Source organism: Mesorhizobium sp., assembly GCF_004962245.1.
Classification (GTDB): domain Bacteria; phylum Pseudomonadota; class Alphaproteobacteria; order Rhizobiales; family Rhizobiaceae; genus Mesorhizobium.
Map to the genome: position 1 here is coordinate 57,672 of NZ_SUHQ01000007.1, position 57,671 is coordinate 115,342.

General features: G+C 63.2%; 48 protein-coding genes, 1 other RNA gene and 2 pseudogenes (1 of these 51 only partly in view). 34 read left to right on the plus strand and 17 right to left on the minus strand.

Features of this window, described 5'->3' with window-relative positions; translation table 11 throughout:
* Positions 1-39: 39 nt before the first annotated feature.
* The 4 genes from E5X88_RS09505 to E5X88_RS09520 all read left to right on the plus strand — a co-directional run bounded on the left by E5X88_RS09505 (position 40) and on the right by E5X88_RS09520 (position 3,760).
* The gene (locus E5X88_RS09505; RefSeq protein WP_292160659.1) at positions 40-918 is read left to right on the plus strand and encodes an ABC transporter permease; all 879 of its coding nucleotides are present in this window, start codon (positions 40-42) and stop codon (positions 916-918) included.
* The gene (locus E5X88_RS09510) at positions 915-2,069 is read left to right on the plus strand and encodes an ABC transporter permease (RefSeq protein WP_292160661.1); all 1,155 of its coding nucleotides are present in this window, start codon (positions 915-917) and stop codon (positions 2,067-2,069) included. The genes E5X88_RS09505 and E5X88_RS09510 overlap by 4 nt, the downstream gene beginning before the upstream one ends.
* 82 nt (positions 2,070-2,151) lie before the next feature.
* Positions 2,152-3,123, plus strand: a complete 972-nt coding sequence (locus E5X88_RS09515; protein ID WP_292160663.1) for an ABC transporter substrate-binding protein — start codon at positions 2,152-2,154, stop codon at positions 3,121-3,123.
* Positions 3,124-3,316: 193 nt separating this feature from the next.
* Positions 3,317-3,760, plus strand: a complete 444-nt coding sequence (locus E5X88_RS09520) for a CHRD domain-containing protein (RefSeq protein WP_292160664.1) — start codon at positions 3,317-3,319, stop codon at positions 3,758-3,760.
* A gap of 77 nt (positions 3,761-3,837) precedes the next feature.
* Here E5X88_RS09520 and E5X88_RS09525 read toward each other — a convergent pair whose 3' ends face one another.
* The 3 genes from E5X88_RS09525 to E5X88_RS09535 form a co-directional block, all read right to left on the minus strand.
* Positions 3,838-5,487 (minus strand): thiamine pyrophosphate-binding protein, encoded by a 1,650-nt coding sequence (locus E5X88_RS09525; RefSeq protein ID WP_292160667.1) that lies wholly within the window; start codon positions 5,485-5,487, stop codon positions 3,838-3,840.
* Entirely contained in the window at positions 5,484-6,659 is a 1,176-nt protein-coding gene (locus tag E5X88_RS09530) for a CaiB/BaiF CoA-transferase family protein (protein WP_292160670.1), read from the minus strand. The genes E5X88_RS09525 and E5X88_RS09530 overlap by 4 nt, the downstream gene beginning before the upstream one ends.
* Positions 6,660-6,801: 142 nt before the next feature.
* Complete coding sequence (locus E5X88_RS09535) at positions 6,802-7,749, minus strand: alpha/beta hydrolase (protein WP_292160672.1); 948 nt, start codon at positions 7,747-7,749, stop codon at positions 6,802-6,804.
* Positions 7,750-7,953: 204 nt separating this feature from the next.
* On the opposite strand from E5X88_RS09535, the gene E5X88_RS09540 reads away from it, so the two are divergent.
* Entirely contained in the window at positions 7,954-8,973 is a 1,020-nt protein-coding gene (locus tag E5X88_RS09540) for a ribonuclease (RefSeq protein WP_292161031.1), read from the plus strand.
* A gap of 27 nt (positions 8,974-9,000) precedes the next feature.
* On the opposite strand, the pseudogene E5X88_RS09545 reads toward E5X88_RS09540, so the two are convergent.
* Positions 9,001-10,289: pseudogene (locus E5X88_RS09545) on the minus strand (GGDEF domain-containing protein).
* A 260-nt stretch (positions 10,290-10,549) separates the two neighbouring features.
* Here E5X88_RS09545 and ettA point away from each other — a divergent pair.
* From ettA to E5X88_RS09565, 4 genes are all read left to right on the plus strand, one after another.
* Positions 10,550-12,199 carry an energy-dependent translational throttle protein EttA gene (gene ettA, locus E5X88_RS09550; RefSeq protein ID WP_292160674.1) on the plus strand — a complete coding sequence of 550 codons (1,650 nt, stop codon included), beginning with the start codon at positions 10,550-10,552 and terminating at the stop codon, positions 12,197-12,199.
* Between the two features lie 46 nt (positions 12,200-12,245).
* Positions 12,246-13,016, plus strand: coding sequence for a trans-aconitate 2-methyltransferase (tam, locus tag E5X88_RS09555; protein ID WP_292160676.1), 771 nt, complete (start codon positions 12,246-12,248; stop codon positions 13,014-13,016).
* 197 nt (positions 13,017-13,213) lie between these two features.
* Positions 13,214-14,335 (plus strand): beta-ketoacyl-ACP synthase III, encoded by a 1,122-nt coding sequence (locus tag E5X88_RS09560; protein ID WP_292160678.1) that lies wholly within the window; start codon positions 13,214-13,216, stop codon positions 14,333-14,335.
* A gap of 143 nt (positions 14,336-14,478) precedes the next feature.
* Positions 14,479-15,096: an MOSC domain-containing protein gene (locus E5X88_RS09565; RefSeq protein ID WP_292160680.1), complete on the plus strand. Its 618-nt coding sequence runs from the start codon at positions 14,479-14,481 to the stop codon at positions 15,094-15,096.
* A gap of 59 nt (positions 15,097-15,155) precedes the next feature.
* Here E5X88_RS09565 and E5X88_RS09570 read toward each other — a convergent pair whose 3' ends face one another.
* The 4 genes from E5X88_RS09570 to tsaA form a co-directional block, all read right to left on the minus strand.
* Positions 15,156-15,998: an SDR family oxidoreductase gene (locus tag E5X88_RS09570; protein ID WP_292160682.1), complete on the minus strand. Its 843-nt coding sequence runs from the start codon at positions 15,996-15,998 to the stop codon at positions 15,156-15,158.
* A gap of 223 nt (positions 15,999-16,221) precedes the next feature.
* Complete coding sequence (locus tag E5X88_RS09575; RefSeq protein WP_292160684.1) at positions 16,222-17,181, minus strand: D-amino acid aminotransferase; 960 nt, start codon at positions 17,179-17,181, stop codon at positions 16,222-16,224.
* Positions 17,182-17,287: 106 nt separating this feature from the next.
* The gene (locus E5X88_RS09580) at positions 17,288-17,599 is read right to left on the minus strand and encodes a DUF2293 domain-containing protein (RefSeq protein WP_292160686.1); all 312 of its coding nucleotides are present in this window, start codon (positions 17,597-17,599) and stop codon (positions 17,288-17,290) included.
* On the minus strand, positions 17,596-18,102 hold the full coding sequence (gene tsaA / locus E5X88_RS09585; RefSeq protein WP_292160688.1) for a tRNA (N6-threonylcarbamoyladenosine(37)-N6)-methyltransferase TrmO: 507 nt from the start codon (positions 18,100-18,102) through the stop codon (positions 17,596-17,598). Before tsaA ends, E5X88_RS09580 begins: the two co-directional genes overlap by 4 nt.
* Before the next feature lie 143 nt (positions 18,103-18,245).
* On the opposite strand from tsaA, the gene E5X88_RS09590 reads away from it, so the two are divergent.
* A complete protein-coding gene (locus E5X88_RS09590) occupies positions 18,246-19,268 on the plus strand; it encodes a metalloregulator ArsR/SmtB family transcription factor (protein ID WP_292160691.1) in 1,023 nt (340 codons plus the stop codon).
* Positions 19,268-20,185, plus strand: a complete 918-nt coding sequence (metF, locus tag E5X88_RS09595) for a methylenetetrahydrofolate reductase [NAD(P)H] (protein WP_292160693.1) — start codon at positions 19,268-19,270, stop codon at positions 20,183-20,185. The genes E5X88_RS09590 and metF overlap by 1 nt, the downstream gene beginning before the upstream one ends.
* A 546-nt stretch (positions 20,186-20,731) precedes the next feature.
* Here the strand turns inward: metF and E5X88_RS09600 are convergent.
* The gene (locus tag E5X88_RS09600) at positions 20,732-21,649 is read right to left on the minus strand and encodes a DMT family transporter (protein ID WP_292160695.1); all 918 of its coding nucleotides are present in this window, start codon (positions 21,647-21,649) and stop codon (positions 20,732-20,734) included.
* A gap of 228 nt (positions 21,650-21,877) precedes the next feature.
* Here E5X88_RS09600 and E5X88_RS09605 point away from each other — a divergent pair, with 228 nt between their 5' ends.
* Positions 21,878-23,098, plus strand: coding sequence for an alanine racemase (locus tag E5X88_RS09605; RefSeq protein WP_292160697.1), 1,221 nt, complete (start codon positions 21,878-21,880; stop codon positions 23,096-23,098).
* Between the two features lie 114 nt (positions 23,099-23,212).
* On the opposite strand, the gene E5X88_RS09610 is transcribed toward E5X88_RS09605, so the two are convergent.
* Both E5X88_RS09610 and E5X88_RS09615 read right to left on the minus strand, forming a co-directional pair.
* Positions 23,213-24,397: a lytic murein transglycosylase gene (locus E5X88_RS09610; RefSeq protein WP_292160699.1), complete on the minus strand. Its 1,185-nt coding sequence runs from the start codon at positions 24,395-24,397 to the stop codon at positions 23,213-23,215.
* Between the two features lie 74 nt (positions 24,398-24,471).
* Positions 24,472-25,263, minus strand: a complete 792-nt coding sequence (locus E5X88_RS09615) for a GH25 family lysozyme (protein ID WP_366664781.1) — start codon at positions 25,261-25,263, stop codon at positions 24,472-24,474.
* Positions 25,264-25,575: 312 nt separating this feature from the next.
* On the opposite strand from E5X88_RS09615, the gene E5X88_RS09620 reads away from it, so the two are divergent.
* Positions 25,576-26,955: a serine hydrolase gene (locus tag E5X88_RS09620; protein ID WP_292160701.1), complete on the plus strand. Its 1,380-nt coding sequence runs from the start codon at positions 25,576-25,578 to the stop codon at positions 26,953-26,955.
* Positions 26,956-27,233: 278 nt separating this feature from the next.
* Here the strand turns inward: E5X88_RS09620 and E5X88_RS09625 are convergent.
* The 5 genes and pseudogenes from E5X88_RS09625 to E5X88_RS09645 all read right to left on the minus strand — a co-directional run bounded on the left by E5X88_RS09625 (position 27,234) and on the right by E5X88_RS09645 (position 36,390).
* A pseudogene (locus E5X88_RS09625) lies at positions 27,234-28,438 on the minus strand (succinylglutamate desuccinylase/aspartoacylase family protein).
* 103 nt (positions 28,439-28,541) lie between these two features.
* Complete coding sequence (locus tag E5X88_RS09630; protein ID WP_292160703.1) at positions 28,542-30,194, minus strand: alpha/beta-hydrolase family protein; 1,653 nt, start codon at positions 30,192-30,194, stop codon at positions 28,542-28,544.
* A 418-nt stretch (positions 30,195-30,612) separates the two neighbouring features.
* Positions 30,613-31,278 carry a class I SAM-dependent methyltransferase gene (locus tag E5X88_RS09635; RefSeq protein WP_292160706.1) on the minus strand — a complete coding sequence of 222 codons (666 nt, stop codon included), beginning with the start codon at positions 31,276-31,278 and terminating at the stop codon, positions 30,613-30,615.
* Positions 31,275-32,573, minus strand: coding sequence for a DUF3419 family protein (locus E5X88_RS09640; protein WP_292160709.1), 1,299 nt, complete (start codon positions 32,571-32,573; stop codon positions 31,275-31,277). The genes E5X88_RS09635 and E5X88_RS09640 overlap by 4 nt, the downstream gene beginning before the upstream one ends.
* 31 nt (positions 32,574-32,604) lie before the next feature.
* Complete coding sequence (locus E5X88_RS09645) at positions 32,605-36,390, minus strand: hydantoinase B/oxoprolinase family protein (protein ID WP_292160711.1); 3,786 nt, start codon at positions 36,388-36,390, stop codon at positions 32,605-32,607.
* 179 nt (positions 36,391-36,569) lie between these two features.
* On the opposite strand from E5X88_RS09645, the gene E5X88_RS09650 reads away from it, so the two are divergent.
* From E5X88_RS09650 to E5X88_RS33635, 7 genes are all read left to right on the plus strand, one after another.
* On the plus strand, positions 36,570-36,770 hold the full coding sequence (locus tag E5X88_RS09650; protein ID WP_292160713.1) for a hypothetical protein: 201 nt from the start codon (positions 36,570-36,572) through the stop codon (positions 36,768-36,770).
* Between the two features lie 294 nt (positions 36,771-37,064).
* On the plus strand, positions 37,065-37,784 hold the full coding sequence (locus E5X88_RS09655; RefSeq protein ID WP_145720024.1) for a DnaJ family molecular chaperone: 720 nt from the start codon (positions 37,065-37,067) through the stop codon (positions 37,782-37,784).
* A complete protein-coding gene (locus E5X88_RS09660; RefSeq protein WP_292160717.1) occupies positions 37,781-38,548 on the plus strand; it encodes an N-acetylmuramoyl-L-alanine amidase in 768 nt (255 codons plus the stop codon). Before E5X88_RS09655 ends, E5X88_RS09660 begins: the two co-directional genes overlap by 4 nt.
* Before the next feature lie 184 nt (positions 38,549-38,732).
* The gene (locus E5X88_RS09665; protein WP_292160720.1) at positions 38,733-39,509 is read left to right on the plus strand and encodes a lytic transglycosylase domain-containing protein; all 777 of its coding nucleotides are present in this window, start codon (positions 38,733-38,735) and stop codon (positions 39,507-39,509) included.
* 60 nt (positions 39,510-39,569) lie between these two features.
* Positions 39,570-39,967, plus strand: an RNA gene (rnpB, locus tag E5X88_RS09670) — RNase P RNA component class A.
* 179 nt (positions 39,968-40,146) lie between these two features.
* Positions 40,147-40,422 (plus strand): type II toxin-antitoxin system ParD family antitoxin, encoded by a 276-nt coding sequence (locus E5X88_RS09675; protein WP_123151966.1) that lies wholly within the window; start codon positions 40,147-40,149, stop codon positions 40,420-40,422.
* Positions 40,423-40,549: 127 nt separating this feature from the next.
* Positions 40,550-40,729 carry a type II toxin-antitoxin system RelE/ParE family toxin gene (locus E5X88_RS33635; protein WP_366929932.1) on the plus strand — a complete coding sequence of 60 codons (180 nt, stop codon included), beginning with the start codon at positions 40,550-40,552 and terminating at the stop codon, positions 40,727-40,729.
* Here E5X88_RS33635 and E5X88_RS09685 read toward each other — a convergent pair.
* Complete coding sequence (locus E5X88_RS09685) at positions 40,726-41,841, minus strand: cystathionine gamma-lyase (protein ID WP_292160724.1); 1,116 nt, start codon at positions 41,839-41,841, stop codon at positions 40,726-40,728. The genes E5X88_RS33635 and E5X88_RS09685 overlap by 4 nt on opposite strands.
* A 407-nt stretch (positions 41,842-42,248) precedes the next feature.
* Here E5X88_RS09685 and mraZ point away from each other — a divergent pair, with 407 nt between their 5' ends.
* The 14 genes from mraZ to E5X88_RS09755 form a co-directional block, all read left to right on the plus strand.
* Positions 42,249-42,707 carry a division/cell wall cluster transcriptional repressor MraZ gene (mraZ, locus tag E5X88_RS09690; RefSeq protein ID WP_292160726.1) on the plus strand — a complete coding sequence of 153 codons (459 nt, stop codon included), beginning with the start codon at positions 42,249-42,251 and terminating at the stop codon, positions 42,705-42,707.
* A complete protein-coding gene (gene rsmH, locus E5X88_RS09695) occupies positions 42,704-43,735 on the plus strand; it encodes a 16S rRNA (cytosine(1402)-N(4))-methyltransferase RsmH (RefSeq protein WP_292160728.1) in 1,032 nt (343 codons plus the stop codon). The genes mraZ and rsmH overlap by 4 nt, the downstream gene beginning before the upstream one ends.
* A 4-nt stretch (positions 43,736-43,739) precedes the next feature.
* Positions 43,740-44,135, plus strand: a complete 396-nt coding sequence (locus E5X88_RS09700) for a hypothetical protein (RefSeq protein ID WP_292160730.1) — start codon at positions 43,740-43,742, stop codon at positions 44,133-44,135.
* Complete coding sequence (locus tag E5X88_RS09705) at positions 44,132-45,874, plus strand: penicillin-binding protein 2 (RefSeq protein WP_292160733.1); 1,743 nt, start codon at positions 44,132-44,134, stop codon at positions 45,872-45,874. Before E5X88_RS09700 ends, E5X88_RS09705 begins: the two co-directional genes overlap by 4 nt.
* Before the next feature lie 54 nt (positions 45,875-45,928).
* A complete protein-coding gene (locus E5X88_RS09710) occupies positions 45,929-47,383 on the plus strand; it encodes a UDP-N-acetylmuramoyl-L-alanyl-D-glutamate--2,6-diaminopimelate ligase (protein ID WP_292160735.1) in 1,455 nt (484 codons plus the stop codon).
* Complete coding sequence (locus E5X88_RS09715) at positions 47,380-48,813, plus strand: UDP-N-acetylmuramoylalanyl-D-glutamyl-2,6-diaminopimelate--D-alanyl-D-alanine ligase (RefSeq protein ID WP_292160738.1); 1,434 nt, start codon at positions 47,380-47,382, stop codon at positions 48,811-48,813. Before E5X88_RS09710 ends, E5X88_RS09715 begins: the two co-directional genes overlap by 4 nt.
* A 24-nt stretch (positions 48,814-48,837) precedes the next feature.
* The gene (gene mraY / locus E5X88_RS09720; RefSeq protein ID WP_126042941.1) at positions 48,838-49,920 is read left to right on the plus strand and encodes a phospho-N-acetylmuramoyl-pentapeptide-transferase; all 1,083 of its coding nucleotides are present in this window, start codon (positions 48,838-48,840) and stop codon (positions 49,918-49,920) included.
* An 8-nt stretch (positions 49,921-49,928) separates the two neighbouring features.
* Positions 49,929-51,332 carry a UDP-N-acetylmuramoyl-L-alanine--D-glutamate ligase gene (gene murD / locus E5X88_RS09725; RefSeq protein ID WP_292160743.1) on the plus strand — a complete coding sequence of 468 codons (1,404 nt, stop codon included), beginning with the start codon at positions 49,929-49,931 and terminating at the stop codon, positions 51,330-51,332.
* Positions 51,332-52,483: a putative lipid II flippase FtsW gene (gene ftsW, locus E5X88_RS09730; protein WP_292160746.1), complete on the plus strand. Its 1,152-nt coding sequence runs from the start codon at positions 51,332-51,334 to the stop codon at positions 52,481-52,483. The genes murD and ftsW overlap by 1 nt, the downstream gene beginning before the upstream one ends.
* A gap of 1 nt (position 52,484) precedes the next feature.
* Complete coding sequence (gene murG / locus E5X88_RS09735; protein WP_292160749.1) at positions 52,485-53,612, plus strand: undecaprenyldiphospho-muramoylpentapeptide beta-N-acetylglucosaminyltransferase; 1,128 nt, start codon at positions 52,485-52,487, stop codon at positions 53,610-53,612.
* Positions 53,609-55,015, plus strand: coding sequence for a UDP-N-acetylmuramate--L-alanine ligase (murC, locus tag E5X88_RS09740; RefSeq protein WP_292160752.1), 1,407 nt, complete (start codon positions 53,609-53,611; stop codon positions 55,013-55,015). Before murG ends, murC begins: the two co-directional genes overlap by 4 nt.
* Positions 55,012-55,977: a UDP-N-acetylmuramate dehydrogenase gene (murB, locus tag E5X88_RS09745; RefSeq protein ID WP_292160755.1), complete on the plus strand. Its 966-nt coding sequence runs from the start codon at positions 55,012-55,014 to the stop codon at positions 55,975-55,977. The genes murC and murB overlap by 4 nt, the downstream gene beginning before the upstream one ends.
* 303 nt (positions 55,978-56,280) lie before the next feature.
* On the plus strand, positions 56,281-57,207 hold the full coding sequence (locus E5X88_RS09750; RefSeq protein ID WP_292160757.1) for a D-alanine--D-alanine ligase: 927 nt from the start codon (positions 56,281-56,283) through the stop codon (positions 57,205-57,207).
* Positions 57,195-57,671: the 5' portion of a cell division protein FtsQ/DivIB gene (locus E5X88_RS09755; RefSeq protein WP_292160759.1), read on the plus strand. It continues 465 nt past the right edge of the window; the window shows 477 of its 942 coding nt (coding positions 1-477); its start codon is at positions 57,195-57,197; its stop codon lies off the right edge, out of view. Before E5X88_RS09750 ends, E5X88_RS09755 begins: the two co-directional genes overlap by 13 nt.

The following is a 57,671-nucleotide window of genomic DNA, read 5'->3' on the forward strand; positions in this document are numbered from 1 at the left end:
GTTACGCAGAGCGTGTGCCAACCGCGCGGGGCCTGTTAGATGGACTCCTTTCGAGACAAGCTCGTTCCGGTGACCTCGATCCTCTTGGGCGTGGTGGTGGTCTGGTACATTATGGCGGTCATCCTCAACGCGCCGTTCCAGCGCGACCTCGACCGCCGCGCCAACGAGACGCCAGGCGTCGTGGAATTCATCGGCAAGACGATGTCGCAGCCGAAGCCAACGCTGCCGGCACCGCACCAGGTGGCGGTGAATTTCTTCGAGAATACCTTTCTTCGCAGCATCACCTCGAGCCGCAGCCTTGTCTACAATGCCTGGGTGACGCTGTCCTCGACGCTGCTCGGCTTCGCTTTCGGCACCGCGCTCGGCATCGTGATTGCCGTCGGCATCGTCCATGTGGCGACACTCGACCGCAGCCTGATGCCCTGGATCATCGCCTCGCAGACCATTCCGATCCTGGCGGTGGCACCGATGATCATCGTCGTGCTGGCGGCGATCGGCGTCACCGGGCTGATCCCGAAGGCGCTGATCTCGACCTATCTGTCGTTCTTCCCGGTGGCCGTCGGCATGGTGAAGGGGCTGCGTTCGCCCGAGATCACCCATCTCGACCTTATGCACACCTACAATGCCAGCCTTTCGCAGACCTTCTGGAAATTGCGCGTGCCGGCTTCGGTGCCGTTCCTGTTCACCTCGATGAAGGTCGCGGTGGCCGCCAGCCTCGTCGGCGCCATCGTTGGCGAACTGCCGACCGGTGCCGTCGCCGGCATCGGCGCCAAGTTGCTTGCCGGTGCCTATTACAGCCAGACGATCGACATCTGGTCGGCGCTGGTTGCCGGGTCGGTGGTGGCGGCCCTGCTGGTGATGGTGGTCGGCATTGCCGGACGCCTCGTCGACCGCGCCATGGGCGGGAGGCCGGCATGAGTTGGCTGAAGCCGTCCTGGCAAGCGGTAACTGCAATCGTGCTTTGCATGATCGCGGCTGCGCTTGGCGCCATGTCGGCGCCGGAGGCCGCCGCACTGGCGCAACCTGCGTCAAGCGTAGGCTATCCCTATCTCGGCACGAAAGGGCTGATGTTCGGCTTGCTTGTCGTCACTGCACTGGTCTCGATGATCAGGATACCGCCAGTCATCGAAGCAGTGGTGTTGTTCGTCGGTGCGCATTGGATCGCCTGGCTGTTGATCAGCGGCATAAATGGTTTCGAAGGCACGGCGCTGGCGCCGTTCTTTCTGCTGCTTGCGGCAGCCTGGCTGCTCGCCTGGCGTTGCGTCGGCGTCCTGTCGGCAATGCACCCGACCTGGCGCTGGGCGGCGAACGCTTTGAGGCTGATCATCCCGGCGATCTTCGGCGCCTGGATCCTGATCATCTGGGAGGCGGTGACGCGCGGCGCGGGTATTCCCTTTATCCTGCTGCCGCCGCCAAGCGCCATCGGCGCGCGCATCGCCAATTCGCTGCCGGTGCTGGCCGCCGACGTGCGGCAGACCATCTTCAAGGCGGTGATCTTCGGCTACATCGTCGGCAGCGGTGCCGGCTTCCTCGCCGCCATCGCGGCCGACCGCGTACCGTTCCTGCGGCGCGGGCTTTTGCCGATCGGCAATATGGTCTCGGCGCTGCCGATCATCGGCGTGGCGCCGATCATGGTCATGTGGTTCGGCTTCGACTGGCAGTCGAAGGCGGCGGTCGTCATCATCATGACCTTCTTCCCGATGCTGGTGAACACGGTCGCCGGGCTTGCCGCCTCCGGCCATATGGAGCGCGACCTGATGCGTACCTATGCGTCGAGCTACTGGCAGACGCTGTTCAAGCTCAGGTTGCCGGCGGCCGCCCCCTTCATCTTCAACGCGCTGAAGATCAATTCGACGCTGGCGTTGATCGGCGCCATCGTCGCGGAGTTCTTCGGCACGCCGGTGGTCGGCATGGGATTCCGGATTTCGACGGAAGTCGGGCGGATGAACATCGATATGGTCTGGGCCGAAATCGCGGTTGCAGCACTTGCGGGTTCGGTCTTTTATGGCGTGGTCGCTCTTTTCGAGAGAGCCGTCACGTTTTGGCATCCCTCCGTCCGTGGTGGATAGGGCGGTGGCGGGTTTGGAATCAGGAGCGTATCGATAGCTCCTGATCCTAAAGGGTGAACACTTAACTCCAGAGGGTAAAAGCATGAAAAGACTTGTTGTTTCGATGCTGGCCGGCGCGATGTCGCTTGCCGCGTTTCAGGCGATGGCTGCGGACAAGGTGACGCTGCAGCTGAAATGGGTCACGCAGGCCCAGTTCGCCGGCTACTACGTCGCCAAGGACAAGGGTTTCTATGAGGAAGAGGGCCTCGACGTCGAGATCAAGCCGGGCGGCCCCGATATCGCACCGGAGCAGGTGATCGCCGGTGGCGGCGCCGACGTTATCGTCGACTGGATGGGCGGCGCGCTGGCCGCGCGCGAAAAGGGCGTGCCGCTGGTCAATATCGCCCAGCCGTTCAAGAAGGCCGGCATGCAGCTGGTCTGCCCGAAGGACGGCCCGGTCAAGACCGAGGCCGATTTCAAGGGCCATACGCTAGGCGTCTGGTTCTTCGGCAACGAATATCCGTTCTACGCCTGGATGAACAAGCTCGGCCTGAAGACCGAGGGCGGCCCGGACGGCGTCACCGTGCTGAAGCAGAGTTTCGACGTGCAGCCGCTGATCCAGAAGCAGGCGGATTGCATCTCGGTCATGACCTACAACGAATACTGGCAGCTCATCGACGCCGGCTACAAGCCGGAAGAACTGATCGTGTTCAACTACTCGGCCATGGGCAACGATCTGCTTGAGGACGGGCTCTATGCCTTGGAGGACAAGCTCAAGGATCCGGCCTTTGAGGACAAGATGGTGCGTTTTGTGCGCGCCTCGATGAAGGGCTGGAAATATGCCGTCGACAATTCCGACGAGGCGGCCGGCATCGTCATGGACAATGGCGGCCAGGATGAGAACCACCAGAAGCGCATGATGGGTGAAGTCGCCAAGCTGATCGACAACGCCGACGGCAAGCTCGATCCGGCGACCTACGCACGCACCGCCAAGGCGCTGCTTGATCAGAAGATCATCACCAAGGAGCCGAGCGGCGCCTACACGACCGCCATCACCGACAAGGCCATCAAGTAGGGCCATCAAATAGGGCGATCGAGTAGCGGCGATCAACCGGGCCTCGGGGCCTGCAATTTAAAAAGGGGTGGGCGACCGCCCCTTTTTGCTGGGGCGTAAAATCGCCGTTACCGCGTGGAAACATCGGGCTCGCACAACCGTTGTGGCGATGCATCCAGATTCAGCGGATGTCACCGCCATAACGGAGATTTCCATGCGCATGCAATCCTTCTCGCCGATGCTGTCAGTGCTGGCCATTTCGGCTTCCATCCTGTGCGCTTCACCGGCCTTGGCCGACATGATGAAGATGAAGGCGACGCTCGATGGCGCTCAGCAGAATCCGCCCGTCACCACGGCGGGCAAAGGCAGGGCCGATCTCGGCTTCAACACCGCCACGAAACAGCTCAGCTGGAACGTGACGTATTCAGGTCTCAGTGGGCCGGCGACGGCCGGACATATTCACGGACCGGCGGCAAAGGGTGAAAATGCCGGCGTCGTCGTCCCGTTCAAGGGCGCTCCGAAAAGCCCGTTCAAGGGGGCGGCGATTTTGACCGACGCGCAGGCTGCCGACCTGATGGCCGGCAAATATTACGTCAACATCCACACCGCGGCCCACAAGGACGGGGAGATCCGCGGGCAGATCGAGAAGGCGATGTAGCGCAACGTCGCCGAGGGCGACTATGGCTGAATTGACCTGTCGAAGGTTGCGAAGAACTCGACCTATGCCGTTGGCGCTCAGGCTTTGTCCCTTATCTGGGTCATCGTCCGGGTCGGCGTGATGGCCTCCGGGTCGAGCCTGATCTCGACGATCGATGGCTTGCCGCTGGCCCGGGCGCGTTCGAAGGCCGGTGCGAAGTCGGCCGTCTTCTCGACCGTTTCGCCATGGCCGCCATAGGCGCGGGCGAGAGCCGCGAAGTCGGGGTTCCGCAGATCGGTGGCGACGACGCGGCCCGGATACTCGCGCTCCTGATGCATGCGGATGGTGCCGTAGATGCCGTTGTTGACCACGACGACGATGATCGGCAGATCGTACTGCACGGCGGTGGCGAATTCCTGCCCGTTCATCAGGAAGCAGCCGTCGCCGGCAAAGGCGATGACGTCGCGCTCGGGGAACAATTCCTTGGCGGCGACCGCCGCCGGCGTGCCGTAGCCCATCGAGCCGGAGGTAGGCGCTGCCTGGGTGGCGAAGCGGCGGAAGCGGTGGAAGCGATGCACCCAGGTGGCGTAGTTGCCGGCGCCGTTGGTGAAGATCGCGTCGTCGGGCAGCATTTTTTCGAGATAGTTCATGATCGGCCCCATCTGGACCGAGCCGGGACCGCTTTCCGGCGGCGTCGACCAGTCGAGATAGGCTGAATGCAGCTTCGGTGTTTCATCCGCCCATGCCGGCGTGGCGGCCGGTTTGCGCCCGGCAAAGGCTTCGACGAAAGCCGATGGCGAGGCGTTGATCGCCAGCGTCGGCCGGTAGACACGGCCGAGCTCGCCGGCGTCGGCATGGACATGGACCAGCGCCTGGTCGGGGTAGGGGCTCTTCAGCAGCGTGTAGTCCGACGACGGCATCTCGCCCATGCGTCCGCCGACCAGCAGCACGAGGTCGGCCTGCTTGATGGCGGTGGCCAGCTTCGGGTTGATGCCGATGCCGACGTCGCCGGCATAATTCGGGTGGAGGTGGTCGAACAGCATCTGGCGGCGGAAAGAGCAGCCGACCGGCAGCGACCAGGCTTCGGCGATCGTCCGCATCCGCGCGACGGCCTGCGCATCCCAGCGCGTGCCGCCGAGGGTAACGAAGGGGCGCTTTGCCTCTGCGAGCCGCTTTTCCAGCGCATCGAGCTCGGCCTCACCCGGCCGCGTTTCGACCGGCGTGTGGGGCAGGGCTGCTGGCGCCTCGGCTAGGCTGGTCAGCATGTCTTCCGGCAGCGAGATGACGACCGGGCCGGGGCGGCCGGACGTCGCCACCGCAAAGGCCCGTGTCACGAATTCGGGGATGCGCGAGGCATCGTCGATCTCGACCACCCATTTGGCGATGTCGCCGAAGAACCTGACATAGTCGACTTCCTGAAAAGCCTCGCGTTCCTTGGCGTGGCTGGCGACCTGGCCGATGAACAGGATGACGGGAATAGAATCCTGCATGGCGATGTGGATGCCGGCCGAGGCGTTGGTCGCGCCGGGGCCGCGGGTGACGAAGCAGATGCCGGGCTTGCCGGTCAGGCGGCCATGGCAGTCGGCCATCATCGCCGCACCGCCTTCCTGGCGGCAGACGATGGTGCGGATCGTCGAATCGTGCAGCGCGTCGAGCACCGCAAGATAGGATTCCCCTGGCACGCAATAGATGCGGTCGGTGCCGTTGGCCTCGAGCGCATCGACGATCAGTTGTCCGCCGGTCTTCATTTTCCTGACCTCTCCAGTTCGGCAAGGATTTCTTCTGTGTGTTCGCCGAGACGCGGCGAGGGCCGCTCATAGACCAGCGGCGTGCCCGACATGACCATCGGCGCACGCACCGAAGGCAAGAGATTGCCATGGCCGTCGTCGAGGTCGAGCCGCATGCCGCGCGCTATGGTCTGCGGGTCGGCGAACATCTGGCCGATCGTGTTGATCGGGCTGGCAGGCACACTTGCCGCCTCCAGCTTGACCAGCAGCGGATCGCGATCGAAGGTTTTCAGCGCATCGATGATGTGCTCGCGCAGCTTCGCCCGGTTGGCGACCCGGGCGGGATTGGTGGCGAAATCGGGGTTCGATGGCAGGTCGTCCAATCCGACGGCCGCGCAGAATTTGGCGAACTGGCCGTCATTGCCGATGGCCAGGATGATGTGGCCGTCCTTCACCGGCACCACTTCGTAGGGCGCGATGTTCATATGCGCATTGCCCATCTGCACAGGCGATTTGCCAGATACCAGATAATTGAGGTTCTGGTTGCCGAGCGTCGAGATCTGGGTGTCGTAGAGCGCCATGTCGATGTGCTGGCCTTCGCCGGTCTTCTCGGCATGGCGAAGCGCGGCCTGGATGGCGACCACCGAATAGAGGCCGGTGAAAATGTCTGATATGGCGACGCCGGCCTTTTGCGGCTCGCGGCCAGCCTCGCCGGTGATCGACATCATGCCGGCCATGCCCTGGATGATGAAGTCGTAGCCGGCGCGTGGCGCATAGGGGCCGTCCTGGCCGAAGCCGGTGATCGAGCAATAGATCAGCCGCGGGTTGATCTTGCGCAGGCTGTCATAGTCGAGCCCGTATTTCTTCAGGCCGCCGAGCTTGAAGTTCTCGATCAGCACGTCTGATGTCGCGACCAGCTGACGGATCGTGTCGGCGCCCTCGGGCGTCGAGAAATCGACTGATATGGAGCGCTTGCCGCGATTGCAGGAATGGTAGTAGGCGGCCGAAAGATTTTCGCCGTCATGGCTCATGACGAAGGGCGGACCCCATTTGCGGGTGTCGTCGCCGCCATCCGGGCTTTCGACCTTGATGACGTCGGCGCCGAGATCGGCAAGCAGCTGCCCGGCCCACGGTCCGGCGAGGATGCGGGCGAGTTCGATTACGCGGATGCCTTTCAGCGGAGGCTCAGTCATGGATCACCGTGATGGGTCGGAAGCGCAGCCTTGCATGTCGTCATCCCAAAACCGCTGCGCACTTTTGGGCGACATGCACTATCAATCCCGCGCGCCGCTGTCACGGTCCTTGCGATAGGCCAACCCAATCTGCCGACGTCGATCATGCCCTCGATCGGGCTTGTTTCAGCACGCTGTCGGCCCACGCGGCGAAATCGTCCATGACGACATCCCGGTTCACCTCGTTCAAGCTTTCATGGCGGGTCCCTGCGTAAACCTTTGAAACGAGATTCGAAAAGCCCATCCTGTGCAGGCGCCCGGCGAGATGGCTGACCGCCTTGCCGCCGTCGGTGGCGGGATCCTTTTCGCCGCCGACCAGGCAGATCGGAAGGGTCTTGCGGACGCCGGAAAAATTGGTGTCGTTGGCACCGTCGAAGACAAAGCCGAACAGGTCGCGCCACATCGACACCGAGGCATCCCAGCCGCAGAGCGGATCGGCGATGTACTTGTCGACTTCGGCTGCGTCGCGCGACAGCCAGTCGAAGGGCGTGCGGCGATCGGGGACGGCCTTGCCCCAGGCCTGGAAGGTCAATCTGGGCAGCATGCGCGACGGCATGTCGGAGCCCAGCCGGAATTTTTCCCAGGCCAGGATGACTTGCGCGGCACGACCGGCGAGCCCGGCGGAAAAATTGGCATTCCAGATGGCGGCGGCGTGCAGCCGGTTCGAATGATGAAGCATGAAATTCAGCGCGACGAGGCCGCCCATGGAATGGCCAAAGACGATAGCGGGCAGGCCGGGATGCTCGCCGGCGATCAGATCGTGCACGGCCGCGACATCGGCGATGACCTTGGCGCCGCCATCTGATTGAGCGAACCGGCCGAGCGGCGCGTCGGGTGCCTTGGTGGCGCCATGGCCGCGATGGTCATGGGCGTAGACATGGAAACCGCGCTCACCCAGAAAGGTAGCGAAGCGGACATAGCGCGCGGCGTGCTCGGCCAGCCCGTGATTGATCTGGACAACGGCGCGCGGGCGGCCCTCGGCGCGTTTTACATAAAGGTTGAGCTCGGCGCCGGTCGGCGATCGCAGTACGCGCTGTTGGCTGAATGACATTGTCGATTCGTCTCCAACGCGTTTTTCACCCCTGCGGAGTTTATGTGCGCCGATGCCGGTTTTGCGTCAATCCGTGTTTTCCGCGGCGGTGTTCTTGCGTCGCAACGTGGGGTATTCGCAATTCTGACATGGAGAATTTGATACCGAGAGGCAGCGGCAGTCTGTCGCCGCAGCATTTTTCAGCCCGGGGATACTTTTATGCGTATGTGGACAGGTCTTGTTTTCGGATTGGCGGTTGTCGCCGTGTCGCCGGCGGGTGCTGCGCGAGCCGAGGTGAGGATGAGCGGCTCCTTCGTTGCCGACGCCTCCTGTCCGGCGACCCAGGCCATCAAGAGCGGCAGGAACCCCGGCAACATCTCGACCGATGCAGGACAGAGCTATGAGCTTCTGGCCGGCAACAAGGACACCCCCACGCACTATATGATCCGCGTGCCGGGGGTCGATCCGGAGCGCCGCTGGGTGAAGGTCGGTTGCGGCCATGTTTCGGGCGGCGGCGCGTCAACCATGCCGGCCGCGCCTGTGCCGGCCGAAGGAGACAAGCCCGCGGCGCCGGCTTCGGGAAAGCCCGAATATGTCCTCGCCCTGAGCTGGCAGCCGGCGTTTTGCGAAACCAAGCCCGGCAAGACCGAATGCAAGGCGCAGACCGCGGCCGGTTTCGATGCGACGCATTTCACCTTGCATGGGCTGTGGCCGCAGCCGAACGGACATTTCTATTGCCAGGTGGCAGCGGCCGACAAGGCCAACGACAGTCCGGCGCACTGGCAGGACCTGCCGGCGGTCGAGCTCGACCCGAAAACGCGGTCGGAGCTCGATCAGGTGATGCCGGGCACCGCATCCGACTTGGAAAGGCATGAGTGGATCAAGCATGGCACCTGCTACGGCAAGAGCCAGCAAGAGTATTTTTCCGATGCGCTGACCCTGATGCGCGCGGTGAACGCTTCGCCGATACGTGATCTTTTCACGCAGAATACCGGTCAGGATCTGACGTCGGACCAGATCCGCGGCGCTTTCGACAGCGCCTTCGGCGCCGGCGCCGGCGAGCGGGTCCGCGTCTCCTGCTTGAACGACCGTTCGAGTGGCAGGCGGCTGATCGGCGAGCTGACACTCGGCCTGACCGGCCCGATCGGGCCGAACAGTTCGCTCAGTGAGCTGTTGCTGGCGTCAGTGCCGACGAACAATGCCGGTTGTCCGAAAGGCCTCGTCGATCCCGTGGGATTCCAGTAACAAGCCGAGCCGGGCCGTCGCTTCGCGTCAGCCGCCGAGGCCGCGATCCGGTCTGGCCCGTGCAGCGAGGCCGTCGGTCTCGCCGCCCGGTTCACCGACGACACGGTCGCGTCCGGTGGATTTGGCCTTGTAGAGGCGCTGGTCGGCCAGTGCGAAAAGATCGGCGAGGCAGCGGGTCGTCTCGCTGACGGTGGAGATGCCGGCGCTGACGGTGATGTCGAACCGGCTGGTGGTTGCGGATGCCTTGACCGCATGTCTGATGGTTTCGCCAAACAGCGTGGCGACCGAATGCGGGCGCGAGCAGAGGATGGCGAATTCCTCGCCGCCGATCCTGAACAGCTGGTCCTCGGGACAATCTCGCCAAGCAGGCCTGCGATGGACCTCAGCACCCTGTCGCCCTCGGCATGGCCGAAGCGGTCGTTGATCGATTTGAAGTGGTCGACGTCGATGATCAAGAGGCTGAGCGGCTTGGCCATTCGCAGGCTGGCTGCAACGGCGGCTTCGCCGTCGCTGTCGAAACGTCCCCTGTGCAGCAGGCCGGTGAGTCCGTCGCGGCCGACATGCTTGACCAGCGCCTCATAGCGCTCGCGATAGGTCAGCGTGTCGAAGATGTCGGACAGTCCGCGCGGCGCCGGGACCTGCCGCGCCTCGAACCATCTGATATAGGCGACAAGCATGATGCTGTAGGCAAGCGCCGCGCCCATCTTGGCAAACCAGCCGCCGAAGAAAACCGCGATCGGCGCGCCGGTGACGAAATGCAGCGCGGTGAAAAATCCAGCCTGGTCGAACGTGAGCACGCAGGCGACGGAGATCAGGATGCGAGAAAACAGCGCCTTGCGAAGATAACGCCCAAGCTTTTCGTAGAGCAGGATGATCAGGATGGCGTCGATGAAGAGCAGAATCGTGCCCCACACCATCAGCCAGCCCATCTGGTCGATGAAGCCGATGTCGGGAAGCCTGCCATTGGGAAGCGGTGCGATCTCATGCAGGCGCAGGACCAGCACGAGCCCGATCATCAGGGCATTGCCGAGCAGCAGGCCGTAGATGGGCTGCCGGACGGTCGCCGCATCCTCCTTGACGTAGAGCAGCAGGAGCATCACCAGCTTGCCGGAAAACAGCACGGCGGAACCTGGTGAAACCATGCCGAACGGCAGGGCGACGTAGAAGACGCTGGCAAGGTAAGTTTCAAGAAAATGCATGACGCCGAGCGCGCAGACGAACACGCCGAGGCCGATGCGGTGCCTGAACCGGAAAAGCGTGACCATGACGCCGAAATAGAGGACCGCTTCGGCAAGGAGCAGGAAACTGTTCAGCAACGCCGTCGATCCGATCTCTCTGCAGAAATCGCGGCTTACCGGCGATTCCCCATCCGCACCTTTTTGACGCGGAATGGTTAACCGGAGCTTTCGCCGGGCTATGCGACGAACCGAAAACGTCGCCACCTCAATAAGTGCTTCTAGCCCGGCGACAGGATTGAAGCGGCAAAACAGTTTGCCGTTCGGCGCTGCATCGCCTACATAGCGCGCAACTTCCATTCAATCCGACATTCCAGTCGACTTTTTCAGGGAAAGCGCGCGTGGCACGCCAGTTCATCTATCACATGGCCGGCCTCAACAAGGCCTATGGCACCAAGAAGGTGCTCGAGAACATCCATCTGTCCTTCTATCCCGACGCCAAGATCGGCATCCTCGGCCCTAACGGCGCCGGCAAGTCGACGATCCTCAAGATCATGGCCGGCATCGACAAGGAGTGGAGCGGCGAGGCGTGGCTGGCCGAAGGCGCGACCGTCGGCTATCTGGCGCAGGAGCCGGCGCTCGATCCGAACAAGACCGTGTTCGAGAACGTCATGGAAGGTGTCGCCGCCAAGACCGCCATCATCGAGCGCTACAACGAATTGATGATGAACTATTCCGACGAGACGGCGGACGAGTCGGCCAAGCTCCAGGACGAGATGGACCGGCTGAACCTGTGGGATCTCGAACAGCAGGTCGAGATGGCGATGGAAGCGCTGGGCTGTCCGCCCAAGGACGCCGACGTCACCAAGCTGTCGGGCGGCGAGCGCCGCCGGGTCGCACTCTGCCAGCTCCTGCTGCGCCAGCCCGACCTTCTGCTGCTCGACGAGCCGACCAACCATCTCGACGCCGAGACGACGGCGTGGCTGGAAAAGCATCTGCGCGCCTATCCGGGCGCGGTGATGATCATCACCCACGATCGCTACTTCCTCGACAATGTCACCGGCTGGATCCTGGAGCTCGACCGTGGCCGCGGCATTCCCTATGAGGGCAACTACACCAAATATCTCGAAGCCAAGGCCAAGCGGCTCAAGCAGGAGGGCCGCGAGGACGATGCGCGCCAGCGGGCGATCGGCCGCGAGCGCGAGTGGATCCAGTCCAGCCCGAAAGCCCGGCAGACAAAGTCGAAAGCGCGCATCCAGGCGTTCCAGGACCTGCTGGATGCAGCCGACAAGCGGCGTCCGAGCGACACGCAGATCGTCATTCCGCATGGCGAGCGGCTCGGCAATGTGGTGATCGAGGTCGACGGCCTGTCGAAGGGCTTTGGCGACACGCTGCTCATCGACGACCTGTCATTCAAGCTGCCGCCCGGCGGCATCGTCGGCGTCATCGGCCCGAACGGCGCCGGCAAGACGACGCTGTTCCGCATGATCACCGGCCAGGAAAAGCCGGATGCCGGCACGATCCGCATCGGCGAGACGGTCAAGCTCGGTTACGTCGACCAGAGCCGCGACGCACTCGACCCAACCAAGACCGTGTGGGAAGAAATCTCGGGCGGCGCCGAAGTGGTCAAGCTCGGCAAGTTCGAAGCCAACACCCGCGCCTATTGCGCGTCGTTCAATTTCCGCGGCGGCGATCAGCAGCAGAAGGTCGGAAACCTTTCCGGCGGCCAGCGCAACCGCGTGCATCTGGCCAAGATGCTGAAGACCGGCGGCAATGTGCTGCTGCTCGACGAACCGACCAACGATCTCGATACGGAAACGCTGGCCGCGCTCGAAGACGCGCTGGAGAATTTCGGCGGCTGCGCGGTCATCATCTCGCACGACCGCATGTTCCTCGACCGGCTGGCGACGCATATCCTCGCCTTCGAGGGCGACAGCCATGTCGAGTGGTTCGAGGGCAATTTCGAGGATTACGAGCAGGACAAGATCCGCCGGCTCGGCCCGGATGCCGTCAATCCGCACAGGATGACGTATAAGCGGCTGACACGGTAGGGGCTCATCGGGCGCGGCGAATTCTCAAATGATCTGAGGAGCTGAGATGGCTGACTGGTCCGCCGCCCAATATCTGAAATTCGAGGACGAGCGCACGCGGCCGTCGCGCGATCTCGTGGCGCAGGTGCCGGTGGAGGCGCCGCGCCGGGTGGTCGACATCGGCTGCGGGCCGGGCAATTCGACCGAATTGCTGGTCGAGCGCTGGCCGGGCGCCCAGGTCAGCGGTTTCGACACCTCGCCCGATATGATCGAGAAGGCGAGGGCACGTCTGCCCGGTGTCACCTTCGAGCTGGCGGACGCGGCGACGTGGCAGCCGGCCGAACCGGTCGACGTGATCTTTGCCAATGCGGTGTTCCAGTGGCTGCCGGAGCATCCGGCGATCTTCCGGCGGCTGATGGGATTCTTGGCGCCGGGCGGCGCGCTTGCCGTGCAGATGCCCGACAATATGGGCGAGCCCTCGCACCGGCTGATGCGGGAGACGGCCGCCGAAATGCCGTTTGCCGAAAGGCTCAAGACTGCTGCGCGCGGGCCGCTGCCGCCGGTGTCGTTCTATTACGATCTTCTGTCGCCGTTCTCCGACCGGCTCGACATCTGGCACACCGCCTACAATCATCCGCTGGCCGATGCCGGGGCCATCGTCGAATGGCTGAAGTCGACCGGGCTGAAGCCGTTCCTCGATCCGCTCGACGAGGACGAGCGGCGGCTTTTCCTCGAGCGCTACACGGCGGAGATCGCGCAAGCCTATCCTAAGACGGCGAACGGCAAGGTGCTGCTGCGCTTTCCCCGCCTCTTCATCGTCGCGCGGCGCTCCGCTTAGCCACACCGAGAGGCAGTGCCCGGCTGCGCTTGACCCGGTTTTGCCGCCATGCGCATTTCGGCGGTGCAAGATTGTGGTCTTTTACCTCAGGCACTTGATTTAAGCCGGCATAAACTGGCTAGGTGCGAAAGATGTTGCGCCGAGCTCTCGCGGCGCCAATTGAAGCCGCAACGCCTGCGCATGGGGACGGACTGGAAATGCATCGCGTCATCATCAGCGGCATTGGCGTTGAAATCCCCGAGCCTTCGATCACCAACGAAGAACTGGTCGACAGCTTCAATGCCTGGGTCGAAATGGAGAATGTCCGCCGCCAGGCCTCGGGCGAGACGCTGCTGCAGAAATCGGACAGTGCCTTCATCGTCCATGCTTCGGGCGTACAGACCCGCCATGTGATCGAGCGGGAAGGCATTCTCGACCCGACCCGCATGGCGCCGCGCATTCCGGCGCGACCGGACGACGCGCTGTCGCTGGAGGCCGAATTCGGCATCGCGTCCGCCAGGAAAGCGCTCGACCATGCCGGCCTGGAGCCTGGGGATATCGACCTGGTGATCTGCTCGGCCTCGCATCACCAGCGGCCTTATCCGGCGATCGCCATCGAGATGCAGGAGGCGATGGGCACGAAGGGCGCCGGCTTCGACATGGGGCTTGGCTGCTCGTCGGCGGCGGCAGCATTGCACATCGCGGTCAATCTGGTGCGGGCCGGCGCCCACAGGCGCGTGCTGGTGACGACGCCCGAGATCATCACCGGCCATCTCAACTTCCGCGACCGGCAGACGCATTTCATCTTCGGCGATGCTTCTGTTTCGATGGTCGTGGAGGGGCTTGCCCAGGGCGACAAGCGGCCGGGACGTTTCGAGGTGCTCGACACGCGCACCTGGACGCAGATGTCCAACAATATCCGCACCAATCTCGGCTACCACACCCGCACTGCCCAGGACGATCCGTATATGATCAATCTGGAAGGCAATCTGATCAAGCAGGTCGGCAACAAGGTGTTCAAGGAAGTCACCGTCGCCGGGCACAAGTTCATCGTAGAGTTCCTGGCCGAGCATGGGCTGACGCCGCAGGCGATCCGGCGCTTCTGGCTGCATCAGGCAAATGCCCGCATGAACGCCATGATCCTGAAGCTGTCGTTCGGCCACGAGGTCGGCCATGACCGCGCGCCGATGGTGCTGGAGCGCCTCGGCAACACCGCCGGCGCCGGCGCGATCGTCGCGCTGTCGGAGAACCACGCCGACATGAAGGCCGGCGACTACGGCCTGCTCTGCGCCTTCGGCGCCGGCTATTCGATTGGCGGGGCGCTGTTGCGCATGCTCTGATCTGCTTTGGCGCGAACGGCACCAGCACTGGAAGGCGCCGGTATAATCGCATCAGTCTCGTTGATCGGAGCATCAGTGCTTTGGACTGGACCTGATGAGCTCACTCCGGCTAATTGCGTCGCATCATGCAAGGAATGAAGCCCATGCCGGATCTCTTCCGCGAGGCCGAAAATCCGGTCGAAATCATCCCGGCGCGAAAACTCGCTGCGCAGGTGTCCGCGCTTTACGTCGCGCCATCGGATCATTTCGAGACGCGCCCGGTGGATGAGTTGCGGCTCGGCTTCGACGGCATCGATGGCGATTTCCACGCTGGCATCACGCGGCGCTCCGGCGGTCGCGAACCCTGGTATCCGCGCGGCACCGAGATGCGCAACGAGCGGCAATTGTCTGTTGTGGCGGCGGACGAGCTGGCGATCGTTGCCCAGCGGATGGGTATCGCGGAGATCAAACCGGAATGGATCGGCGCCAACCTGTTAATCGAAGGGCTGCCGCATCTCTCCATGCTGCCGTCCGGCACGCTTATGTTCTTCAAGGGCGGCGTCACTGTCAAAGTCGACGGGCAGAACGGACCTTGCCGTATCGCCGGCCGCTCGGTTGCCGAAAATGCCGGAATGGCCGACCATGAGGCCGGCGCGCTGCTGTTCCCGAAGGCGGCAAAGCGGTTGCGCGGCCTCGTCGCCTGGGTGGAAAAACCAGGCCGCATCGCGGCAGGCGAGGAGATATCGGTGCGCGTGCCGGAGCAGTGGATTTATCGAGGATAGGGGCGTGGCCTGACGGCTACGCCGCTATAGGGCGGCGCAGCCGGATTGTCTGATCGACCTCAAGCGGCCTTGCGGTTCTTGTTTGCGCCCTGCGCTATGTCGGACACGTGGTCCCACTTTTCCCAGAGCGCGATGCGGTTGGCGTATTCCTGTTTGATCATCGGCAGGCCGCCGTCACCGAAGAACACCCGCAGCGGCGGCTCGGCGGCGTCGACAATGGCCAGCATCGCCGGTCCGGTGGCGGCGGGATCACCTGCGACCGAGCGCTTGCGGCGTTCCGCCATCGCGGCGCGGGCCGGCTCATAGGCCGCGATCGGCTTCGAGACTTTGGCTGACGGCCCGGCCCAGTCGGTGGAGAAGCCGCCCGGCTCGACAAGCGTCACGTGGATGCCGAACTCCGCGACCTCCAGGCTGAGCGCCTGGCTGAAACCTTCTAACGCCCATTTCGAGGCGTGGTAGAGGCCGAGCGAGGCAAAGGCGTTAACGCCGCCGATCGACGAGATCTGGATGATGTGGCCGGAACGCTGCGCCCGCATGATCGGCAGTGCGGCCTGGGTCACCCAAAGCGCGCCGAACACGTTGGTCTCGATCTGATCGCGGGCTTCCTGCTCGCTGACTTCCTCGATGGCGCCGAAATGGCCATAGCCGGCATTGTTGATGACGACGTCGAGCCTGCCGAAGTGTTTATGCGCTTCGGCAATCGCGGCATCGACGGCTTTCTTGTCGGTGACATCGAGCTCAATCGCCGCGATATGGTCGCCATATCTATCGACGAGATCGGCAAGCGTGCCCACATTGCGGGCCGTCGCCGCGACACGGTCGCCGCGGGCGAGGGCGGCTTCCGCCCAGACGCGGCCGAAGCCCTTCGACGATCCGGTAATAAACCAAACCTTATGTGTCATGATCCACCAGTTCCTGCCCTTGCGGGGCTTTGATTGTGAGTTCTTGTCTGACCATGATCCCGAAAAACCGGATTCCACTTTTTGCTGCGCCGACTTCGGTTCGTGATCATGGTCTAAGCGGAGGCTACTCCGCTTCCGGCATATACGAAGTACGCTCCACCTATCAAGGTCGAGCACATTTTGTTGATGAGGGTCGGCGCCACGGCATCCGGCCGGGGATGGGTCAGGGATGGCGCACCGGAGTCGACCAGGCGGGATCCTCGTGCTTTTGCCAATAGACTGCCATGAGGCGCCTGGTGATCGTGCCGACCTTGCCATCTGCGACCGGAGCGCCGTCGATCATCGTCACCGGCATGATGCCGCCGGCAGTCGAGGTGATGAAGACCTCGTCGGACCGACGCAGTGCCCCGACGCTGACATCGGCCGCTGTGACCGCAAGCCCTGCCTCCGCGCAGAGATCGAAGACGGTGCGACGGGTGATGCCGGGCAGCACGCCGACAGCCGGCGTCGACAGTCTACCGTCTTCCACGCAAAAGACGTTGAAGCCGGGCCCTTCCGCGACATTGCCATTGAAATCGAGGATCAGTGCGGTCTCCGCGCCGCGGTCATAGGCGTCGTAGAGGCCTCGCACCAGGTCGAGCCAATGATAGTTCTTGATCGCCGGGTCAATCGAAGCCGGCGGGATGCGCACCTTGTCGCTGATCGCAACGTGCAGGCCGCGCTGCAACTGCTCGGCATTGGCGACCGAGCCGAAGGGAACGGCGAAAGCCATGAAGCGGTTGACCGCTTCGCGCGGGTCGCGGCTGAAGGTCGGCGATGCGCCGCGCGTGCACAGCATCTCGACATAAGCGGCGCGATGACCCGACAGCGCCACGCAATTGTGGAGGATTTCGGCCACGCCTTCGCGGTCGAGCGGGATCGTCATGCGCAGCTTTTCCAGCCCGCCGAAGAAGCGATCGAGATGCAGGTCGAGACGGAAGAAGCGACCGTTCCAGACATGCACCGTGTCGTAGGTGGCGTCGGAATGCAGGAGGCCCCAATCCAGCACCGAGATCTTGGCTTGCGACATCGGCAGATATTGGCCGTCCAGGAAGGCAACGCCATCCGGATAGGAATGCGGATCGATGTGATGGGCGGAGAGCACCGGCAGTGGTTTGGCTTGCGGATCGATCGAGTTGCTCATCACGTCCTCCGTCAGGCCGTCCCGGTTCAGATGACGGGATAGAGCGGCACGGCGGGTGGTGCAAGACACAGGCCCGACTTGCCGCTGGGCCATTGAAGGGGTGTTGTTACCCTTCCTCCTCGTCGTCGAGCAGACGCGTGGCGCGCCACCGGGTCAGCACAATGTTGGTCTGCTCCATAACGAAGAAGCGCGCCGAGTCGCGGTCATAGCCTTCGGCCAGCAGTTTCTCGTAGTCGGTGTGCACATGGCGGATATGGGCGATTGTCGCCAGCCACACGGCGATCGTCGGCGGCAGGTTGTGCAGATGCGCCCGGCCGGCGTCGGCACGGATCTTTTCCATATCGGCATAGGGCGCCAGCGGCAAAAGCGCAGTCAGCGCCTTGGCGATGGCGCGGCGGCGGTTGGTCGGCGCTCTCATCGTTCGTCGCGTCCGGCCATGGTCGCTTCGGCAAAGGCGTCGGTCGAAGCGAAATAAGGCTTGATGTCGATGACCGGTGTGCCGTCGAGCACGTCGATGGCGTCGAGGTCGATGCGGCCGGTGTCGATGTCGAGGGCGACGAGCTTTGCGATATGCAGTCCGACCGGATTCGGCCGGGCAGGGGAGCGCAGCGAAAAAACACCTTTCGGTTCGGCCGCATGGCGGGGTTTCTGCACGATCAGTCGACGCGGCGCGTGGTGCAGCCAGGTCAGGACGATGATGTGGCTGGCGCGTTCCAAGCCAGCCAGGCCGTCACGATAGCGCTGGTCGATCGTGAGAACCGCCGGCCGTCCCGTTTCCCGCGCGGCTTTCATGTTCTTGGGGCAAGTCTCCCGCGTGGTCCAGGGGGAGGCGATGCGACCGATGAAGATGACATGGCCGTCCGGCGGCATATCGGCCGGATCGGTTTCCAGAAGCATTTCGCCGTCGCGCGTCTCGAACATGGGTTTCGCCTCGATCATGCTTCCGGTTTTGCGCGTTCCGCCACGCATGCGTCATTTTCTTGTCCGGAAGCGACATAGCGCTTGCAAGCTTATCAAAATCGACATAAACATATGTTTATATCTTTTTCAAAGAGAATGCTCGCATGCATGTCGCACTCGACACTATGGTAGATACATTGAAGGCGGCGGCCGAATCCAGCCGGCTGCGCATTCTGGCGTTGCTGTCGCGCGGTGACCTGACCGTCTCCGATCTCACCGAAATCCTCGGCCAGTCGCAGCCGCGCGTCTCGCGCCACCTGAAGCTGCTGCTGGAGGCCGGACTGATCGGCCGCTACCAGGAGGGCTCGTGGGCTTTCTTCCGGCTGTCGGATTCGGATGCGGCGCGCGATTTCGTGCTGCGGCTGGTTTCCGGCATCCGGGGTGCCGACCCGCAGGTCGAGCGTGATCTCGAGCGGCTGGCGGCGGTCAAGCGCAAGCGGCAGGATCGCGCCGCCGAATATTTCTCCGTAAATGCCGCAAGCTGGGACCATATCCGCTCGCTGCATGTGCCGGACCGCGCGGTTGAGGCCGCGCTGCTCAAGCTCGTCGGCAAACGGCCGTTCCAGTCGATGCTCGATCTCGGTACCGGCACCGGTCGACTGCTCGAAATCTTTTCGCCGCTCTACCGGCGCGGCGTCGGCATCGACATGTCGCGCGAGATGCTGACCGTGGCGCGCGCCAATCTCGACAAGGCCGGCATTTCGAATGCGCAGGTGCGCCAGGGCGACATTTTTGCGCCACCGGTCGAGCGCGACGCCTTCGATCTCGTCACCATTCACCAGGTTCTGCACTATCTCGACGATCCCGCCCGCGCCATCCGCGAGGCAGCAAGGCTGCTGCGCCCGGCCGGCCGGCTGGTGATTGTTGATTTCGCACCGCACGCGCTGGAATTCCTGCGCGACCAGCACGCGCATATGCGGCTCGGCTTTTCCGACCGGCAGATCGCTGAGTGGTTTTCCGAGGCCGGGCTCGACATGGAGGACAGCCAGGAATTCGAGCCGCGCGGCGGCAACGAGGCCAGGCTCACCGTTAAACTGTGGCTCGGCCGTGACCAGCGCATGCTGATCGCCGATCCTTCCAACGACACGCAACCAGCCAATGCCTATCCGATGGGGGAAACCGCCTGATGAACCAGTTCCGCTTTTCCCGCCGCCCCGACATTGGCGACAAGATCCGGGTTTCGTTCGAGTTCTTCCCGCCGAAGACCGACGAGATGGAAGCAAGGCTGTGGGATACCGTCACCCGGCTGGAGCCGCTCAAGCCGAACTTCGTCTCGGTGACCTACGGCGCCGGCGGCTCGACGCGCGAGCGCACGGCGCGCACGGTCAAGCGCATCCTCACCGAGACCTCGCTGACGCCGGCGGCGCACATGACGTGCGTCGACGCGGCGCGCCACGAGGTCGATGAGGTCATTCAGGAATTCGCCGATATGGGCGTCACCCGCTTCGTCGCCTTACGCGGCGATCCGGCCGAGGGCGTGGGCGCCGCCTACCGTCCGCATCCGGGCGGCTATGCCAACGGCGCCGAATTGGTGGGAGCGCTGAAGGGTGTCGGCGATTTCGACATCTCGGTCTCCGCCTATCCGGAAAAGCATCCGGAGAGCCCGGATTTTGCCACCGACATCGACATGCTGAAGCGCAAGGTCGACAATGGCGCGACACGGGCGATCACCCAGTTCTTCTTCGACAATGATCTCTACGAGCGCTATGTCGAGCGGGCGCGGCGGGCCGGCATCTACATACCGATCGTGCCGGGCATATTGCCGGTCCACAATTTCACCCAGGTCGCCAATTTCTCGGCGCGCTGCGGCGCGCTGGTGCCGGCATGGCTGGCCGAGCGCTTCGACGGGCTGCAGAAGGACCCGCAGACGCATGCGCTGGTGGCGGCGGCCGTGGCGGCCGAACAGGTGCTGGACCTGGTCGAGCGCGGCGTTGGCGATTTCCACTTCTACACCATGAACCGGGCCGATCTGGCGTTCGCCATCTGCCACATGATCGGCATCCGCTCGCATGAGGCTGAAGCAGCGGGATCAGCTGCTGCATAAATGGCTATGTGAATGCAAAAAGGCCGGGTAAGACCCGGCCTTTTCAATGATTTGGAGTATTCTGTGCTGGTCTTCCTCCCGCTCTGGCGGCTACGGAAGAAAGCCCATAATAAGGGCTCCGATGAAGGCAAACGCAGCACAAATCATCAATGCGTTGATTGGCCTTGTAAGTCCCATGTCATAGCCTCCTCTTAAAGAGCTATGCACAGAGTCTAGGTTCATTTGTGTCACAGGCAAGCGGAAAATGTGCTGCAATGCGACGAGATTGTGGAATTTGCGACCTGCTCTTTGCCGTTAGGTATTGAAACTCTTCGGCAAAAGCCGGCTTCTGGCCTGTGAATAAAATGTGGCGAAGCCGGGGCGACAATGCGCATGGCAGCGCTACCGCCGCCCGAAATTGGAATCGATTTTTCGGGTCGACGGGAAAATTTCAAAGAGTTGGAGCGTCCTTTTACGCGTCCAATCGGACGCGGCACCCTTAAGCGCGTCGTGCGGCGCGCTTTGTCGTTTACCCAAAACCGCTGCACAGACTTTGGGCGACATGCATCAACGTCGGCCGACCAGACGCCCGTCGATGGTGACGAGGCCGAACGCGATCAGCGCCATGCCGCCGAGTTCGAACAATTCAAGCCGTTCGCCCAGGAACAGGAAGCCAAGCAGGATGGCGCTGGCCGGCACGATCAGCGTGACCAGCGAGGCGTTTGTGGCGCCGGCCGAGGCGACGAGGTTGAAATAGAGGATGTAGGCGAAGGCGGTGGACAGCAGGGCCAACGCCAACACCGCCGCCCAGACCGGCGGCGAGGCCGAGAACAGGTTGGCGGTGCCATGGCTAAGCAGCACGACCGGGATCATGACGATGGTCGAGGCGGTCAATTGTCCAGTGGCGATGACCGGTGACGGCACGCCCTTGAAGCGGCGGGCAATCATCAGGGCAACCGCATAGGACAGCGACGCACCGACCAGCGCGAATTTCGCCCAGACCGGACCGCCGAGGCCGGCAACAAGGCCGGGGCCGATCATCACCGCCGTGCCGGCGATGCCGAGCGCGATGCCGGCAAGCTTGTTCCAGGAGAGTTTTTCGTCTGATGTCAGCGCGTTGGCAAGGATCAGCGTCCAGAACGGCGTCGTCGAATTGAGCACCGAGGCGACGCCGGCGCCAAGCTCGGTCTGGCCGGCGAAGATCAGCGAGAAAGGAATGACGTTGTTGGCAAGGGCCAGCAGGAAGAACAGGCCGGCATGCGGCAAGGCGAGGCGAAAGGACGGACCGCGCAGGCCGAGATAAAGCTGCAGCGCCAGCGCAGCGATGGCGACGCGAAACAGCACCAGCACCAGCGGGGGAAGCTCGGCAACCGCAATGCGGGCAAAGAAGAACGAGCCGCCCCAGATCGCGCCGAGCAGCAGAAGCTGTGCCCAGTCTTTCAGGACCATGGGGCCGCGCATTGCAGTCGTGGTTGTGATCGCCATGGATCGTCCTCCCAGATGGCGCTGAATGCCAAGCCCATCAGGTGTCTGTTCAGGCCATATCCTGTTCGACGGCAAGGGCCACCCGAAACCAGATCGGTGGGCTAGCATTCCTGTCACTGGCCTGTCGTCTGGCGTAGCGCCGCGGCGTCAGGGAGGCGAGACACAGAATTGTTTTCATTCACGCATAGCTTGGATTAATTGTGCGCGGCCCAGTTTAAGGATTCATCCATGCAGCGATTCGAAAATGCCCGCGAAGCGGCGCTGGCGCTTCGTCCGGACGATCCGGTCTACTGCTTCCGTCCGCAGGTGCTGAAAGCCGACGCCAGGCAGTTCATGGGCATGTTTCCCGGCAAGACCGCCTATGCAGTCAAGACAAACGGCGAGCAGATCGTGCTGAAGGCGCTGGTCGAGGCCGGCGTCAATGCTTTCGACGTGGCCTCGCCCGGCGAGTTCGCTGCCGTGCGCGCTGTCTCATCCGACGCCGAGATGCTCTACATGCATCCGGTCAAGGCGCAGTCGGACATCAAGCTGGCACTGGAGAAATACGGCATCCGCGTCATCTCGCTCGACCATGAGGACGAGATCACCAAGCTGACCCGCGTGGTGCGGGCGCTCGATATCGATCCGGGTGCGATCACCGTGTTCGTGCGCATCCAGACGAAAGGATCGGCAGCCTACGAGTTGTCGAAGAAATTCGGCGCCGGGCCGGCCAATGCGGTCGAACTGGCCGAACGGCTGAACCGGACGGGCTACAAGGTCGGGCTGTGCTTCCATGTCGGCAGCCAGATCGAGGATCCCGACACCTATGAGCGGGCGCTGGCCTCGGCCGACTGGGTGCGCAACCGCGTCAGCTTCGACATTGCCGGGCTCGACGTCGGCGGCGGTTTTCCCGCCGAATACGGCCATGATCCCAACCGCAAGCATATCGAGATGCCGTCGCTCGGCCAAATCATGTCGCGGCTGTCGGGCGATCTGAAGGAATACCAATTCGACCAGATGCCGCTGGTGGCGGAGCCGGGCAGGGTGATCGTAGCGCGCTGCCTGTCGCTGATCGTGCGCGTGCTGCTGCGCAAGGGCAAGCGGCTCTACATCAATGACGGCATCTGGGCGTCGCTGTCGGATTCGTGGACCGGCAAGATCACGCTGCCGGCGCGCTTCATTCCAGACCCAGCGATCCGCTCGCGCAATGGCGTGGAGAAGACCATCGTGCCGTTCAAGGTGTGCGGTGCGACCTGCGATTCCGTCGACATCCTGTCGCGACCGTTCTGGCTGCCGGAAACGGTCGATACCGGCGACTGGATCGAGATCGGCCATATCGGCGCCTATTCGCTGTCGCTGAGGACGCGGTTCAACGGCTTCTACCCCGACACGTTCGTCGAGGTGACGACGCCGTTCGATGAGGGCGACGCGCCGCAGGGGTTTGCCAGCCTGGAGACGATGGCGGACTAGGGATTAGGGGAGTAGGGCAGTAAGGCAGTAAGGGAGTAAGGGAATAAGCCCTTTACAATCCTGCTTCCGATCAATTTTTCCCCTACTGCCCTACTGCCCTACTGCCCTACTGCCCTACTGCCCTACTTTCGCCAAAAGCTCCGGCGTAGGCCAGCCGTCGACCGGCAAGCCTAGTCGCATCTGCTCCTTGCGGATCGCCTCGCGGGTGTTGGTGCCCAGGATGCCGTCGACCGTGCCCACGTCATAGCCTCTGGCCTCGAGCTTTGTCTGCAGCGCCTTCATCTGGTCGCCGTTGAGGCCGGGTTCGGGATTGCGCGGATCGAACTGCGGTGCGCCAGCCAGCCGCGCGGCGAGATTTGCCGCGGTCAGTGCATAGGTGAAGGACTGGTTCCACTCGAGATAGACGTCGAAATTGTCGTAGACGAGGAAGGCCGGCCCCTTGCGCCCCATGGGCAGCGCGAGACCTGCCTTCAGGCCGTTGTCGACAAGAGGCGTGCCGTTCGGGTTGGTGACACCCCACTGAGCCCACTGCGTCAGCGGCAGCTTGTTGGTGCGGCCGGTCTGGTCCCACGGCATGTCGTCGGGCACGCGGACTTCCTCGATCCAGGGCTGGTCGCGTTTCCAGCCGCGCGACATGATCTTGTTGGCCGTGGTCATGATCACGTCCCGAGCGCTGCTGCGCAGGTCGACCAGACCGTCATCGTCGCCGTCGACGCCGCGGTTGAGATAGTCGGACGGCAGCGTCTGCGTCTGGCCGATTTCCCCCGCCCAGGCGCCGGTGACGTCGGCAGGCACCACGCCGCGATCGATGAGTGTCAGCAGCGGCACGATCTGCGGGCGAAAGAGTTGCGGGCGGCGGCAATCATGCGAGAGCGTGACCAGTGCGTTCAGCGTGTGGAAATCGCCCTGCACGGCGCCGAAATCGGTTTCCAGCGCCCAGAAGGCGGCGATGATCGGCGGCTGGACGCCGAATTCCCGGTCGGCGCGGGCAAAGACATCGGCGTATTTTTTCAGATTGGCGGCGCCCTGCTTCAGCCGATAGGCCGAGATCATGCGCTTCGAGAATTCGATGAAGGTCTGGGTAAAGACACCCTGGGCGCGATCGCGCGCCAGCACCTTTTCGTCGGCGGTGGCGGCTTCCAGCGCCTCGAGGCCGGCAGCGCCCACGCCGGCGCTCCTGGCCTCCGCCGCCACGCCCTGCTTCCATGCCTCGAAATCGCCGCCGCATTGCTGTGCCGCCGCTGGCGCCGCCGTGACGGCCAGAAGCAGCGCCGCGAGAATTTCCAAGCGCATCGTCATCCTTCCGAGAAGATTACCGGCGGTTGCAGGCGTCCTTCATTGGCCGTGTCGAAAAGCAGGCCGCAGGCCCGGTGTCAACGGGTGTTCTGCCGCAGCCATTTGTTCCATGCGGCTTCCGAGCCGTTAAACACATTGATGTCGGCGTTGCCCTTCATACCAGGCACAACGCCGGTTCCGGTGTACTGCCAGAAAGTGAAGGGGTGGCTGCCGTATTTCTCGCGCGGATGGCCGGCCACCGAACGCAGCCAATAGGGGTAGCCGCGAAAGGCCGACAGCCCGTTGTCGTCGAAGAAATCGATCGAGGTGTAGATGATCGGCTTCTTGCCATAGTGCTTTTCGACGATTTCGAGGAATGTGCTCATCTCGCTGCGAACCGTGGCCGCATCGGGCCGCAGCTTGCAGGTCGGCGATTGCGGGTTCCATTCCATGTCGAGGACCGGCGGCATCGCCGAACGGTCTTTCGGCACGTTCCGGATGAACCAGCGCGCCTGCGTGGCGGCTGGCGTGCAAAAATAGTAGAAATGATAGGCCGCGCGGGGGATTCCTGAGGCTTTGGTGCGGCTCCAATGCTCGTTGAAATACTCGTCGAAGCGATCGCCGCCTTCCGTCGCCTTGATGAAAACGAAGGAAATGCCGCTGGCCCTTGCCGCCGGCCAATCGACCGAGGTCTGGTATTTGGAGACGTCGGTGCCGTGAACGGCATAGCTCCACGGCGCGCCGCTGTCCCATTCATGCGGGTCGGAGTCGTCGAAACGGGGCGCGCGCACCGCGACCATCGGGGCACTGGAAGAGGATGGCGCAAGATCGTCGACGGTCGAGCAGGCGCCCAGCAGCGTCAGCATGATGAGGACCGCGAAACGGCGCATCGCTACTCCTGAACCGGTTTCAGCCGGCCGCTGATGGGTTGCTGCTGCAGGTGGCCCCTCGACCGAAACCCCTCGAGCGATCGCCCCACAGGATCGCTCGTATCTTAAAGCGCGTCGCGTCGACGCGCTTTAATCTTGTTTTTTGTGCATGTCGTTATCCCAAAATCGCTGCGCAGTTTTGGGCGACATGCATCTATGATCGCCGATCATGGTTGATATTCCGTTGACGGCGCTCGACAGGAACCGCGATTTTGCCGAAGCAATGGCGGCAAATCGATGACATAAATGAGCGTCCGGGGGGAGTCGAGAAAAATGCAGATTGTCGTGAGGCTCGTGAAACGGCTGCTCGGGCTGGTCGTGCTGGTGGTCGCAGCACTCGCTGCCTGGCTTTACATAGCACCGCCGGAACTGATCCGCGTCGGCTCGGGCTATGCGGCCAAGATCGTCTGCTCGAATGTCTTTGTCGCCGGACGCGATGCCGATGAGGTGCTCGCCGTCGACGTGCAGGCGCCGGGCCACCCGCTGCTCAGGCTGATGAGGATCTCCGTCGACAAGGAGCAGGGCACGGTTTCGGCGGGGCTGTTCGGCGTGTTCGGCAAGAGCGTCGCGGTCGTTCGCGACGGGCTCGGTTGCACGTCGGTTCCGGATGGCGACATCGCCACGGCCAAAGCCATCACCGGGCCGGCGCTGACGCCGGCACCGCCGCTCGATGCGCTCTGGCCGGACGGCGACAGGGCCGACGCCTCGCAGAACCCCGAAATCGCGAAGATACTCGATGATCCTGCAATGACCGGCGCCGGTATGCGAGCGGTGGTGGTGGTCAAGAACGGCCGCATCATCGCCGAGCGCTATGGCGGCGGCTTTACCGAAAAGACGCCGCTGCTCGGCTGGTCGATGACCAAGACGGTGAACGCAGCGATCATCGGCACCGTGGTGAAAGACGGCAAGATGGCAATGACGAACCAGGGGCTGTTCGGACCCTGGAAAACGGACGGCCGCGCCGCCATCAACCTCGCCGCCATGATGGCGATGTCGAGCGGGCTCGAGTTCAACGAGGATTATGGCGACGTCACCGACGTGACGCGGATGCTTTACCTCGAACCTGATATGGCGGGCTTTGCCGAATCCAAGCCGCTGACCGGCGAAGTGGGCAAGGTGTTTTCCTATTCAAGCGGCACGGCGGTGATGCTGTCCAGACTCTGGCAGGATGCGATCGGCGACAAGGACAAGGCGCTGGCGTGGCCAAGGGTTGCACTGTTCGACCCGCTCGGCATGCAGAGCGCGGTGCTGGAGGCCGACGAGCACGGCACCTTCGTCGGCTCGTCCTATCTCTACGCCACCGCGCGCGACTGGGCGCGCTTCGGCCAGTTCCTGCTGCAGGACGGTGTCTGGAACGGCCGGGAAATCCTGCCTGCCGGGTTCGTCGGCTGGATGCGGGAAGCCGCACCCGCCTCGAAAGTCTACGGCAAGGGCCAATTGTGGATCGAGGGGCCGGGCGACGAGGAGAGCCCCGGTGCCGGCACCGCCGCGGGCCTGCCTGGAGACACCTATTGGATGGAGGGTCATGACGGGCAGACGGTCGCCATCATCCCCTCGGAGCAGTTGGTGGTGGTGCGGCTCGGCCTGACGCCGGCCAAGCTCGGCTACCGGCCGCAGATCATGCTGGCAGCGCTGGTGAAGGCGCTGCATTAGGGTCAAAACCCAATCACCTGAACGATCGAGGTCGGACCCTTCTCGGACATTTGACGCCGAGAGCCGGGACGACGCAGGTTGGGTGGGAAGCGGACGCTCCGTCGCCAGTCGTTTTTGGAGTACGGATCCTACGAGCACGGTCAGGCTCAATCTGTCGGCGCGGCCTCCAGCCCGGCGATATCGAATTCACCATAGAGCACCACTTCGGCGACGCGATTGGATTGCCGCGATCAAGATCGCTCATCAGTTCACCTAAGCCGCCTCGGAAGGCTGTGAACTCACTCGGGATAAGTCTCAACGCCCTCTGTCGTCGCCTTGTGAAAAAGGATAAATGCCAAGGGGTTGCCGGGCTCGGCCATTGCATCGCTGCGCTTGCCAGTCATCTCTCCAGCCACGCTGCTTGTATACTCCGCAACCACGTCGCCGAAGCTATTGCGCTGGACGGCCACCTTCTGTCCGGGTTCGACCTTGTCGTTGAGCTTGACCAGATACTCGACCAACCCGCCTTGGGTTGCCAGGATCGGGAATGCGCTGTTGCCGACAAAGACGGTCACGTCCTTGCCCGTGCGTCCCATCGGCCCGGCGACGATGCCGTGATGCTTGAGCACGTTCATCGTGCCTTCCACGAATAGCCCGATCATCTCGAGGTCCAGGTGGCGGGCAGCCCCGATCTCCGGGCAAAAGGACGGGATGCCCGCGGCGTTAAACGCGTTATGGAGGACATTGGGATATGTAGGATTGTCGAAGATCTGGCCGATGGGATAGAGCTCCGCCATCGCCTTGATCTCGGGCACGTCCATCTCGGCAATATTGAATGCGGTGACCTCGAATCCGGTCGTTCCGGTATGGAAGTCGATCGCGAAGTCGGCGTTGGGCCGCAGCAGCCGGTTGAACACCAGCCCGGCGTGCCGGCTTGCCGCGGTGAAGCCGTTCTCGTTGCCGGGCCATTCCCGGTTCATGTCGATCAGGTCGGCGCCCCTGCCCGAATTGGGCCATCGGCGCTGCATGCTTTCGAGGGCCGGGCGGGACACGTCCGTGACCGCCATCACCGTGCCCGACATCTGCGCCGGGTCGAGTTGGTTCATCACGGTCTGGACCGTATGCACAGACTCATCTCGTCGCCATGCACACCACTGACCAGGACAGCGCGCTTGCCCGGCTTTGCCCCCTTGGCGACCGTCACGGACACATACCAGTGCTGTCCGGTGGGCATCTGCACGCCCTGAAAATACAGAAGGTGCTTCTTGCCGGGCTCCAGGTCGTTGACGTCGAGCGCGCTGACGACTTTCTTCCCCTGGATCACATCGCCGGTATAGACCGTCCCTGATGGCGCACCCGATGCTGGGCCGGCAGGGGAAGCCGCTGTGTCCTGGGCGTTCGCGGCACCACCGTTGGCCGTAAGGGCGGCCGCCGCTCCGAACGTGGCAATGGAGGCTACTAATAGATCGCGGCGATCGAGGCCTTTTTTAGGGTTGTCCGACATGATGAGGATCTCCTTATGTCATGTGGAAAGCCAAAGTCGAATGCCAAATGTGTAGATTTTCGCAAGCAAACCGCTCGCATAACGCACTCGTCGCAGGCAGCGATCACATCCTGCCGCGAGCGGCAAGATACTGCTTCAATCGCGCGATCTGGTCGGCAGACCAGCCCTGCGGATCAGTCACCGCGAGCCACGCGTCGACGTAGTGTTCGGGCGCAAAGACATGACCATAGCCCATCGGCGTATTGGTCGCGACGGCCATGTCAAAGGCCAACTGTAGCATCGATACCACCGGATACCACCGCAGTTCCGGCGAGACGTCCGGGCCGCGTGGAGCGTCCATCCACTGGGGACGACGATAGAAGTCGCGATAATCGAAAAACGTAATCGCATCGCTGGCATATTGGAGGTAGACAATGCGCATGGGACCCCAAGGCGCGTCCGCCGGACCGGACTCGCCATTCTGGTTCATGAAGCGGACGAACGAACCGTTCCGGAACCGCGGCAACCAAGCAGGCGTACCGGCATTGCGATGCTCCGTTATGCTGCGCCAGATTCTGCTCTCAAAGGGCGGACCGCTCCACAGCGCCCCTTGGACAGGGTCACCAAGTATCTCGAAAAGCTGCACCGATCTCTCGGAGTTCATCGCTCCGAGGCTCAGGCCATGCAGATAGAGTTTGGGTCGCCTGTCGTGGGGAAGCGTCGTCCAGTATTCATAGATTGCGGCAAACAAAGCCCTTGCTGCTTCAGAGCCGTATTCCGGTTCGACCAGCAACGATAGCGGGCTCGACAGATAGGAGTACTGCTGGGCAACACTCGCCACGTCGCCATTGTGGAGGTATTCAACTGTATCCATCGCGGCGGGATCGATCCAGCCACTTCCGGTAGGCGTGATGACGACCAGTACGGAGCGTTCGAAGGCCCCGACGCGCTTCGATTCCTCAAGGGCAAGTTGCGCCCTCTCATCGGCCGTGTCGGCCGCGCGAAGCCCCACATAGACCCGGATGGGTTCGCGCGCATCCTTTTGCGTGAACGTGCTTATCTCGCTAGCGGTAGGTCCCGTCGCGATGAACTCCCGTCCTGCCCGTCCAAGTTCTTTCCAACTGACGAGGGAAGCGGCGCTGCCGGATTTGAGCGGAGCTGTCGGCTGCGCTCGATCCGGTTCGACGAGGGCATCAAGCGTTGCGAAGGACGAATCGGCGACGTAGAGCGCGTAGCGAACGAGCACGCCATTTGCGACCGCCCAGAACAGCAATATCGCGACAGTGAAACCGAGTACATTCGAAACCCTGCGGGGGACGAAGCGGCCCGACCTTTTTGAAATCAAACGGGAGATGCGTTTGAAGAGCCGGACCAACGCGATGAGCATCAGGAACATGACGATCGCGATGACGCAGACTTCAAGCGGATGCGCGCTCGTCACGGGTTCGAGGTGCATCAGTTGACGGATTGAATTTTGCCATTCCGCTGCCCACCATAAAAACAAGATGGCGATTGCCGCGCAAATGGCCGCGACGGCGATCTTGAGAGTAAGCAGGAACCGCTCACGCGGTTCCGGAAGCTCCATATAGGCCCACAGCCAGCGCCACGCGACTCCGAAGCCGTATCCGGCGGCGAAACATGCCCCGGAGAGCACGCCCTGGGTCAGGTAGGTTCGAGGAACAAGGGTCGGCGTAAGAGAAGCTACGAAGAACAGCGTACCCACGACGAGGCCGCCGGCAGAAAGCGAGCGCCAGAACTTTACCACCCAGTTGCGCATTTGGCCGCTTCGCTTCTCCCAGGATAGTGGCCTCGCGATGAATACGACCAGCCCATCATGGCTTGCTCTCGCGTTTTGTAGAAGGAGGTCAGGATAAATTTCCAGCTGCTCCGTCTGGCAAGTCGCAATATCTGGTTGAGTTGCATTGCGATCACCAAAAATCCCGTCGCTGTTGGAGAGCCAATGTTTGCAAACGGCGCGACCGCACCGCGAAGCCCGGACGGGTCAAGAGGATACTCGGTTGAGCGTTGGCCTTTCGCGCCGGAAGACACAAGCGGCGTTCGCCCGGTCTAGTCTAATCCGATTCCAGAGTTCGTTCTCGTGAAGAGCATGGCGAGGTGGACGGCAATGTCCGCTCCTGACGCGCGAAGTTGCCCGTCTTCGACTCCGGCTCGGCCTGAATTTCTACACACCTTGGCTAGTTGCGCTGCCCGACCACGGCCAGCCAAGCATAGCCGCGATAAAGTGTTCTGAATCTGAGGCTTGCGCCGACTCTTGCAGATTCCGATTCCACGACGTCGCGCAGGGATTCACGTGGCTCGACATGGAATTTTCTCAGCCAGCCGCGCAGCAGTGTGCGGAACCAGCCGGGCAGGGCCTCCTGCTGACCGAAATCGACGACATGCAGCGAGCCATCGGGTGAAAGGGCGGCAAGTGCCGCCGACACCGTCTTCTCCCAGCCGGGGATCATCGACAGCGAATAAGACACGAATATGCGGTCGAAACTTTCAAGGCCGAACAGCGCCTTCGCATCGAAATCGGTGGCGTCGCCGCGCGCCAGCGCAACACGGCCGGACAAGCCCTCGCGCGCCATGGCAGCGCTGGCTGTCTCCAGCATTTCGGCGGAAATATCGAGGCCGAAGAAACGGGCATCGGGGTAGCGGCGGGTGGCAAGCACGATGTTGCGGCCGGTGCCGCAGCCGAGTTCGAGCACCGTGCCGCCAGCCGGCACGTCCAGCCCTGAGATCAGCCGGTCGCGGCCAAGCAGATAGTATTTGCGGGTCAGGTCGTAGAAATGGCGCTGCCAGCGATAGACGCCGTCCATCAGTTCGGCATGGCTGGCCGGCAGCTCACTCGTGCTCATGCGGCCTGCTTCACATAGAGGTGAAAGCCGCCATAGATGGCCGAACGGTCGCGGGCCGAGAATTCGCGCGAAGCCTCGTCCGCATAGCTCCACTGGTCGAGCAGCGAGTTCGAAACCCGGCCGGGCAAGAGGCTGGGTTCGGCCGCGGTGCGGAAGATGACGCGGGCACCAGTGGAAGCGGTGCGGGTGATCTCTGCCCACAAAGCGTTGAGCTGGTCGTCGGTCATCCAGTCCTGTGCGTCGAGCAGCACGAAGCGATCGACCGAGCCGGCGTCCTTGCCGGCGAGGAATTCGATGAAATTGGCGTGGTGGATGACGACGCGATCGACATTGTCGCGGATCGTCTTGTAGTTGCGCTTTTCGAGATAGGCGGGGAGTGCTGCCTCGCCGGGATTGGGATAGCGACGCGCAAAAGCCTGCCAGGCGAAATAGTTGGTTTTCAAAGGAAAATCGCAGGCGAGCTTTTCCAGCCGCGCCTTCAGGACACTGGCCATGGTGCCGTCGCCCGAGGTGATCAGCGAATCGTACTGCGCCGGCGGAATGCCGAGCCCGAACAGCGAGGCCTTTCGCGAGGTAGCCCATTTCAGCAGCGGCTCTTCGAAGACCGGCGCCAACTCCTCGTTGAAGAAGCGGCGCTGGTCGGCAAGGCTTTTGGCTTGCATGATGCCGGCCGGGTCGACGCCGAAGAATTTGGCGGTGCGGTGACCCATGGCGATGAACAGGCCGAGCAGGCCGGTCTGGTAGAAGTTGCGGTCGAAGACGGCGATGCGGCGACGGCCGCGCCAGTTGCGCCGCTCCCAGTAGTGACGGCTGACCGGGTCGAGATGCGGTGCGATGAAGCGGTCGTAGGCTTGCGAATTGTGACGGGTCTCGGCAGCGCCGAAGAAACGGAACAGGTCGCCCTGGGACGGCAGATGGCGCACCGCCTCCAGTTTCATGCGGTTCAGCGCGATATGGGCGGCGTTGAGATCGACGGCGTCGATCCTTTCCGGCGACCGGGTGAGATAGGCGAGGATGTTGCAGCCGCCCGACGCGATGGTGACGACGCGGTGGCCCTGGCCAAGCTGCATCGCCTCCATGTCGACATCGGGGTCTTCCCAGATCTGCGGATAGACGAGGCCGGAAAAGAGGAAGGCGAAGAGCCGTTCGGAAACACCGGCCTTTGAAAGGGGGCGATTCTGATAGACGGCCTTGCCAACTTCCTTGCCGCGGCGAAAAACCAGTTCTCCGGAAAGGTCCGTCATGACAAGGCGATTCCCCGTTTGCTTTGGCGCAAGCGGGTATCGCAAGGTCATGACAAGCCGGTGACAGCCTGTTGACGCCAGCTCAGGCCTTACCAAACCCACCCGGCGTCGGCGTCGTCACGATGACGGCCTCGCCGGCCTCGAGCACCGTCTGGTCGCAAGCCTTTAGGACTTCGACGCGGCCGTCCTTGCGGCGGACCTTGGTCGATCCGACCTCGCCATCGCCGCCGCCGTCCAGGCCTTGCGGCGGGCGGTTGCGATGCGAGGACAGGATGGCGCACTCCATTTTTTCGAGGAAACGGATGGTGCGCTTGGTGCCGTCGCCGGCACTCCATTTGCCTTTGCCGCCCGAGCCTTCGCGGATGTGGAAATCCTCAAGCAGGACGGGAAAACGCAGTTCCAGCACTTCCGGATCGGTCAGGCGCGAATTGGTCATGTGGGTGTGGACGCCGGAGGTGCCGGCAAAGCCACGGCCGGAGTTCATCCGGCCTGCCGGCGAGCCGGAGCATATCGTCTCATAATACTGGTACTGCTTGTTGCCGAAGGTGAGGTTGTTCATCGTGCCCTGCGCGTTGGCCATCGCGCCCATGGCGCCGAACAGCGCGTTGGTGACATGCTGCGAAGTCTCGACATTGCCGGCGACGACCGCCGCTGGATACGCCGGCTTCAGCATACAGCCATCCGGGATGACGATGTTGATGGGGCGGAGGCACCCGGCATTCATCGGGATCATGTCCTCCACCATGACGCGGAAGACATAGAGCACGGCTGCGCGGGCGACCGGCTCGGGCGCATTGAAATTGTTTTCCATGACCGGCGACGTGCCGGTGAAATCGACGGTCGCCTCGCGCTTCTGCCGGTCGACCGATATCTTCACCTTGATCACCTGGCCGGTGTCGGTGGGATATTCGTATACGGAACTGTCGGGCAGCCGCTCCAGCACGCGGCGCACGCTCTCGGCCGCGTTGTCCTGGACATGGCCCATATAGGCCTCGACCACGCCAAGGCCGAAATGCGCGACCATCTTGCGAAGTTCGGCGACGCCTTTTTCGTTGGCGGCAATCTGCGCCTTGAGGTCGGCGATGTTCTGGTGCGGATTGCGCGCGGGATAGCGATGGTCGGTGAGCAGCGTTTCCAGTTCCTTCTCGCGAAACCTGCCGCGATCGACAATGCGGAAATTGTCGAACAGCACGCCTTCCTCGTCGACGGTGGTGGCCAGCGGCGTCATCGAGCCAGGCGCCGTGCCGCCGATATCGGCATGATGGCCACGTGAGGCGACGTAGAAGAGAATCTTAGGCGATTGGCCGATCTCCCCCACAAGAGGGGAGATTGCGCGCGCTTCCTCGAACACCGGCGTGACCACCGTGATATCAGGCAGGTGCGTGCCGCCATTGTAGGGCGCGTTTAGGGCAAAGACGTCGCCGGGATGGATGTCGCCGGAGTTCAGCCGGATGATCGTCTCGACCGACCGGTCCATCGAGCCGAGATGCACCGGCATATGCGGCGCGTTGGCGACCAGCGCGCCGTGACGGTCGAAGACGGCGCAGGAGAAATCCAGCCGTTCCTTGATGTTGACCGAATAGGCGGTGTTTTGCAGCGTCACGCCCATCTGCTCGGCGATCGACATGAACAGGTTGTTGAATACCTCCAGCATGACCGGATCGGCTTCGGTGCCGAGCGCCGCCTGCCGGCGCTTTTTTTCGACGCGGCGCAGCAGCACGTGGTTCTTGGCGGTGATTTCGGCCTGCCAGCCCGGTTCGACGACGATGGTCTGGTTCGGCTCGATGATCAGGGCAGGGCCGGCAACCTTGTGCCCCGGTTTGAGCGCCTCGCGGCGGAAGATGCCGGCGTCGCGCCAGGTGCCATCGGTGAAGATTTGCCGGCGCTCCGAATGGCTTGCGGCCATATCCTCAAGGACTGAATCACTTTCCTCGCGGCCGGCGCCACCGGTGTCGATGCCTTCGACGCCGACCGATTCCACGATCATCGGCTTGTCGTCATAGACGAAACCGAACTGCGCCTTGTGCGCCGTTTCGAAATCGCCCTTGGCCCGTTCGATCGAGCCGTGCTCGAAATTCACGGGCAGTGCGGTGTCTGTGCCGTCGTAGCGGACCTGCAGCACCGGTTTCGAGGCGACGGCGTCCTCGGTGATGCCTTGTGCTGCAAGTTCGTCGATGACGGCTTTTCGCAATGTCGCGATAAGCTCGTCGATTGCCGGTTCGGAGTCTTGCGCCAGTGGTTTCAGCAGCGCCTGCTGGCGCGAGGCAAAGACCGAGGACAGGCCGATGCCATAGGCTGAAAGCAGGCCGGAGAAGGGATGGATGAGCACCGCCTCCATGCCGAGCGCATCGGCAACGAGACATGCGTGCTGGCCGCCGGCGCCGCCGAAACAGTTCAGCAGATATTCGGTGACATCGTAGCCGCGCTGCACGGAAATCTTCTTGATGGCGTTCGCCATGTTCTCTACGGCGATGGTGACGAAACCTTCCGCGACCGCTTCGGGCGCACGGCCATCACCGATTTCGGCGGCAAGTGCCGCGAATTTGCTGCGGACGACCTCCACATCCAGCGGCTCATTCTGGCCAGGCCCGAAAATGGCAGGGAAGAAATCGGGCTGCAGCTTGCCCAGCATGACGTTGGCGTCGGTGACGGCCAGTGGTCCGCCGCGCCGGTAGGCGGCCGGGCCGGGATTGGCGCCGGCCGAATCCGGGCCGGCGCGGAAGCGGCCGGCCTCGTAATGCAGGACCGAGCCGCCGCCGGCGGCGACGGTGTGGATGCGCATCATCGGCGCGCGGATGCGCACGCCGGCGACCTCAGTGTCGAAGGCGCGTTCATAGTCGCCGTCATAATGGGCGACGTCGGTTGAGGTGCCGCCCATGTCGAAGCCGATGACCTTGTCAAAACCGGCGAGCTTCGCCGTCTCGACCATACCGACGACGCCGCCGGCCGGGCCGGACAGCAGCGCGTCCTTGCCCTGGAACATGTCGGCGGCGGTGAGGCCGCCCGACGACATCATGAACATGAGGCGGGGGCTTTCCCTCCCCCTCGAGGGGAGGGTGGCGGCGAAGCCGCCGGGTGGGGTCGGCTCGACTGGGTTCGGCGCTCTGGCGGTGCCTTCTGATACTACCCCCTCTGTCGGCTCCGCCGACATCTCCCCCTCGAGGGGGGAGAGAACGCCGAGCTCTTGGCCAACCTTCCGCACATATCTCGACAGAATCGGCGACAGATAGGCGTCGACCACGGTGGTGTCGCCGCGGCCGACCAGCTTGACGAGCGGCGAGACCTCGTGACTGACCGAGACCTGCGAAAACCCCAATTTTCTGCAAACTTTCGCAACCGCCTTTTCGTGGTCGGGATATTTCCAGGCATGCATGAAGACGATCGCCACGGCGTCGATGCCGTCGGCTCTGGTCTGTTCGATGGCCGGGCGTACGGCGGCGATGTCGAGCAGCCGTTCGACGCGGCCGTCGGCGCGTATGCGCTCGTCGACCTCGATCACGCGTTCGTAGAGCTGTTCGGGAAGAATGATCTCCTTGGCGAAGATGTCGGGCCGCGCCTGATAGGCGATCCTCAGCGCGTCGCGAAACCCTCGGGTGATGAGCAACAGTACACGGTCGCCCTTGCGCTCCAGAAGCGCGTTGGTGGCAACGGTGGTGCCCATTTTGATGTCGCCGATCAGGCTGGATGGTATCGGAGCGCCGGATTTTAGTCCGAGCAGCTCGCGAATGCCCTGGATGGCGGCGTCGGCATAGGCTTCAGGGTTTTCGGACAGCAGCTTGCGCGGATGCAGCCCGCCTTTCGGATCACGGCCGATGACATCGGTGAAGGTGCCGCCGCGGTCGATCCAGAAGTCCCATTTGGCGGTCACGGCAGCGGCTCCCAGGCATTTTATTGATTCAACGTGTTAATTCGCCATGGCTTGGCCGGCAACAGCCAAGAGGAGGATGTTACATACGGAAATGCAACGTTATGAAACTCATAGGCACCTTATGCATTTTGTCTTGGATCGCCACCGGTAGCGGGGGCGTGATTTAGAGGAGAGATATTATGAAGAAACTCATTCTTGCGTCGGTTTCGGCGCTTGCCCTGCTTGGCGTCGCGGCTTGCAGCGACAGCGGCACGGGCGGGGACGGCACAACCACGCAGAGCACCAATCCGCCGGCGGCCGAACAGCCGATGCAGCCGGCTCCTGACGCCACGAAGCCGGCCGAGCCGGCTCCGGCAGAGCCAGCTGCGCCCGCGCAGTAGTTCTGATGTAACGAACAGAAGGCCGGCATGATGCCGGCCTTCTGACGGCTTCGACACGCGCCTAGCGGTCGAAAGCGGTGGTTGTCGTCACCGCGAGGGCGAAAGCATGGCCGCGCCCATCACTTTTTCGCCCAGGGCCTCCCAGCCCGGCATGTTCCACGCCAGTTTCCCCGAGAAGGCGAAGCTCGCCGTCAGGAGGGCAACGAACGGCCAGAGTCCGCGAAATCGATTGGGTTGGCCCTGCGGCACTGTCTTCGCTTGATAGCGGTAGGCGGTTGGCCCTATTAGGTGCTCATGTCGATTTGGGATCGCCTCGGCGACTTCATCACACGCGTTTCGTCCTCAACCTCGTCGGGTGTCGCCGACGTCGTCGAGGCCGTGCGGACGGTTTTCTCCGGCGATGCGGATTTGCGCCGGCGCGTCGCTTTCTCGGTGGCGATGATCGCGCTGTCCGCCAAGATGGCCAAAGCCGACGGCATCGTCACGCAGGACGAAGTGCGCGCCTTCCAGGAAATATTCGAAGTGCCGAAGGAGCAGACGCGTAATGTGGCGCGGCTCTACGATCTGGCCAAGCGCGACATCGCCGGCTTCGAGACCTATGCGGAGCGGATGGCGCAGCTTTGCGGCTCAGGCCATTCGAACTGCGTGATGCTGGAGGATATCCTCGACGGGTTGTTCCACATCGCCAAGGCCGACGGGCTGGTCCATGAGCGGGAAGGCCAGTTCCTGCATCGCATCGCCGAGATCTTCCGGATCGAGGAGGCGCATTACCAGAGCATTCTGGCGCGGCACGTCGATTTGGGTGCGGCCGATCCCTATGTCGTGCTCGGTATCGAACGGGGAAAACCGTTCGAGGAGGTCCGAAAGCGTTATCGCAAGCTGGTTTCGGACAACCATCCCGACCGGCTGATCGCGCGCGGCCTGCCGCAGGAATTCATCAAGATCGCAACGAGCAGGATAGCGGCGATCAATGCGGCCTATGAGATGATCGAACGAGGCCTGCGACACGCATGAGCGGCTTCCTGCCCGACGAGCCGACCGCCGACGTAAGGGTATCGCCGAATTTCGGTCCACGCCGCGAGACGGCAAAGCCCGACATGATCGTACTGCACTACACCGGCATGAAGACCAGCGGCGGCGCCGAAGCCTGGCTGTGCGATCCAGCCAGCGAGGTTTCGTCGCACTATCTCGTCCATGAGGACGGCCGCATCGTCCAGATGGTCAGGGAAAGCGACCGTGCCTGGCATGCCGGCAAGAGTTCCTGGTTCGGGCGCGCCGACATCAACTCCTGTTCGGTCGGTATCGAGATCGTCAATCCGGGGCATTCGCTGGGCTATCGGAATTTTCCCAAACGGCAGATCGATGCGGTGATCGGTCTGTGCAAGGGGATCGTCCGGCGCCATTCCATCCCAGCCCAACGGGTGCTCGCCCATTCCGACGTGGCGCCGGGACGCAAGCTCGATCCGGGCGAGAAATTCCCCTGGAGGGCCCTGTTCGAGGCCGGTGTCGGCCACCTCGTCGAAGCGGCACCCGTCAGGCGCGGCGCGGTGCTGAAGGCCGGCGACGCGACTGCCGAAGTCGAGGCGTTGCAGTCGATGCTGGCGCTCTACGGTTATGGCGTGGAGATATCAGGCGCTTTCGACCGGCAGACCGAAATCGTTGTCGAAGCTTTTCAGCGGCATTTCCGGCAGCGTTTGGTCGATGGCGTGGCCGACGGGTCGACAATCCGCACGCTGGAAAGGCTGCTTGCTTCCATCAGGGCGGTTCCGTCCAGGTAGTCTTTTCCTGGCCGTTAAGTTACAGTCTGTCACTCAAAGTGACTTGCCCCGCCTTCTTTGCCGCCAATTCGACCGTCAAAGGCGATCCGTGCAAGTTGTCGGATCTACAGCCCCCCGGATGTTCCGATGTTGAATTAGCGTAGCTGCGTGAAACTCTTCGCGCGGTCCAACAGAACAGGATCACATGCAGAAATTGACCGTTTTAACGGCAGCTGTTGCTGCCGGCGTAATGACTTTTGCCATCGGTGCCGCGAATGGCGCGCCACTAAGCCAGCGGGCAGACCAAGGTTTCATCACCGCATCCGATAAAATCGCCGCGCCGAAAGCCGGCCAAGGCGCAAAGGAAAAAAAGGTGAAGAGGGCATCCTCCGCAAAGGCTGAAAAAGCGGCTGCGGTAAAAGTGAAAAAGCCAGCCTCTGCAAAAAAGCCAGCCTCTGCAGAAAAGGCGGCCTCTGCAGAAAGGGCAGTCTCTAAGCGGCATGTGAAGCGCAACAGGAAGCGCATCGACCGGGCGACGACGGCGTCGATCGGCCGGAAGAGCCGGGCGGCGCCGAAGACGGCGGTCGCCGGCGACAGTGGGCAATACTCGACGATCATCGAGCGTCATGCCGCCAGCAACGGTGTGCCAGTCTCGCTCGCCAAGGCCGTCATCAAGATCGAGAGCAACTTCCAGCCGAACCAGGTTGGCAGCGCCGGCGAGATCGGCCTGATGCAGATCAAGCCGGCGACGGCGCGGATGATGGGTTACAGCGGCTCGATCAAGGGTCTCTACGATCCGGAGACCAACATTAAATACGGCATGAAATACCTCGCCATGGCGCGGAACCTCGGCGGCGGCACGACCTGCGGCACGATCCTCAAATACAATGCCGGCCATGGCGCCAAGCGCATGAACCCGGTGTCCGCGGCCTATTGCGGCAAGGTCAAGGTACAGTTGGCCGCACTTGGAGCGCCGGCCTGACAAAGTCATAACCCGCTTTTTCGTTTGCGTTTTTGGACGTGAACCCCTTTATACGCCTTGCCAGCTGGCCGGGCGGCCGCACCCGCGAAGCCGAAAGGCTGCGGGTGAGGAAAGTCCGGGCTCCATGGAGACACGGTGCCGGTTAATGGCCGGCGGGGGCGACCCCAGGGAAAGTGCCACAGAAAGCAAACCGCCACGGTCTACCGTGGCAAGGGTGAAAGGGTGGGGTAAGAGCCCACCGCGCGACTGGCAACAGGAGCGGCACGGTAAACCCCACCGGGAGCAAGACCGAATAGGGACGGTGCGAGGGGAAACCCTCGGGGGCTGTTTCCGGCCCACCGTCCGGGTAGGTTGCGTGAGGCGCATGGCAACATGCGCCCAAGATGAATGGCCGCCACGTTCTCGCCCCGCAAGGGGCGAGGGCCATACAGAACCCGGCTTACAGGCCAGCTGGCAATTTCTTCCAGATTCTCCAAGGAAATTCCCTGATATCAGCAGGTTGCGTCTTCGGGCGCGCCTGCGGATTCAGGTGTTTCTGAAACTGAATCAGCTTTGCTGGGCTGTGGGAGGATAAGCGCTTCTTGCACTGTGGTGCGATTAAATCGTACCACAGTGTGGGAAATATCAGGAGCGCATCATGGGCCAGGTCGACAAACGCAGCATCACGCTTTCGCCCGAACTGGCGGCGGCGGTCGACGACGTGGTTGCCGCCGGCGAATACGCTTCGGCGAGCGAGGTGATCCGCGATGCACTCAGGCAATGGAAGGACCGGCGCGATCTGCACGGCTACACGGTCGAGGAGTTGCGCAAACTGGTGCAGGAGGGGATCGACAGCGGGCCGGGGCGGTTTGCGTCGATCGACGAAATCAAGGCCGAAGCGCGCAGACGATTGAAATCCGACAACGCGGCATGAATTTGCTGCCCATCATCCGAACTGCAAATGCGGAAGAGGATTTGATCGCGGTCTGGCTTCATATTGCGCGAGACGACGAGGCTGCGGCGGACGGCTGCTCGATCGGATCGAAGCCCGCTGGCAGCAACTGGCAACTTATCCTTTCTCAGGCGCGTCGCGGGAAGACATCGCGCCCGGCATCCGCCATCTGGTGGTCGGTGAATATCTCACCTTGTACCGTGTCGGCGAGGATTCGGTCGAAATCCTGCGCGTGCTGCATGGCCGGCGCAGGATCGAAGCAGACGATCTGGCTGATCGGCCCGCTTAGGCGCTTACCCCATCCAGCGCTGCCTCGATCGCCCGCCAAAGCTCTTCCACCGGCTCGCAGCCGACCGACAGGCGAACGAAGCCGGGCGGAACCGCGTCCCCTCTTTTCGCCCGCCGTTCGGCGGAGGTGTGGACGCCGCCGAAGGACGTCGCCGCCTGCATCAATGCGCAGCTGTTGATGAAATCCTCCGCCTTGTCCTCCGAGGCGAGCACAAACGAGATGAGAAAGCCGAAGCGCTCCATCTGGGCGCGGGCGAGATTGTGCGAAGGGTCGCTTTCCAGACCCGGAAAGCGCAAACCGCTGACCACCTGATGGTCCTTCAGCCGCCGCGCTATCACTTCGGCGGAAGCGCACATCCGGTCGAAACGAACCTCCAGCGTTTCGAGGCCGCGATGCACCAGCCATGCTTCGAACGGGCCAGGAATGGAGCCTGAGGTCTCACGCCAGCCCGACACGGCGGCGATGATGTCCGCATTGCGGCTGGCGACATGGCCGAACAGGACGTCGGAATGGCCATTGGGTGCCTTGGTGTCGGCGGCAACAACAATGTCGGCGCCGAGATCGAGCGGGCGCTGACCGAAGGGCGTCATCGTCGTGTTGTCGACCGCAAGGATTGCGCCCACCTTGTGCACGGCTTCGGCGACGGCGGCAATGTCGCAGAGATCCAATCCTGGATTGGCGGGCGTCTCGACGAAGGCCAGTCGATATCCATCGAAGCCGCCATCGAGGAAGGTCGATGTCGGCCGGAGATCGTAGGTGACACCGAATGGTTTGAGGAAGCGTTCTGCCAGCGCTCGCGTGGTGTGATAGCCGTCCGACGGCAGCAGAATACGGTCGCCGGCTTTGAGCAGCCCGAAAAAAACCGCCGAGATCGCAGCCATTCCCGAAGGAAAGGCGACGCATGGTGCGCCTTCCAGATGTGCCAGCATATGCTCGACCGCGTCCCAGGTTGGATTGCTGAAGCGGCCGTATTGATTGAAGCCTTCGGCGTCGCCGGGCGCGTGAAAAATGGCGGCCATGGTCAAGGGCAACGGAATTGGATCGCCCTTGGCAAGCCTGCCTCGGCGCAGGTGGGGAAGGGCCGCGGCGCGTGACCTGGCTGTGTCGGGCATGGATTTCAACCTTGTTTCTGAACCGAGAACGGACGGGCCGACGCTATGCGTGGCGGCGATCCGCGGCAAGCCGCTCCGGTTGGGCCAAACAGCTCTAAACGCTTCGTTAGGCTTAATAGACGATAAAGATGGGAGTGCCGTCAAAGCTGCTCTCACCGGTGTTGGCGCGCGCGTTTGTGAAGCCTGTTCCCGTTGACGCCCATAGTGCCCCATGATATCCCATACCGATATTCAAGCCTTCGTTCCGCGTCAGGGTGAAGCGTACGCCAATCGGGCAGCCGCGGCGGCTGCGCGTTTGCCGGTTTTCGCCTCTCAGAACGAAGTGAGTTTTGGACAGGGGCCGCGCCGCGGCGGCGCGGATGGGAAGATGCAGAGGGGTGCGGCGGCGCAAGCGGCCGTAACGCGTAATGGACCGGTTTCTGTCAAGCGCGGTGAACAAGGTCGATGCGAAGGGGCGGGTGTCCGTTCCGGCGCATTTCCGTGCGGTTGTGCAGAAACGCGGCTATTCGGAACTTTATGGGCTGCGCTGCCTGGATCGTCCGGCGATGGATGTCGGCGGGCTCGACCTGCTCGACCGTTACGAGCAGCGCATTGCGCAAGAAGATCCTTTCCTGCAGACGGCGGACGACATGTCGTTCTTCTGCCACGGCGACGGAGCCTTCCTGAAGCTCGACCAGGACGGTCGCATCACGATGACCGATTTCATCCGCGAGCACACGGGCATTTCCGCGGAAGTGGCTTTTGTCGGTCGGGGCAATTTCTTTCAGATCTGGGAACCTGGACGGCTCACCGCCTATGGGGCGGAAGCACGCGCCCGGCTTTTGCAGCTTCGGCAGGGGACGAAGCCTGGGGAGCGACCGGAATGATGGCGGGCTACGGCGATGACCCTCACGCCGTTGGCGGACCGGCCCGTCACATTCCGGTCCTCCTTGCCGAAGTGCTGGAGGCGCTTTCACCCAAAGCCGGCGAGGTTATCGTCGACGGCACCTTCGGCGCCGGCGGCTACACCAAAGCCATTCTGGCAAGCGGCGCCTTGGTTGTCGCCATCGACCGCGATCCGGATGCGATCGCTGCGGGTCGTGCCCTCGAACAACAGGCGGGCGGCAAGCTCAGGCTCGTTCAGGCGCCGTTCTCGACATTGGACGAGCATGTCGAAAGCGCCGACGGCGTCGTGCTCGACATCGGCGTGTCCTCCATGCAGATCGACGAGGCGGAGCGCGGCTTTTCGTTCCGCGCCGATGGGCCGCTCGACATGCGCATGGCGCAAGCGGGCCTGAGCGCCGCCGATGTCGTCAACAGCTTCAAGGTGGGAGACCTTGCCCGCATCTTCGGGTTTCTCGGCGAAGAGCGCCATGCCGGTCGCATCGCCCGCATGATCGAAAGCCGTCGTGAAAAACGTCCGTTCGAGCGCACGCTCGACCTTGCCGACGCCATCGAGACGCATGTCGGCCGCGCGCCGAAGGACAAGATCCATCCGGCGACCCGCGTGTTCCAGGCGCTGCGCATTTTCGTCAATGACGAACTCGGCGAACTGGCCAAAGCGCTGTTTGCGGCTGAACGCGTGCTGAAACCGGGCGGACGGCTGGCCGTGGTGACGTTCCACTCCCTGGAAGACCGCATCGTCAAACGCTTCATCGCCGATCGTGCCGATGCGGCGACCGGATCGCGGCACCTGCCCGAGGCGCAGGCGCGCACCGCCACCTTCAAAAAAGCAGGCGGCGGCGTGACGCCCGATGAGGCCGAGATATCGGCCAATCCGCGCGCGCGCTCGGCAAGGCTGCGCACTGCTGTCCGCACAGAGGCGCCGGCGCGCGCCGGCGACTTTTCGATTTTCGGGCTTCCAAAACTTCCTGACCCAAAGCTTCCCGGTGTCAACCGACCGGGAGAGAGGTGAGCACGTGTTTCGTACCAGCGACATAGTCCTTATCGCCGTCATGGTTTCGGCTGCGGCCCTGACCTACAAGACCAAGCGCGAGGCCGAGGAACAATTGGCCGCGGTGCACAAGCTCCAGGCGCAGATCCGCTATGAGGAGGACACAATCGACCTCCTGAAGGCGGACTGGAGCCTGCTTACCCAGCCGTCGCGCCTGCAAAAGTTGGCCGAGATCTACAAATCGCAGCTCCAACTCGAGCCGGTCAACGCTCGCCAGATCATCGGGCTGGACGATCTGCCGGCAAAACCCGTCACCATCGAGGACCTTTCGTCCCAGCGGCTGGGCGGCATGGCCGACAATTCTGGCGAAGGACCTTTGGGCGGCAAGGACCCCGTGGTGACCGGAGGCATCGTCCAATGATCGCCAAACTTCCATCGATCGCCAGACTTCCATCGATCGCCAGACTGCTGAAGAGCCGCGCCAAGTCGGAAGACGGATCGATTGTGGTCGAAGGCGCCCGCAAGGCCACCGGCGGCAAGGGCAGGACGCGCATCGTGATGACGATGGCGGTTTTCTTCGGTATCTATTCGACCATCACCGGGCGGCTGGTCTATCTGGGTTTCCAGAACCCCGACCTGTCCGGCGGCCCGCAGAGCCGGGTGACGGCGTCACGGCCCGATATCGTCGACCGCAACGGTGAAGTGCTGGCGACGGACATCAAGACGGCGTCTCTGTTTGCCGAACCGCGCCGCATCGTCGACGCCGACGAGGCGATCGAAAAGCTGGCGATGGTGCTTCCCGAAATCGACTACGAGCAGACCTACCATAAGCTGAAGAGCGGCGCCGGCTTCGTCTGGCTGCAGCGGCAACTGACGCCCAAGCAACAATCGGATATCATGCAGCTCGGCATTCCCGGCTTCGGCTTCCGCACCGAAAAGCGCCGTTTCTATCCGGCTGGCGAAACCTCGTCCTACATTGTCGGTCTCACCAACATCGACAACAAGGGCATCTCCGGCATGGAGAAATATATCGACGAACAGGGGCTGAGCGACCTTCAGGCGTCGGGCCTTGCGGTGGCCAAGGATCTGAAGCCGGTGCGGCTCTCGATCGACCTGCGCGTCCAGCACATCGTGCGTGACGAGGTCGCCACCGGCATGGAGAAATACCGCGCGATCGCGGCGGGCGCCGTCGTTCTTAACATCAAGACCGGCGAAGTGATGGCGATGGCCTCGGTTCCCGATTTCGATCCGAACAATCCCTACAATGCGCAGGACAAGGACCGCTTGAACCGCATGTCTGCCGGCCTCTATGAAATGGGTTCGACCTTGAAGAGCTTCACTACCGCCATGGCGCTCGATTCCGGCAAGGTGACGCTGGAAAGCCGTTTCGACGCTTCGCGCCCGATCAGGATCGGCCGTCAGACCATCCATGATTTTCATGGCAAGGCCCGGGTGCTGTCGGTGCCGGAAGTGTTCATCTACTCGTCCAACATCGGTTCGGCCAAGGAAGCCGAAGCGGTTGGCATCCAGGGGCATCGCGAATTCCTGCATCGCCTGGGGATCCTCGAGAGGATGCAGACGGAACTGCCCGAGGTCGCCCGCCCGACCGAGCCCAAAGTCTGGAAACAGGTCCATTCGATCACCATCGCTTTCGGTCACGGTGTATCGACGACGCCGCTGCAGACGGCAGTCGGCTGCGCCGCGCTGCTGAACGGCGGCTATCTGATCCAGCCGACATTCCTGAAGCGCGCGCAGGAACAGGCGATGGCGGTGGCCAAGAAGGTGGTCAGCGACAAGACCGTCGAAAGCATGCGCTATCTCTACGCACTGAATGCCGAGAAAGGGTCAGGCAGGAACGCCAGGGTTCCGGGCTATCGCGTCGGCGGCAAGACGGGAACGGCCGAGAAGGTTGTCAACGGCCGCTACTCAAAGGACAAGAATTTCAACGCCTTCGTCGCGGCTTTCCCGATGGACGACCCGCAATACGTCGTGCTTACGATCGCCGACGAACCGAAGCCGGAAAAACCCGGCATGGGTGCGACGGCCGCCTCGAATGCAGGCGTCATGGCCGCGAACATCATCCGACGTTCAGCTTCCATGCTTGGCGTAAAGCCAGATTTCAGCCATGAAAATGGCGCAACGCTGGTTTCCTATCAGTGATTCTTAGGGCGCGCCGGCAACTGCGCGCTATTTTGTTGTGATGAACGGGGTTCGATGAAGCTGAAAGATCTAGCCGGTATCCTGCCTGTCGAGGGAACAGCTCCCTTTGATACGGAGGTTACCGGGATTTCGTCGGATTCCCGCCAGGTGAGACCGGGCGTGGTCTTCTTCGCGCTCACTGGCACCAGGGCGGATGGCGCGACCTATGCCGCCGATGCCGCCAAACGCGGCGCAGCAGCGATCGTGGCCGGCAAGGGCAGCGCCGTCGCCGGCCTGCCGGTGCCGGTTCTCGCGGTCGAGGATCCGCGCCTTGCGCTGGCGCTGAGTGCTGCCCGCTACTTCGGCGGGCAACCGCAAACCATGGTCGCGGTGACCGGCACCAGCGGCAAGACATCGGTTGCGGCCTTCACCAGGCAGATCTGGGAACAGTCAGGCTTTGCCGCCGCTTCGATCGGCACGACAGGTGTGGTGGCGCCGGGTCGCAACGAATATGGCTCGCTGACCACCCCCGACCCGGTCGATCTGCACAGGCTGCTGAGGGAACTGGCGGATGCCGGCGTCACCCACGCATCGATGGAGGCCTCCAGTCACGGCCTCGATCAGCGCCGGCTCGACGGCGTGAAGCTAGCGGCCGGCGGTTTCACCAATCTCGGCCGCGATCACATGGATTATCATCCGACGGTCGAGGAGTATCATCGCGCCAAGCTGCGCCTGTTCGACACGCTGCTGCCGAAGGGTGCGCCAGCCGTGATCTTTGCCGACGATCCGTGGTCGGAGCCGACGATCCGGGCGGCGAGGGCGGCGGGGCTGGACGTGCTGACAGTCGGCCGTCATGGCGCGTTCCTGAGACTGAAGCGGGTCGAGCACGAGCGCCACCGCCAGCGTGCCGAGGTGGAAGTCGATGGCGTCCTCCACGAGGTCGATCTGCCGCTGGCCGGCGATTTCCAGATCGCCAATGCCCTGGTTTCGGCGGGCCTCGCCACCGCCACTGGAACGCCTGCAGCCAAAGCCTTGATAGCGTTGGAGAAATTGAAGGGCGCGCCGGGCCGGCTCGACCTCGTTGGGACGACATCCAACGGTGCGCCGGTCTATGTCGATTACGCGCACAAGCCGGACGCGCTGGAAAACGTGTTGGCCTCGGTACGGCCATTCACCACCGGTCGCGTCATCGTCGTGTTCGGCTGCGGCGGCGACCGCGACCGCGGCAAGCGTCCCATCATGGGCGAGATCGCTACGCGGCTCGCCGATGTCGTTATCGTTACCGACGACAATCCGCGCTCGGAAGTGCCCGAAACGATCCGCGCCGCGATCCTTGCCGCCGCACCCGGCGCCATCGAGATCGGCGACCGCCGCAGGGCGATCCACGAAGCAGTCGCCATGCTCCATGCCGGCGACACGCTGATCGTGGCCGGCAAGGGCCATGAGGAAGGCCAGACCATCGGCGCCGAGACGCTGCATTTTTCCGACCATGAGGAGGTCCGCTCCGCGCTCCAGGAGCATGCCGCATGAGTTTCCTGTGGACCTCCGAGGATCTCGTCGCCGCCATGGGCGGACGGCCGCTCGGTTCGATGCCTGAGGGCATTTCCGGCATCTCGATCGACAGCCGCAGCCTTCAGCCGGGCGACGCGTTCTTCGCCATCAAGGGCGAGGCGATGGATGGCCATGATTTCGCGACCGCCGCCATCAAGGCCGGCGCCGGCGTGCTGGTCGTCGCCGAGGGCAAGCTGCCGTCGCTCGGGCGGCTGACGGCGCCGATGATCGTCGTGCAGGACGTGCTGGCCGCGCTGGAAAAGCTGGGGCTGGCCGCCCGCGCGCGCTCGAACGCCAGGATCATCGCGGTGACCGGTTCGGCGGGCAAGACCACCACCAAGGAAGCGCTGCGCCATGTGTTGTCCGCGGTCGGCAAGGTGCACGCGTCGGCCCAGTCTTTCAACAACCACTGGGGCGTGCCACTGACGCTGGCGCGGATGCCGGCGGATTGCGACTATGCCGTCTTCGAGATCGGCATGAACCATCCGGACGAGATCCGGCCGCTGGTCAAGATGGTCCGGCCGCATGTCGCCCTTGTCACGCTGATCGCGGCGGCACATCTCGGCTTCTTCCGCAACCTCGACGAAATCGCCAAGGCCAAGGCCGAGATTTTCGAGGGGCTGGAACCGGACGGTGCCGTCCTTCTCAACCGCGACGATCCGCGCTGGAAGCTTCTGGACAAGATGGCGAGAGCCGCCGGCGTCGAGCACATTTACGGGTTTGGCGAGAACGCCCGTGCGACCTTCAAATTGCTCAAATGCGCGCTGCATGCCGATCATTCCGTCATCACCACCAAGATCGGCGGACAGGAGATCACCGCCAGGGTCGGCGCGCCGGGCCGACATATGGTGCAGAATGTGCTGGCCGTGCTGGGCGCCGCGCACCTGGTCGGCGCCGACATCGCCAGGGTGGCGCTGGCGCTCGCCGATCTTTCGGCGGAGCGCGGCCGCGGCAAGCGCCATGTGCTGCGGCATCCGAAAGGTCCGATCACGCTGATCGACGAGAGCTACAACGCCAATCCGGCGTCGATGAGCGCCGCAATGGCGCTGCTCAACGCGACGCCGGTGTCGGGCGAAGGCAGGCGCATCGCCGTGCTCGGCGACATGCTCGAACTCGGCGACCACTCGGCGAAGCTGCATGCGGCACTTGCCGGTCTCATCGTCGGCACCGACACGCGCACGGTCTTCCTCGCCGGCCCGGAAATGCGGGCGCTGGCCGATGTCCTGCCCGACGAGATCAGGACGGAGTATCGCCCCAGTGCCGAGGATCTGAAGCTGGTTCTTCTATCGGCGCTGAGGCCTGGCGATGTGGTGATGATCAAATCGTCGAAAGGCATCGGGTTTTCCAAGCTGGTCGACGCATTGCTCGGCAAATTTCCGGCCGTAACCACAACCGCCAAACAGACCTAGAGCCAGGTCCGGGGACCGCATCGCATGTTCACACTGCTCGTCGAATTCGCGGACAAGATCTCGGTCTTCAACGTCTTTCGCTACATAACCTTCCGCACCGGCGGCGCTCTGATCACCGCGGCGCTGATCGTTTTCATCTTCGGGCCGGCCATCATCAATTCGCTGAGGCTGCGGCAGGGCAAGGGCCAGCCGATCCGTGCCGACGGGCCGCAGACGCATTTCAAGAAAGCCGGCACGCCGACCATGGGCGGGCTGATGATCCTGTGCGGCATCGTTGGCTCGTCGCTTTTGTGGGCGAACCTGTCCAGCATCTATGTCTGGGTGGTGCTGCTGGTGACCCTGGGTTTCGGCTCTATCGGCTTCTACGACGATTATCTCAAGGTGACGAAGCAATCGCATCTCGGCTTTTCGGGCAAGGCGCGGCTGGGGCTTGAATTCGTCATCGCCGGCATCGCCGCCTGGGTGATCATGCACAACGGCCAGGCGCCGTTCTCGTCGTCACTGACTTTCCCTTTCGCCAAGGAATTTCTCATCAACCTCGGCTGGTTCTTCATCCCGTTCTCCTGCTTCGTCATCGTCGGCGCCGGCAATGCCGTGAACCTGACCGATGGCCTCGACGGGCTGGCGATCGTGCCGATCATGATCGCGGCCGCGTCCTTCGGCGTCATCGCCTACCTCTCCGGCAATGCGGTGTTCGCCGAATATCTGCAGATCCATTTCGTGCCCGGCACCGGCGAACTGGCGGTGGTCCTCGGCGCGGTGATCGGTGCCGGCCTCGGTTTCCTGTGGTTCAACGCACCGCCGGCGGCGATCTTCATGGGCGATACCGGCTCGCTGGCCTTGGGCGGCCTGATCGGCACCGTCGCGGTCGCCACCAAGCATGAGATCGTGCTGGTCATCGTCGGCGGCCTGTTCGTCGTCGAGATCCTGTCGGTCATCATCCAGGTCGGCTACTTCAAGATGACCGGCAAGCGCGTGTTCCTGATGGCGCCGATCCACCATCATTTCGAAAAGCTCGGCTGGACCGAAAGCCAGGTGGTGATCCGCTTCTGGATCATCGCCGTCATCCTGGCGCTGGTCGGCCTGTCGACCCTGAAGCTCAGATAGGAGGCCGCTTGATCCCCGCCGCATCTTTCGCAGGCAAGCGCGTTTCGCTCTTCGGGCTCGGCGGCTCGGGGGTCGCCACGGCGCGTGCGCTGATCGAGGGCGGAGCGGACGTGCTGGCCTGGGACGACAATCCCGACAGCGTCGCCAAGGCCGAGGCCGTTGGCATCGCGACCGGCGACCTGCGTGGCGCCGACTGGGCGAAGTTCTCGGCCTTCGTGCTGTCGCCCGGCGTGCCTTTGACGCATCCGAAGCCGCACTGGACAGTGGAACTCGCGCGCGCTTCAGGCGTCGAGATCATCGGCGACATCGAACTGTTCTGCCGCGAACGGACCTTGCTGGCGCCGGCAGCACCCTTCATCGCCATCACCGGGACCAACGGCAAATCGACGACCACGGCGCTGACGGCGCATATCCTGAAATCGGCCGGACGCGACACGCAGATGGGCGGCAATATCGGCCGCGCGGTGATGACGCTCGATCCGCCGGAGCCCGGGCGGCACTATGTCGTGGAGTGCTCGTCCTACCAGATAGACCTCGCGCCCTCGATCAATCCGACCGCCGGCGTCCTTCTCAACCTGACGCCCGACCACCTCGACCGCCACGGCACGATGCAGCACTACGCCGCGATCAAGGAACGTCTGGCGGCCGGCAGCGAAACCGCCATCGTCGGTGTCGACGATTCCTGGTGCGCCCAGGCCGCCGACCGGTTGGAGCGGGCAGGCCAGCACGTCATCCGCATTTCCAAGCGCCTGCCGCTGACCGACGGCTATTTCGCCGACGGTACCGATCTGATGGAAGCGGTGCATGGACGTTACAGTCGCGTTGCCTTTCTGGAAGGCATCGGCTCGCTGCGGGGCCAGCACAATGCACAGAATGCGCTGGCCGCCGTCGCTGCCTGCCTCAAGGTCGGGCTCGATCTGGGCGAGATCCAGTCGGGGCTGGAGAGCTTTCCCGGGCTGGCGCACCGCATGGAGCAGGTCGGCCGCAAGGGCCATGTGCTGTTCATCAACGATTCCAAGGCGACCAACGCCGATGCGGCAGCGCCCGCACTGTCCAGCTTTGCGCGCATCTATTGGATCGCCGGCGGGTTGCCGAAGGAGGGCGGCATCGAGCCGTTGCGCGGCCTCTTTCCGCGCATCGCCAAGGCCTATTTGATCGGCGAGGCCGCACCAGCCTTCTCGGCGACGCTCGGCGAGGCGGTGCCTTACGAGATCTCCGGCACGCTGGCCGCGGCAGTCGAACACGCGGCGAGCGACGCGGCGAGCGATGATGGTAACGGCGAGGTGGTGGTGCTGCTTTCGCCTGCCTGCGCCAGTTTCGACCAGTTCAAGAATTTCGAAGTGCGCGGCGAAGCCTTCAGGCAGGCCGCGAGCGCTATTGATGGCGTGAAGCCCATCGGAGGGACACGATAATGCAAAGCCGTCTCGACAAAAGCCCGGTTGCCACCTGGTGGTGGACGGTCGATCGCTGGTTCCTGGCTGCGTTCCTGTCGCTGATGGGGCTCGGCATCGTGCTGTCCTTCGCGGCGAGCCCGGCGGTGGCCCAGCGCATCGGCCTCGACAGTTTCCACTTCGCCACACGCCAGATCATCTTCACCATCCCCGCCCTTGGCGTGATGCTGGCCGTTTCCTTCCTGGAATCCCGGCAGATCAGACGCATGGCCCTGGTCATGCTGTGCATCATGCTGGTGCTGATGGTGGCGGTTCTTTACATCGGCGTCGAGGTGAAGGGCGCGCGGCGCTGGGTGTCGCTCGCCGGCGTGTCGATCCAGCCGTCGGAATTCCTGAAGCCGGCCTTCGTCGTCATCTGCGCCTGGCTGTTTGCCGAGCACAGGCGCCAGCCCGACATTCCGGGCAATCTGTTCGCCATGCTGCTGCTGGCCCTCGTCATCTCGCTGCTGGTGGCGCAGCCGGATTTCGGCCAGACCATGCTGGTGCTCGGCACCTGGGGGGTGATGTTCTTCATGGCCGGGTTGCCATGGCTGTGGATCATCGCGCTGGGCGCTGTCGGCATTGGCGGCGTGTTTGCCGCCTATACGGTGTTTCCGCACGTCGCCGGCCGCATCGACCGCTTCATGACCGGCGAAGGCGACACGTTCCAGGTCGACATGGGCCGCGATGCGCTGATCAACGGCGGCTGGTTCGGCGTCGGGCCGGGCGAGGGCACCGTCAAGCGGGTCATACCCGACAGCCATGCCGATTTCGTCTTCTCGGTCGCCGGCGAGGAATTCGGACTGATCATGTGCTTCTTCATCATGACCATCTTCGCCTTCATCGTGCTGCGCGGGCTCAGCACCGCACTCAAGGAGCAGGACGACTTCACACGCTATGCGGTTGGCGGCCTGGTCACGGTCTTCGGTCTGCAGTCGGTCATCAACATGGCCGTCAATCTGCAGCTGATGCCAGCCAAGGGCATGACCTTGCCGTTCATCTCCTATGGCGGCTCCTCGCAGATCGCCATTGCCATCTCCATGGGCATGGTGCTGGCGCTGACACGAAGGCGGCCGGAAAAGCGCAAGCAGTTGGGCTTCGCACCGTCGCAGCGCGCCATGGTGGCGGAGTGAGATGGCGAAGGGGGTCATCCTTCTGGCGGCCGGCGGCACGGGCGGGCATCTCTTCCCGGCCGAGGCGCTGGCGCACGAGCTGACCAGGCGCAACTGGACGGTGCATCTCGCCACCGACGATCGTGCCGAGCGTTTTGCCGGCCAGTTTCCGGCAGCAAGCGTCCATCCGATCAAGTCGGCGACGATGAGTTCGAAAAATCCTTTTGCGATGCTCGCAGCCTTCTGGAAAATCTGGGGCGGCGTGCGGCAGGCATCCGCCGTGATCGGCCGGATCAAACCCGCCGTTGTGGTCGGTTTTGGCGGCTATCCGACGCTGCCGCCGCTCTATGCCGCGACGCGGCGCAAGGTACCGACGCTGATCCACGAGCAGAACGCGGTGATGGGACGCGCCAACCGGGCGCTGGCCGGTCGCGTCGATGCCATTGCCGGCGGGTTCTTGCCGGAGGATTCGAGTGCCGCGGGCGTCAAGACGGTGACGACAGGCAATCCGGTCAGGCCGCAAGTGCTGGAGGCGGCGAAGACGCCCTATGTGGCGTCTACGGGCAAGCAGCCGTTCCGGTTTCTGGTGTTCGGCGGCAGCCAGGGGGCACAGTTCTTTTCCGATGCAATGCCGGCGGCGGTCGGACAGCTTTCCGACGCACAACGCAAGCGGCTTGATATCACGCAGCAGGCCCGCGCCGACGATGTGGAGCGGGTAAGGGCGGCCTATGCCACCCTTGGCGTCAAGGCCGAGGTGTGGCCCTTCTTTACCGACATGGCGGCGCGCATGGCTGCGGCGCATCTGGTGATGTCGCGGTCCGGCGCATCGACCGTATCGGAAATCGCGGTGATCGGCCGGCCGGCGCTGCTGGTGCCCTATCCGTATGCGCTCGACCACGACCAGGCCGCCAATGCCGCGGCATTGGCGGCGGCAGGTGGCGCCGAAGTGCATCCGCAATCTTCGCTTTCGTCCGAGCGCATCGCCACGCTCGTCGGGGCGCTGATGGACGATCCGGAGCGGCTGACCACAATGGCAGCGGCGGCGAAGTCGGCCGGAAAACCGGACGCGGCACGGTTGCTCGCCGATCTGACAGAGGCTATTGCGTCGAAGAAAACCGTTTCGGACTTCAGGAAGGAGACGCACGCATGAAGATGCCGCAGACGATCGGCCTTGTGCATTTCATCGGCATCGGCGGTATCGGCATGAGCGGCATCGCCGAGGTGCTGCACAATCTCGGCTACAACGTGCAAGGGTCCGACCAGGCTGAGAGCGCCAATGTGCAGCGGCTGCGCGACAAGGGCATCGAGTGCTTTGTCGGTCATCACGCCGACAACATCGGCGATGCCGAAGTGGTTGTCGTCTCGACGGCGATCAAGAAATCCAATCCCGAGCTGAAGGCCGCGCGCGAAAAACTGCTTCCCGTCGTCCGTCGCGCCGAGATGCTGGCCGAACTGATGCGCTTCCGGCAGGCGGTGGCCATCGGCGGCACGCATGGCAAGACGACGACGACCTCAATGGTGGCGACACTGCTCGAAGCCGGCGGGCTCGACCCGACCGTGATCAATGGCGGCATCATCAATGCCTATGGCACAAACGCCCGCATGGGCGACGGCGAATGGATGGTGGTCGAGGCCGACGAGAGCGACGGCACCTTCCTGAAGCTGCCGGCCGAGATTGCCGTCGTCACCAACATCGATCCAGAGCATCTCGACCATTACGGCTCCTTCGAAAAGGTGCGCGAGGCCTTTCGCCAGTTCGTCGAGAACGTGCCGTTCTACGGTTTCGGCGTCATGTGCACCGATCACCCGGAGGTGCAGGCGCTGGTCAGCCGCATCGAGGACCGGCGCGTCATCACCTATGGCGAGAACGCGCAGGCCGACGTGCGTTTCACCAATCACCGGATGGACGGGCCGACCTCGGAATTCGACGTGGTGATCCGCGACCGCAAGACCCGCGGCCAGTCGACGATATCGGGCCTGCGCCTGCCGATGCCCGGCCGTCACAACGTCTCCAACGCGACCGCGGCGATCGCCGTCGCGCACGAGCTCGGCCTTTCGGCCGAGGCGATCAGGAAGGGCCTGTCGTCCTTCGGCGGCGTCAAGCGGCGCTTCACCCGTACCGGTTCGTGGAACGGCGTCGAAATCTTCGACGATTACGGCCATCATCCGGTCGAGATCACAGCGGTTCTGAAGGCGGCGCGCGATGCCACCAAGGGCCGTGTCATCGCCATCGCCCAGCCGCACCGCTTCACTCGGCTGCATGATCTGTTCGACGAGTTTTCCGTCTGCTTCAACGATGCCGACACGGTGATGGTGGCGCCGGTCTATGCGGCAGGCGAAGATCCGATCGACGGGGTGACGTCCGAGGCACTGGTGTTCCGCATCCGCGCCGGCGGCCATCGCGACGCGCGCTACATCGAAGGCCCCGCGGCGATCGCGCCTGTTATCCGCGACCTGGCAAAACCGGGCGATCTCATCGTCTTCCTCGGCGCCGGCAACATCACGCAATGGGCTTACGCGCTGCCCGGGGAACTCGGCGGGACGGCCTCATGATGCGCGGCCAGGCGTTGATCGACAAGCTTGGCGGCCGGCTTGCCGGCCTGCGCGGCCGCATCACGCCCAATGCCGAGATGGACAAGATCACCTGGTTCCGCGCCGGCGGGCTGGCCGATGCGCTGTTCCAGCCGGCCGACGAGGACGATCTCGCTGCGTTCCTGAGGGCGGTTCCCGAAGAGATACCGCTGACCATCGTCGGCGTCGGCTCGAATCTGCTTGTCCGCGACGGCGGCATTGCGGGCTTCGTCATCCGGCTTTCGGCCAAGGGCTTTGGCGAGGCCGAAGTGATTGCGCCGACCACGATCAAGGCGGGAGCTGCCACGCCCGACAAGCGCCTTGCGGCCGTTGCCTACCAGGCCGGGATCGGCGGCTTTGATTTTTACCACGGCATTCCGGGCGCCGTCGGCGGCGCGCTGCGGATGAACGCCGGCGCCAATGGCGCCGAGACGCGCGAGCGCGTTGTCGAGGTGCGGGCGCTCGACCGCAAGGGCAATGTGCATACGCTGAGCAACGCCGATATGGGCTACGCCTATCGCCATTCGGCAGCACCTGCCGGGTTGATCTTCACGTCGGCACTGTTCGAAGGTGTTCTGGAAGACAAGGCCAAGATCAAGGCGGCGATGGATGCTGTCCAGCACCATCGCGAGACCGTGCAGCCGATCCGCGAAAAGACCGGCGGCTCGACCTTCAAGAATCCGGAAGGCACCTCGGCCTGGAAGGAGATCGACAAAGCGGGCTGTCGGGGGCTGATGATCGGCGGCGCGCAGATGTCGCCGATGCATTGCAACTTCATGATCAACACGGGAACCGCGACCGGCTACGACCTCGAATATCTCGGCGAGACAGTGCGCACGCGCGTGCTCGAAAAGTCGGGCATCCGGCTGCATTGGGAAATCAAGCGCATCGGCAATTTCCGGCCGGGGCACGAGGTCCAGGAGTTCCTCGGACAGTTGCTCTAAAGACTCACAACACAGTTTTCGCCGCCGTTTTTGCGGAAAGTGAATCTCTCGGAATCGTAAGGACTTGCCAGCGAATCAACTCTCTGATTCTCTGCCCTGAAGCGTTTCCTGATTTGAGTCGTTTCGACGCGTCACCAGCGTTTTCCGTCCAGGGGCAACCTGCCGGGAAACTCGGGGTTCGATGTTGTGGAAACCATGAGGGCAGGGACTGCTCCGAATGTTTGAGTGTGTGTGGCCCTTTCCGGGTCATGTGAGATGCAGACCCGCCGTGAGAGGGCCCGCCGTGAGAGGGAATGACGGGAAATGAGAGGCAAGCACGTGGCCGTCCTGCTGGGCGGATTCTCGTCCGAGCGGCCCGTGTCTCTGTCTTCGGGGAATGCCTGTGCCGATGCGCTCGAGAAGGAAGGCTATCAGGTCACTCGCGTCGACGTTTCGCGCGATGTCGGTTCTGTGCTCGTCGAGCTCAAGCCTGATGTTGCCTTCAATGCGCTGCACGGCCCGTTCGGCGAGGACGGCACCATTCAGGGCATCCTCGAGTATCTTGCCATTCCCTACACCCATTCCGGCGTGCTCGCCTCGGCGCTTGCCATGAACAAGGAGCAAGCCAAGAGGGTCGCCAAAGCCGTCGGCATTCCGGTCGCGGAATCGAAGGTGGTCGATCGCTTCGCCATCCAGGACAAGCATCCGATGAAGGCGCCCTATGTCGTCAAGCCGGTCAATGAGGGATCGAGCTTCGGCGTCGTCATCGTGCACGAAGGCCAGTCGCATCCGCCGCAGGTCATCGGTTCGTCCGACTGGAAGTATGGCGACACCGTCATGGTGGAGCGCTACGTGCACGGGCGCGAATTAACCTGCGCGGTGATGGGCGATGTGGCGCTCGGTGTCTGTGAGATCATCCCGACCGGGCATTCCTTCTACGACTATGATTCAAAATATGTCGCGGGCGGATCAAAACACGAATGCCCTGCAAAAATTTCACCGAATATTTACCAAAAAATACAGACACTGGCGCTCAAGGCTCACCAAGCTATCGGCTGCCGGGGCGTTTCCCGGTCGGACTTCCGTTATGATGATCGACACTCCGAGAACGGCGAAATTGTCTGGCTCGAGGTCAACACTCAGCCGGGCATGACGCCGACATCCTTGGTGCCTGAAATCGCTGCGCAGGCGGGACACTCGTTCGGCGATTTGTTGAGTTGGATGGTGGAGGACGCTTCGTGTCTGCGTTGAAGTGGGGACAGGGCAAGGGGAAGGACGCGACCGGGCCGACGCTGTTCGGCGTGCCGTTGTCGTTCGATCACTTCGTGCTGCCGCGTCTGCTTCGCCGGCCGGCGCGCGTGCTGGCGCGCCTGGGCGAGGGCGACTTCGAGGTGCCACCTTTCTCCGCGGCCATCCTGTCGGCGGCGCTGCTCGTATCGGGCAGTGCCTATGGCGCCTATCTCGGCGGGCATGTCGACGGCATCGTCCAAGGCATCACCGCCCGCGCCGGCTTTGCCGTCGAGCAGATCAAGGTGGTTGGCAACCGTGCAACCTCCGAGATCGATATTCTCGACAGGATGCAGCTCGACGGCTGGACGTCGCTGATCGGCTTCGATGCCGAAGCCGCGCGGGAACGCATAGCCACGCTGCCCTGGGTCGAGGTTGCGGCGGTGCGCAAGGTCTATCCGCACACGCTGGAGGTGCGCATCGAGGAG

Bases quoted from the DNA above. Each gene is read 5' to 3' on its own strand.
- E5X88_RS09505 (WP_292160659.1), top strand. From the start codon at position 40: ATGGACTCCTTTCGAGACAAGCTCGTTCCGGTGACCTCGATCCTCTTG.
- E5X88_RS09510 (WP_292160661.1), top strand. From the start codon at position 915: ATGAGTTGGCTGAAGCCGTCCTGGCAAGCGGTAACTGCAATCGTGCTT.
- E5X88_RS09515 (WP_292160663.1), top strand. From the start codon at position 2,152: ATGAAAAGACTTGTTGTTTCGATGCTGGCCGGCGCGATGTCGCTTGCC.
- E5X88_RS09520 (WP_292160664.1), top strand. From the start codon at position 3,317: ATGCGCATGCAATCCTTCTCGCCGATGCTGTCAGTGCTGGCCATTTCG.
- E5X88_RS09525 (WP_292160667.1), bottom strand. From the start codon at position 5,487: ATGAAGACCGGCGGACAACTGATCGTCGATGCGCTCGAGGCCAACGGC.
- E5X88_RS09530 (WP_292160670.1), bottom strand. From the start codon at position 6,659: ATGACTGAGCCTCCGCTGAAAGGCATCCGCGTAATCGAACTCGCCCGC.
- E5X88_RS09535 (WP_292160672.1), bottom strand. From the start codon at position 7,749: ATGTCATTCAGCCAACAGCGCGTACTGCGATCGCCGACCGGCGCCGAG.
- E5X88_RS09540 (WP_292161031.1), top strand. From the start codon at position 7,954: ATGTGGACAGGTCTTGTTTTCGGATTGGCGGTTGTCGCCGTGTCGCCG.
- tam (WP_292160676.1), top strand. From the start codon at position 12,246: ATGGCTGACTGGTCCGCCGCCCAATATCTGAAATTCGAGGACGAGCGC.
- E5X88_RS09560 (WP_292160678.1), top strand. From the start codon at position 13,214: ATGCATCGCGTCATCATCAGCGGCATTGGCGTTGAAATCCCCGAGCCT.
- E5X88_RS09565 (WP_292160680.1), top strand. From the start codon at position 14,479: ATGCCGGATCTCTTCCGCGAGGCCGAAAATCCGGTCGAAATCATCCCG.
- E5X88_RS09570 (WP_292160682.1), bottom strand. From the start codon at position 15,998: ATGACACATAAGGTTTGGTTTATTACCGGATCGTCGAAGGGCTTCGGC.
- E5X88_RS09575 (WP_292160684.1), bottom strand. From the start codon at position 17,181: ATGAGCAACTCGATCGATCCGCAAGCCAAACCACTGCCGGTGCTCTCC.
- E5X88_RS09580 (WP_292160686.1), bottom strand. From the start codon at position 17,599: ATGAGAGCGCCGACCAACCGCCGCCGCGCCATCGCCAAGGCGCTGACT.
- tsaA (WP_292160688.1), bottom strand. From the start codon at position 18,102: ATGTTCGAGACGCGCGACGGCGAAATGCTTCTGGAAACCGATCCGGCC.
- E5X88_RS09590 (WP_292160691.1), top strand. From the start codon at position 18,246: ATGCATGTCGCACTCGACACTATGGTAGATACATTGAAGGCGGCGGCC.
- metF (WP_292160693.1), top strand. From the start codon at position 19,268: ATGAACCAGTTCCGCTTTTCCCGCCGCCCCGACATTGGCGACAAGATC.
- E5X88_RS09600 (WP_292160695.1), bottom strand. From the start codon at position 21,649: ATGGCGATCACAACCACGACTGCAATGCGCGGCCCCATGGTCCTGAAA.
- E5X88_RS09605 (WP_292160697.1), top strand. From the start codon at position 21,878: ATGCAGCGATTCGAAAATGCCCGCGAAGCGGCGCTGGCGCTTCGTCCG.
- E5X88_RS09610 (WP_292160699.1), bottom strand. From the start codon at position 24,397: ATGACGATGCGCTTGGAAATTCTCGCGGCGCTGCTTCTGGCCGTCACG.
- E5X88_RS09615 (WP_366664781.1), bottom strand. From the start codon at position 25,263: ATGCGCCGTTTCGCGGTCCTCATCATGCTGACGCTGCTGGGCGCCTGC.
- E5X88_RS09620 (WP_292160701.1), top strand. From the start codon at position 25,576: ATGCAGATTGTCGTGAGGCTCGTGAAACGGCTGCTCGGGCTGGTCGTG.
- E5X88_RS09630 (WP_292160703.1), bottom strand. From the start codon at position 30,194: ATGCGCAACTGGGTGGTAAAGTTCTGGCGCTCGCTTTCTGCCGGCGGC.
- E5X88_RS09635 (WP_292160706.1), bottom strand. From the start codon at position 31,278: ATGAGCACGAGTGAGCTGCCGGCCAGCCATGCCGAACTGATGGACGGC.
- E5X88_RS09640 (WP_292160709.1), bottom strand. From the start codon at position 32,573: ATGACCTTGCGATACCCGCTTGCGCCAAAGCAAACGGGGAATCGCCTT.
- E5X88_RS09650 (WP_292160713.1), top strand. From the start codon at position 36,570: ATGAAGAAACTCATTCTTGCGTCGGTTTCGGCGCTTGCCCTGCTTGGC.
- E5X88_RS09655 (WP_145720024.1), top strand. From the start codon at position 37,065: ATGTCGATTTGGGATCGCCTCGGCGACTTCATCACACGCGTTTCGTCC.
- E5X88_RS09660 (WP_292160717.1), top strand. From the start codon at position 37,781: ATGAGCGGCTTCCTGCCCGACGAGCCGACCGCCGACGTAAGGGTATCG.
- E5X88_RS09665 (WP_292160720.1), top strand. From the start codon at position 38,733: ATGCAGAAATTGACCGTTTTAACGGCAGCTGTTGCTGCCGGCGTAATG.
- E5X88_RS09675 (WP_123151966.1), top strand. From the start codon at position 40,147: ATGGGCCAGGTCGACAAACGCAGCATCACGCTTTCGCCCGAACTGGCG.
- E5X88_RS09685 (WP_292160724.1), bottom strand. From the start codon at position 41,841: ATGCCCGACACAGCCAGGTCACGCGCCGCGGCCCTTCCCCACCTGCGC.
- mraZ (WP_292160726.1), top strand. From the start codon at position 42,249: ATGGACCGGTTTCTGTCAAGCGCGGTGAACAAGGTCGATGCGAAGGGG.
- rsmH (WP_292160728.1), top strand. From the start codon at position 42,704: ATGATGGCGGGCTACGGCGATGACCCTCACGCCGTTGGCGGACCGGCC.
- E5X88_RS09705 (WP_292160733.1), top strand. From the start codon at position 44,132: ATGATCGCCAAACTTCCATCGATCGCCAGACTTCCATCGATCGCCAGA.
- E5X88_RS09710 (WP_292160735.1), top strand. From the start codon at position 45,929: ATGAAGCTGAAAGATCTAGCCGGTATCCTGCCTGTCGAGGGAACAGCT.
- E5X88_RS09715 (WP_292160738.1), top strand. From the start codon at position 47,380: ATGAGTTTCCTGTGGACCTCCGAGGATCTCGTCGCCGCCATGGGCGGA.
- mraY (WP_126042941.1), top strand. From the start codon at position 48,838: ATGTTCACACTGCTCGTCGAATTCGCGGACAAGATCTCGGTCTTCAAC.
- ftsW (WP_292160746.1), top strand. From the start codon at position 51,332: ATGCAAAGCCGTCTCGACAAAAGCCCGGTTGCCACCTGGTGGTGGACG.
- murG (WP_292160749.1), top strand. From the start codon at position 52,485: ATGGCGAAGGGGGTCATCCTTCTGGCGGCCGGCGGCACGGGCGGGCAT.
- murC (WP_292160752.1), top strand. From the start codon at position 53,609: ATGAAGATGCCGCAGACGATCGGCCTTGTGCATTTCATCGGCATCGGC.
- murB (WP_292160755.1), top strand. From the start codon at position 55,012: ATGATGCGCGGCCAGGCGTTGATCGACAAGCTTGGCGGCCGGCTTGCC.
- E5X88_RS09750 (WP_292160757.1), top strand. From the start codon at position 56,281: ATGAGAGGCAAGCACGTGGCCGTCCTGCTGGGCGGATTCTCGTCCGAG.